Source organism: Aeromonas sp. FDAARGOS 1411 (genome assembly GCF_019047125.1).
Classification (GTDB): Bacteria; Pseudomonadota; Gammaproteobacteria; order Enterobacterales; family Aeromonadaceae; genus Aeromonas; species Aeromonas veronii.
Genome location: NZ_CP077214.1, coordinates 3527501 through 3585171 on the forward strand (window position 1 = coordinate 3527501; position 57671 = coordinate 3585171).

General features: G+C 59.3%; 48 protein-coding genes and 1 riboswitch (2 of these 49 running past the window's edge). Of the genes, 28 read left to right on the forward strand and 20 right to left on the reverse strand.

The window, feature by feature from the left end; translation table 11 throughout:
- On the reverse strand, window positions 1-481 hold the 5' portion of the coding sequence (locus I6L41_RS15950; protein ID WP_216959962.1) for a YigZ family protein. The gene continues 137 nt to the left of window position 1, outside the view; the window shows 481 of its 618 coding nt (coding positions 1-481); its start codon is at window positions 479-481; its stop codon lies off the left edge, out of view.
- Window positions 481-1803 carry a Xaa-Pro dipeptidase gene (gene pepQ / locus I6L41_RS15955; protein ID WP_216959965.1) on the reverse strand — a complete coding sequence of 441 codons (1323 nt, stop codon included), beginning with the start codon at window positions 1801-1803 and terminating at the stop codon, window positions 481-483. Before pepQ ends, I6L41_RS15950 begins: the two co-directional genes overlap by 1 nt.
- 191 nt (window positions 1804-1994) lie before the next feature.
- On the opposite strand from pepQ, the gene I6L41_RS15960 reads away from it, so the two are divergent.
- The 6 genes from I6L41_RS15960 to I6L41_RS15985 all read left to right on the forward strand — a co-directional run bounded on the left by I6L41_RS15960 (window position 1995) and on the right by I6L41_RS15985 (window position 11155).
- The gene (locus I6L41_RS15960; RefSeq protein WP_216959969.1) at window positions 1995-3932 is read left to right on the forward strand and encodes an acetoacetate--CoA ligase; all 1938 of its coding nucleotides are present in this window, start codon (window positions 1995-1997) and stop codon (window positions 3930-3932) included.
- Between the two features lie 204 nt (window positions 3933-4136).
- The gene (gene fadB, locus I6L41_RS15965; RefSeq protein WP_216959973.1) at window positions 4137-6284 is read left to right on the forward strand and encodes a fatty acid oxidation complex subunit alpha FadB; all 2148 of its coding nucleotides are present in this window, start codon (window positions 4137-4139) and stop codon (window positions 6282-6284) included.
- Window positions 6285-7469: an acetyl-CoA C-acyltransferase FadA gene (gene fadA / locus I6L41_RS15970; protein WP_201906638.1), complete on the forward strand. Its 1185-nt coding sequence runs from the start codon at window positions 6285-6287 to the stop codon at window positions 7467-7469.
- Between the two features lie 278 nt (window positions 7470-7747).
- Complete coding sequence (locus I6L41_RS15975) at window positions 7748-8470, forward strand: response regulator (RefSeq protein ID WP_005339475.1); 723 nt, start codon at window positions 7748-7750, stop codon at window positions 8468-8470.
- Entirely contained in the window at window positions 8467-9912 is a 1446-nt protein-coding gene (locus I6L41_RS15980; protein WP_005357365.1) for an ATP-binding protein, read from the forward strand. The genes I6L41_RS15975 and I6L41_RS15980 overlap by 4 nt, the downstream gene beginning before the upstream one ends.
- Window positions 9913-9916: 4 nt before the next feature.
- The gene (locus I6L41_RS15985; RefSeq protein WP_216959976.1) at window positions 9917-11155 is read left to right on the forward strand and encodes an ABC transporter substrate-binding protein; all 1239 of its coding nucleotides are present in this window, start codon (window positions 9917-9919) and stop codon (window positions 11153-11155) included.
- Between the two features lie 75 nt (window positions 11156-11230).
- Here the strand turns inward: I6L41_RS15985 and I6L41_RS15990 are convergent, their stop codons facing one another.
- Window positions 11231-11422: a hypothetical protein gene (locus I6L41_RS15990; RefSeq protein WP_005339471.1), complete on the reverse strand. Its 192-nt coding sequence runs from the start codon at window positions 11420-11422 to the stop codon at window positions 11231-11233.
- 169 nt (window positions 11423-11591) lie between these two features.
- On the opposite strand from I6L41_RS15990, the gene tusA reads away from it, so the two are divergent.
- Window positions 11592-11837, forward strand: coding sequence for a sulfurtransferase TusA (tusA, locus tag I6L41_RS15995; protein WP_005339470.1), 246 nt, complete (start codon window positions 11592-11594; stop codon window positions 11835-11837).
- A gap of 21 nt (window positions 11838-11858) precedes the next feature.
- Window positions 11859-12206, forward strand: coding sequence for a RidA family protein (locus tag I6L41_RS16000; protein ID WP_139405531.1), 348 nt, complete (start codon window positions 11859-11861; stop codon window positions 12204-12206).
- Between the two features lie 75 nt (window positions 12207-12281).
- On the opposite strand, the gene I6L41_RS16005 is transcribed toward I6L41_RS16000, so the two are convergent.
- Window positions 12282-12938: an OmpA family lipoprotein gene (locus I6L41_RS16005; protein WP_005339468.1), complete on the reverse strand. Its 657-nt coding sequence runs from the start codon at window positions 12936-12938 to the stop codon at window positions 12282-12284.
- 129 nt (window positions 12939-13067) lie between these two features.
- Window positions 13068-13640, reverse strand: coding sequence for a DNA-3-methyladenine glycosylase I (locus tag I6L41_RS16010; protein ID WP_216959979.1), 573 nt, complete (start codon window positions 13638-13640; stop codon window positions 13068-13070).
- A gap of 222 nt (window positions 13641-13862) precedes the next feature.
- Here I6L41_RS16010 and glyQ point away from each other — a divergent pair, with 222 nt between their 5' ends.
- Both glyQ and glyS read left to right on the forward strand, forming a co-directional pair.
- Window positions 13863-14786: a glycine--tRNA ligase subunit alpha gene (glyQ, locus tag I6L41_RS16015; RefSeq protein ID WP_005339464.1), complete on the forward strand. Its 924-nt coding sequence runs from the start codon at window positions 13863-13865 to the stop codon at window positions 14784-14786.
- A gap of 9 nt (window positions 14787-14795) precedes the next feature.
- Window positions 14796-16865: a glycine--tRNA ligase subunit beta gene (gene glyS, locus I6L41_RS16020; RefSeq protein WP_216959982.1), complete on the forward strand. Its 2070-nt coding sequence runs from the start codon at window positions 14796-14798 to the stop codon at window positions 16863-16865.
- 75 nt (window positions 16866-16940) lie between these two features.
- Here glyS and I6L41_RS16025 read toward each other — a convergent pair whose 3' ends face one another.
- Both I6L41_RS16025 and I6L41_RS16030 read right to left on the reverse strand, forming a co-directional pair.
- Entirely contained in the window at window positions 16941-17267 is a 327-nt protein-coding gene (locus tag I6L41_RS16025) for a hypothetical protein (RefSeq protein WP_216959985.1), read from the reverse strand.
- 2 nt (window positions 17268-17269) lie between these two features.
- Window positions 17270-17650: a hypothetical protein gene (locus tag I6L41_RS16030; RefSeq protein ID WP_216959988.1), complete on the reverse strand. Its 381-nt coding sequence runs from the start codon at window positions 17648-17650 to the stop codon at window positions 17270-17272.
- A 347-nt stretch (window positions 17651-17997) separates the two neighbouring features.
- On the opposite strand from I6L41_RS16030, the gene I6L41_RS16035 reads away from it, so the two are divergent.
- Entirely contained in the window at window positions 17998-18762 is a 765-nt protein-coding gene (locus I6L41_RS16035; protein WP_216959990.1) for an EAL domain-containing protein, read from the forward strand.
- 113 nt (window positions 18763-18875) lie between these two features.
- Window positions 18876-19370, forward strand: a complete 495-nt coding sequence (locus tag I6L41_RS16040) for a DM13 domain-containing protein (RefSeq protein WP_201948254.1) — start codon at window positions 18876-18878, stop codon at window positions 19368-19370.
- A 73-nt stretch (window positions 19371-19443) separates the two neighbouring features.
- On the opposite strand, the gene I6L41_RS16045 is transcribed toward I6L41_RS16040, so the two are convergent.
- Together I6L41_RS16045 and I6L41_RS16050 are read right to left on the reverse strand one after the other, a co-directional pair.
- Window positions 19444-21708, reverse strand: coding sequence for a methyl-accepting chemotaxis protein (locus tag I6L41_RS16045; RefSeq protein WP_216959993.1), 2265 nt, complete (start codon window positions 21706-21708; stop codon window positions 19444-19446).
- A gap of 219 nt (window positions 21709-21927) precedes the next feature.
- A complete protein-coding gene (locus tag I6L41_RS16050) occupies window positions 21928-22632 on the reverse strand; it encodes a GntR family transcriptional regulator (RefSeq protein WP_005357335.1) in 705 nt (234 codons plus the stop codon).
- A 282-nt stretch (window positions 22633-22914) separates the two neighbouring features.
- Here I6L41_RS16050 and I6L41_RS16055 point away from each other — a divergent pair, with 282 nt between their 5' ends.
- Window positions 22915-24504, forward strand: a complete 1590-nt coding sequence (locus I6L41_RS16055; protein ID WP_216963983.1) for an alpha-glucoside-specific PTS transporter subunit IIBC — start codon at window positions 22915-22917, stop codon at window positions 24502-24504.
- Window positions 24501-25826, forward strand: coding sequence for a 6-phospho-alpha-glucosidase (locus tag I6L41_RS16060; protein ID WP_216959997.1), 1326 nt, complete (start codon window positions 24501-24503; stop codon window positions 25824-25826). The genes I6L41_RS16055 and I6L41_RS16060 overlap by 4 nt, the downstream gene beginning before the upstream one ends.
- A gap of 64 nt (window positions 25827-25890) precedes the next feature.
- Here I6L41_RS16060 and I6L41_RS16065 read toward each other — a convergent pair whose 3' ends face one another.
- Window positions 25891-26895, reverse strand: a complete 1005-nt coding sequence (locus I6L41_RS16065) for a substrate-binding domain-containing protein (protein ID WP_005355925.1) — start codon at window positions 26893-26895, stop codon at window positions 25891-25893.
- 434 nt (window positions 26896-27329) lie between these two features.
- Here I6L41_RS16065 and I6L41_RS16070 point away from each other — a divergent pair, with 434 nt between their 5' ends.
- From I6L41_RS16070 to glpG, 7 genes are all read left to right on the forward strand, one after another.
- The gene (locus I6L41_RS16070; protein ID WP_005339442.1) at window positions 27330-28451 is read left to right on the forward strand and encodes a branched-chain amino acid ABC transporter substrate-binding protein; all 1122 of its coding nucleotides are present in this window, start codon (window positions 27330-27332) and stop codon (window positions 28449-28451) included.
- 66 nt (window positions 28452-28517) lie between these two features.
- Window positions 28518-29444, forward strand: coding sequence for a high-affinity branched-chain amino acid ABC transporter permease LivH (gene livH, locus I6L41_RS16075; RefSeq protein WP_005339439.1), 927 nt, complete (start codon window positions 28518-28520; stop codon window positions 29442-29444).
- The gene (locus I6L41_RS16080) at window positions 29444-30712 is read left to right on the forward strand and encodes a high-affinity branched-chain amino acid ABC transporter permease LivM (RefSeq protein ID WP_005355922.1); all 1269 of its coding nucleotides are present in this window, start codon (window positions 29444-29446) and stop codon (window positions 30710-30712) included. The genes livH and I6L41_RS16080 overlap by 1 nt, the downstream gene beginning before the upstream one ends.
- Entirely contained in the window at window positions 30709-31482 is a 774-nt protein-coding gene (livG, locus tag I6L41_RS16085) for a high-affinity branched-chain amino acid ABC transporter ATP-binding protein LivG (protein ID WP_110304531.1), read from the forward strand. Before I6L41_RS16080 ends, livG begins: the two co-directional genes overlap by 4 nt.
- Before the next feature lie 16 nt (window positions 31483-31498).
- Complete coding sequence (locus I6L41_RS16090; protein WP_005339433.1) at window positions 31499-32200, forward strand: ABC transporter ATP-binding protein; 702 nt, start codon at window positions 31499-31501, stop codon at window positions 32198-32200.
- A gap of 122 nt (window positions 32201-32322) precedes the next feature.
- Entirely contained in the window at window positions 32323-32646 is a 324-nt protein-coding gene (gene glpE, locus I6L41_RS16095) for a thiosulfate sulfurtransferase GlpE (protein ID WP_005355913.1), read from the forward strand.
- The gene (gene glpG, locus I6L41_RS16100; RefSeq protein WP_213388170.1) at window positions 32643-33476 is read left to right on the forward strand and encodes a rhomboid family intramembrane serine protease GlpG; all 834 of its coding nucleotides are present in this window, start codon (window positions 32643-32645) and stop codon (window positions 33474-33476) included. Before glpE ends, glpG begins: the two co-directional genes overlap by 4 nt.
- A gap of 66 nt (window positions 33477-33542) precedes the next feature.
- Here the strand turns inward: glpG and I6L41_RS16105 are convergent, their stop codons facing one another.
- Window positions 33543-35987, reverse strand: a complete 2445-nt coding sequence (locus tag I6L41_RS16105; RefSeq protein WP_216959999.1) for a VolA/Pla-1 family phospholipase — start codon at window positions 35985-35987, stop codon at window positions 33543-33545.
- A 300-nt stretch (window positions 35988-36287) separates the two neighbouring features.
- Between I6L41_RS16105 and I6L41_RS16110 the strand changes: the two genes are divergently transcribed.
- Entirely contained in the window at window positions 36288-36545 is a 258-nt protein-coding gene (locus tag I6L41_RS16110; RefSeq protein WP_159142798.1) for an accessory factor UbiK family protein, read from the forward strand.
- A gap of 54 nt (window positions 36546-36599) precedes the next feature.
- Here the strand turns inward: I6L41_RS16110 and I6L41_RS16115 are convergent, their stop codons facing one another.
- The 6 genes from I6L41_RS16115 to trxA form a co-directional block, all read right to left on the reverse strand.
- Window positions 36600-37613 carry a sensor domain-containing diguanylate cyclase gene (locus I6L41_RS16115; protein WP_216960001.1) on the reverse strand — a complete coding sequence of 338 codons (1014 nt, stop codon included), beginning with the start codon at window positions 37611-37613 and terminating at the stop codon, window positions 36600-36602.
- 220 nt (window positions 37614-37833) lie between these two features.
- Window positions 37834-38532: an NAD(P)H-flavin reductase gene (fre, locus tag I6L41_RS16120; protein ID WP_005339423.1), complete on the reverse strand. Its 699-nt coding sequence runs from the start codon at window positions 38530-38532 to the stop codon at window positions 37834-37836.
- Window positions 38533-38678: 146 nt separating this feature from the next.
- Complete coding sequence (gene ubiD, locus I6L41_RS16125) at window positions 38679-40148, reverse strand: 4-hydroxy-3-polyprenylbenzoate decarboxylase (RefSeq protein ID WP_005339421.1); 1470 nt, start codon at window positions 40146-40148, stop codon at window positions 38679-38681.
- Window positions 40149-40181: 33 nt separating this feature from the next.
- On the reverse strand, window positions 40182-41174 hold the full coding sequence (locus I6L41_RS16130; RefSeq protein WP_216960004.1) for a hypothetical protein: 993 nt from the start codon (window positions 41172-41174) through the stop codon (window positions 40182-40184).
- Window positions 41175-41282: 108 nt separating this feature from the next.
- Entirely contained in the window at window positions 41283-42548 is a 1266-nt protein-coding gene (rho, locus tag I6L41_RS16135; RefSeq protein WP_005339417.1) for a transcription termination factor Rho, read from the reverse strand.
- Window positions 42549-42752: 204 nt separating this feature from the next.
- Window positions 42753-43079 (reverse strand): thioredoxin TrxA, encoded by a 327-nt coding sequence (trxA, locus tag I6L41_RS16140; protein ID WP_005339416.1) that lies wholly within the window; start codon window positions 43077-43079, stop codon window positions 42753-42755.
- A 113-nt stretch (window positions 43080-43192) separates the two neighbouring features.
- On the opposite strand from trxA, the gene rhlB reads away from it, so the two are divergent.
- Genes rhlB through I6L41_RS16155 form a run of 3 tightly spaced genes read left to right on the forward strand, consistent with a single transcriptional unit; the run spans window position 43193 to window position 46268 of the window.
- Window positions 43193-44482: an ATP-dependent RNA helicase RhlB gene (gene rhlB / locus I6L41_RS16145; protein WP_216960006.1), complete on the forward strand. Its 1290-nt coding sequence runs from the start codon at window positions 43193-43195 to the stop codon at window positions 44480-44482.
- An 11-nt stretch (window positions 44483-44493) separates the two neighbouring features.
- The gene (gene gppA, locus I6L41_RS16150) at window positions 44494-45984 is read left to right on the forward strand and encodes a guanosine-5'-triphosphate,3'-diphosphate diphosphatase (RefSeq protein WP_005355894.1); all 1491 of its coding nucleotides are present in this window, start codon (window positions 44494-44496) and stop codon (window positions 45982-45984) included.
- Window positions 45985-46013: 29 nt separating this feature from the next.
- Window positions 46014-46268, forward strand: coding sequence for a Rho-binding antiterminator (locus I6L41_RS16155; protein WP_216960008.1), 255 nt, complete (start codon window positions 46014-46016; stop codon window positions 46266-46268).
- Between the two features lie 71 nt (window positions 46269-46339).
- On the opposite strand, the gene I6L41_RS16160 is transcribed toward I6L41_RS16155, so the two are convergent.
- On the reverse strand, window positions 46340-47089 hold the full coding sequence (locus I6L41_RS16160) for a class I SAM-dependent methyltransferase (RefSeq protein ID WP_216960011.1): 750 nt from the start codon (window positions 47087-47089) through the stop codon (window positions 46340-46342).
- Between the two features lie 76 nt (window positions 47090-47165).
- Here I6L41_RS16160 and I6L41_RS16165 point away from each other — a divergent pair, with 76 nt between their 5' ends.
- The gene (locus tag I6L41_RS16165; protein WP_216960013.1) at window positions 47166-47906 is read left to right on the forward strand and encodes an ABC transporter substrate-binding protein; all 741 of its coding nucleotides are present in this window, start codon (window positions 47166-47168) and stop codon (window positions 47904-47906) included.
- Between the two features lie 6 nt (window positions 47907-47912).
- Here the strand turns inward: I6L41_RS16165 and I6L41_RS16170 are convergent, their stop codons facing one another.
- Together I6L41_RS16170 and prlC are read right to left on the reverse strand one after the other, a co-directional pair.
- Complete coding sequence (locus I6L41_RS16170) at window positions 47913-50459, reverse strand: bifunctional diguanylate cyclase/phosphodiesterase (RefSeq protein ID WP_216960016.1); 2547 nt, start codon at window positions 50457-50459, stop codon at window positions 47913-47915.
- A 207-nt stretch (window positions 50460-50666) separates the two neighbouring features.
- On the reverse strand, window positions 50667-52709 hold the full coding sequence (prlC, locus tag I6L41_RS16175) for an oligopeptidase A (protein ID WP_216960019.1): 2043 nt from the start codon (window positions 52707-52709) through the stop codon (window positions 50667-50669).
- Window positions 52710-53146: 437 nt separating this feature from the next.
- Window positions 53147-53232, forward strand: a riboswitch (cyclic di-GMP riboswitch).
- A gap of 50 nt (window positions 53233-53282) precedes the next feature.
- Between prlC and I6L41_RS16180 the strand changes: the two genes are divergently transcribed.
- Window positions 53283-55472, forward strand: coding sequence for an immunoglobulin-like domain-containing protein (locus I6L41_RS16180; protein ID WP_216960021.1), 2190 nt, complete (start codon window positions 53283-53285; stop codon window positions 55470-55472).
- A gap of 165 nt (window positions 55473-55637) precedes the next feature.
- Window positions 55638-57671, forward strand: the 5' portion of a protein-coding gene (locus I6L41_RS16185; RefSeq protein ID WP_216960024.1) for a hypothetical protein. 1473 nt of this gene lie beyond the right edge of the window; only the first 2034 of its 3507 coding nucleotides appear in the window; the start codon lies at window positions 55638-55640; the stop codon falls past the right edge of the window.

A 57671-nucleotide genomic window follows, 5' to 3' on the forward strand; every position in this document is an offset into this window, starting at 1 on the left:
CATTATGGCTACTGATCAGCGACTCGACCGTCCCCATGTCACCGTAATCGCAGTGAATGAGAGAGGGAGTGCGTGGCACCTTGAGCAGGGTGGGCAGTTGCTTGAGGGCGGCACCGACGCCGCCTCCATAGGCTTTGACCAGCCCACCGGTGCCAAGCTGGATGCCGCCGTAGTAACGCACCACCACGGCACAGATTTCACCGAGCCCCGAGCCCATCAACTGGGCCAGGATCGGCTTGCCCGCAGTACCGGAAGGTTCGCCGTCATCGCTGAAGCCATAAACCTGACTATCTTGCGGCGCACCAGCCACAAAGGCCCAGCAGTGGTGGCGAGCGGCCGGATGTTGGCGCTTGATCTCGTTGACCCACCCCTTGGCCGCCTCGACGGTCGGGGTGTGGGCGATCAGGGTAATGAAGCAGCTCTTCTTTATCTCTTCGGTCAACTCCAGCGGGGCAGCCGGAATGGAGTACGCTGCCGCCATCAGAGTCCTGCTTGTCTGGTCATGTTCTCCACCCCATTGGCGTGCAGCACTATGTTGTCTTCGATGCGGATGCCGCCGAACGGCCGCAGTGCCTCCACCTTGTTCCAGTTGACCCGTTTGCCCTGTTCGCCCTGACGCAGCGGCTCCAGCAAACTGTCGATGAAGTAGAGACCCGGCTCGATGGTGAACACCTGATCAACCTCCATCACCCGGGTGCAGCGCAGATAGGGGAACAGCTCGGGCGCCGCCAGATGGGTGCCGCGCTCATCCTGCATGAAACCACCCGCATCATGCACCTGCAAACCGAGGAAGTGGCCGAGTCCGTGAGGGAAGAACACATTGGTCACCCCGGTGTTGATCATCTCGTCTACCGACATATCCACCAGCTCGGTCGCTTGCAGCAGGCGCGCCAGCTTGTGGTGCATCTGCAGGTGTAGCTCGCTGTAACGACGACCCGGCTTGATCTCCTTGATGATCTCCTGCTGCTGCTCGTCGAGGGCTGCAATCAGATCGGCAAACTCACCGCGCCGCCACGCCCAGGTACGGGTGATGTCGGAGGCATAACCATGAAAATCGACGCCGGCATCGATCAGGAAGGAGTGGCGCTCCGCATCCGGCACCCGCAAGGCAGACAAATGGGTGTAGTGAAGGATGGCCGCGTTGCGGTTGATGGCGACGATATTGCCGTAGGGCGCCTCATTGGCCCCCTGCCCGACCGCCTTCATGTAGGCCAGATTAATCTCGAACTCGCTCGCCCCCGCCATAAAGGAGTCCTTGGCGGCGATATGGCCGCGTACCCCGATCCGGTTCGCCTCGCGCAGACACTCCAGCTCGTAGGGTGTCTTGTAGGCGCGGTGATAGTGCAGGTAGTTGAGCACCGCCTCCGGATTGGGCTGGGTCAGCCCCAGCAGTTCAGCCACTTCCAGATGACCGCCCAAATAGGCCCACTCCTGCTTGTTGGCAGGTAGATGGTCGGCCACCTGTTCCGGCCGGGTCAGGAAACGGATATCGAAGAACTCGACCCAGAAGGCATTGGGCAGATCCGCTACTTTGTGCCAGAAATCCACCGGGCGGTAGAACAGCAGGATTGGTTTGTTCACCCCGTCCACCAGCAGCCAGCAGTGGGGATTGTCCAGCACCGGCAACCAGGCTTTGAAGTGGGGGTTTACCTTGAACGGGTAATCCTGATCATCGAGGAAGATGCGGTGGGTCTGGCCGGAGTGGATGGCCAGTCCGCTGAGCCCCTGTTGTTGCAGAATGTCGCGGGTGCGCTGCTGCAAGGTATCGAGGTGCTGGGCAAAAAGTTGGCTGTAGCTGCTCATGGCGTCCTGCTCCGAGGTGAATGTGATTGCAGCATAACATCAAGCGCTTGGCGACTCGACCCGTCAAGCTGCCGCTTCGTGAGGTAACGCATACGTTACAAACATGTTTGTTATCAACATAAAACCAATCATTAACAAATAAAAAACAATTCAATACACTGCCGGTAGATACATGAAGTCAGGGATTACTCATGGACAACCTCTGCCTGTGGCAACCGGATCCGCTCGGGATGCAGCAATCCAACCTCTACCGTTTTATGGCGGAGGTGAACCGTTTCCACGGCTTGCAGTTGCAGAATTACCCGCAGCTTTATCAATGGTCGGTGGAGAAGACCACCCGTTTCTGGCCGCTGGTGTGGCAGCACTGCGGCGTCAAGGGGGAGCTCGGCAACATAGTGGCGGAGAACCGTCAGGATATGCAGCGCACCCGCTGGTTCCCCGATAGCCGCCTCAACTTCGCCGAAAACCTGCTGCGCCGTCAGGACGAGAGCCCGGCTATCATCTCCCGGATCGAAGGTAGCCCAAGCCGCACCCTGAGCTGGGGTGAACTGAGTGATCAGGTTGCCCGGCTGGCTCAGTGGCTGCGTCATCAGGGGATTGGTCGTGGCGATGTGGTCGCCGCCTACCTGCCCAATATTCCGGAAACCGTGGTTGCCATGCTGGCAACCACCAGCATCGGGGCGATCTGGACCTCCACCAGCCCCGACTTTGGCGAGGCCAGCGTGGTAGAGCGCTTCGGCCAGACCCAACCACGAGTGCTGTTTGCGGTGGATGGCTATCGCTACAACGGCAAAGCTATCGACATTCAACAGAAGGTCGCCAGCGTGGTGAGCCAGATCGGCAGCATAGAGCAGACGGTGATGATCCCCCTGCTCGGCAACCCGCTGCAGCTTGGTCACGACTGGCAGCAAGTGCTGGCAAGCCAACACGATGCCCAGCTCACCTTCGAGTCGATGGCCTTTAATGACCCGCTCTACATCCTCTACTCCTCCGGCACCACCGGCAAACCCAAGTGCATCGTGCACGGCATCGGCGGTACCCTGCTGCAACACCTGAAAGAGCACCAGCTGCACTGCGACATCAAACCGGGGGAGCGAATTTTCTACTTCACCACCTGCGGCTGGATGATGTGGAACTGGCTGGTAAGCGCGCTCGCCTCCGGCGCCACTCTGGTGCTCTATGACGGCTCGCCGTTTTACCCGGATGGCAATGTGCTGTGGGATCTCGCCCGCGACGAGCAGGTCAGCTTGTTCGGCACCTCGGCCAAATACCTGGATGCGCTGCACAAGCAGGGTTATGCCCCGATCAAGACCCACGACTTGCCACACCTGCGGCTGATCTGCAGCACCGGCTCCGTGCTGTCGCCGGAGGGGTTTGACTACGTCTACCAGCAGATAAAGCAGGATGTGCAGCTCAGCTCCATTTCCGGTGGCACCGACATCTGCTCCTGCTTCGTCATCGGCAATCCGCTCAGCCCTGTCTATCGTGGCGAGAGTCAGGGGCGTGGCCTCGGTCTCGCGGTGCAGGTATTCAACGAGGCGGGCCAGCCGGTGCAGGGGGAGAAGGGCGAGCTGGTCTGCACCAAGCCGTTCCCGGCCCAGCCCATCTACTTCTGGGGCGACGAGAATGGCGACAAGTACCACGCAACCTACTTCGAGCGGTTCGACAACATCTGGTGCCACGGCGACTGGATCGAGCTGACCCCGACCGGCGGCATTCTGTTCTACGGCCGCTCCGACGCCACCCTCAACCCGGGCGGCGTGCGCATCGGCACCAGCGAGATCTATCGCTATGTTGAACAACTCGACGAGGTGGAGGAGAGCATCGTCATCGGCCAGCAGTGGCAGCAGGACGAGCGGGTGGTGCTGTTCGTCAAGCTCAAGGCGGGTTGCAAGCTGGATGAGCCGCTGCGCGAGCGGATCCGCCAGCAAATAAAGCAGCACTGCACCGCCCGCCACGTGCCCGCCCGCATCCTGCAGGTGGATGCCATCCCCCGCACCAAGTCCGGCAAGATCGTCGAACTGGCGGTGCGCGAAGTGGTACACAACCGGCCGGTCAACAACACCCATGCCCTCGCCGATCCCGAGGTGCTGGACCAGTATCGCAACCGGCCGGAACTGGCCAGTTGATAACAAACTCACATCCATCGGAGGCGCCGCAAGGCGCCTCTCTTGTACCCGTTCTGTGATGAAGAGCTTTTACTCGAGATCTGTTAAACAAATGTTTTAAATAGGTGTTGAAAATGTCTCCTTTTGGATCAATAGTGAGCCTCGCCCCCTGCTGGGGATTAAGGAGCACCACTCCCCACTGAGTGGGAACAAGGAGACACTCTCATGATCTACCAAGGCGAAACCCTGTCGGTCAGCTACCTCGAAAACGGCATCGCCGAGCTGAGGTTTGATGCCCCGGGTTCAGTCAACAAGCTGGATCGCGCTACCCTGCTCTCCCTGAGCGAAGCGATCGCCGCATTACAACAAGAACGTGAACTAAAAGGTCTGATCCTCACCTCCGGCAAAGACGCCTTTATCGTCGGTGCCGACATTACCGAATTCCTGGAACTGTTCGATCTGCCGCAAGAAGATCTGCTCGGCTGGCTGAAAAAGGCCAACGACATCTTCAATGCCATCGAAGATTTGCCGGTCCCGACCCTTTCCGCCATCAAGGGACACGCTCTGGGCGGCGGCTGCGAGACCATTCTCTCCACCGACTTCCGTCTGGCTGACACCACCGCCAAGATTGGCCTGCCCGAGACCAAACTCGGCATCATGCCGGGCTTTGGCGGCACTGTCCGTCTGCCGCGGGTGATCGGCGCCGACAACGCGCTTGAGTGGATCACCACCGGCAAGGATTACCGTGCCGATGACGCCCTCAAGGTGGGCGCCATCGACGCCGTGGTCGCCCCGGACGCACTGCAGAGCGCTGCGCTGCAGATGATCAAGGACGCCATCGCAGGCAAGCTGGACTGGCAGAGCCGTCGCGCCGCCAAGAAAGCGCCGCTGCGCCTCTCCAAACTGGAAGCCATGATGAGCTTCACCACCGCCGCCGGCATGGTTGCCGCCGTGGCGGGCAAACACTATCCGGCACCGATGACTGCGGTGAAAACCGTCGAGGCCGCCGCAGGTATGGGCCGTGACGAAGCGCTGGTCGTTGAAGCACAGGGCTTTATCAAGCTGGCCAAGACCGATGTCGCCAAGGCACTGGTCGGTATCTTCCTGAATGATCAGCACATCAAGGCGCTGGCCAAGAAGGCGGCCAAGCAGGCAAGCAAGGCCACTGGCCACGCCGCCGTACTGGGTGCCGGCATCATGGGGGGCGGCATTGCCTACCAGTCTGCCAGCAAGGGCATTCCGGCGGTGATGAAGGATATCAACGAGAAGGCGCTGGCACTTGGCATGGGCGAAGCCACCAAGCTGCTCAACGGCCAGCTCGAAAAGGGCCGCATCGATGGCATCAAGATGGGCCAGGTGCTCTCAGCCATCACTCCGACCCTCAGCTATGACAACGTCAAAGGCGTGGACGTGGTAGTCGAAGCCGTGGTCGAGAATCCCAAGGTGAAAGCCGCCGTACTGGGCGAAGTGGAAGGGATCATTGGCGAAGACGCCGTGCTCGCCAGCAACACCTCCACCATCCCCATCTCCCTGCTGGCCAAGGGGCTGAAGCGCCCGCAGAATTTCTGCGGCATGCACTTCTTCAACCCGGTGCACCGCATGCCACTGGTGGAGATCATCCGCGGCGAGCAAACCTCCGATGAAACCATCAACCGCGTGGTGGCCTATGCCGCCGCCATGGGCAAGTCCCCGGTGGTGGTCAACGATTGCCCGGGCTTCTTCGTCAACCGGGTGTTGTTCCCCTACTTCTTCGGCTTCAACAAGCTGGTCGCCGATGGTGCTGACTTCGCGGCCGTCGACAAGGTGATGGAGAAGGAGTTCGGCTGGCCCATGGGCCCCGCCTACCTGCTGGACGTGGTTGGCATCGACACCGGTCACCATGCCGGTGACGTGATGGCGCAGGGCTTCCCGGCACGCATGAGCAAGGAAGGCCGTACCGCCATCGACGTTATGTACGAAGTGAACCGCTTCGGTCAGAAGAACGGCAAGGGCTTCTACGCCTACGAGCAGGACAAGAAGGGCAAGCCGAAGAAGGTGGCCGACGCCGCCAGCTACGAGCTGCTGGCCCCCATTGCCAAGCCGAAACAGGATTTCGACAAGGACGCCATCATCGCTCGCATGATGATCCCGATGATCAACGAGGTGGTGCTCTGTCTGGAAGAGGGCATAGTCGCCACGCCAGCCGAAGCCGACATCGCACTGGTCTACGGTCTGGGCTTCCCTCCCTTCCGCGGCGGCGTGTTCCGCTATCTGGACACTATCGGTCTGGATCGCTACGTGGCCATGGCCGACCAGTATGCCGACTTGGGCCCGCTCTACCGCGTCAGCGACAAGCTGCGCGAGATGGCTGCCCAGGGCAAAACCTTCTACTGATTGCGGAAAGGAGATCCATTCATGAAAGACGTAGTCATTGTCGACTGTATCCGGACCCCGATGGGCCGGTCCAAGGGCGGCGCCTTCCGCAACGTGCGTGCAGAAGATCTGTCCGCGCACCTGATGAAATCCATCCTGCTGCGCAACCCCAACCTCGACCCGAACGAGATCGAGGATATCTACTGGGGCTGCGTGCAGCAGACCCTGGAGCAGGGCTTCAACATCGCCCGCAACGCCGCGCTGCTGGCCGGTATTCCGAAGCAGGTGGGGGCGGTCACCGTCAACCGCCTGTGCGGCTCAAGTATGCAGGCGCTGCACGACGCCTCCCGCGCCATTCAGGTAGGTGATGGGGATATCTTCATCATCGGCGGCGTCGAGCACATGGGTCACGTACCGATGAGCCACGGCGTCGACTTCCACCCCGGCATGGCCAAGTCGGTGGCGAAAGCCTCCGGCATGATGGGGTTGACCGCCGAGATGCTAGGCAAGCTGCACGGCATCAGCCGCCAGCAGCAGGACGAGTTTGCCGCCCGCTCCCATCGCCGCGCTCACGCCGCCACCGTGGAAGGGCGCTTTGCCAAGGAGATCGTCGGGCTGGAAGGCCATGACGCCAGCGGCGCCCGCTTCTTCTACGACTACGACGAGGTGATTCGCCCGGAGACCACGGTCGAAACCCTGAGCCAGCTGCGCCCGGTGTTTGACCCGGTCAACGGCACCGTCACCGCCGGCAGCTCCTCGGCCCTGTCAGATGGCGCCGCCGCCATGCTGGTGATGAGCGCGGATCGCGCCAAGGCCCTCGGCCTCACGCCGCGCGCCAAGGTGCGCGCCATGGCCATCGCCGGCTGTGACGCCGCCATCATGGGTTACGGCCCGGTGCCGGCGACCCAGAAGGCGCTCAAGCGTGCCGGTCTGACTGTCGGTGATATCGACCTGTTCGAGCTGAACGAGGCGTTTGCCGCCCAGTCCCTGCCCTGCGTGAAGGATCTGGGTCTGCAGGATCAGGTGGACGAGAAGGTGAACCTGAACGGCGGCGCCATTGCGCTGGGCCACCCGCTCGGCTGCTCCGGCGCCCGCATCTCCACCACCCTCATCAATCTGATGGAGGAGAAGGATGCCACCCTGGGGGTTGCCACCATGTGTATCGGTCTGGGTCAGGGCATCGCCACCGTGTTTGAACGGGTGTGATAACCAGCCGGATCGACGGGATGCACTACTGAGAGTTGTCCCTTTTCGGGGCCAGTCTGACTGGCCCCTTTTCAAGTCTGTGACGAACGCCACACGGGGTGCTCGTCAGTGGTCAGAAGCTGTCTGTTGGCCGTCCCGTTTGGGTCGGCCTTTTTTCGTTTTAATCTTATCAATAGGCTGTTATTGCCTTAAACCTCACATTAGATAGGGGGCTTGCTTGCTTTTTACTCCCCCGACAGGTTCAATCTGCACAAAAAAATGGGTGGATGCACATACATATGTCAATGAGCAAACAACTGCTGATCGTCGATGACGACCAAGAGATCCGCGAGCTGCTCAATGAGTACCTGACCCGGGCGGGCTTTCAGGTATTGACGGCGGCGGAGGGCAACGAGATGCGCCAGCAACTCGCCCAGCACAGCCCGGACCTGATTATTCTGGACATCATGATGCCCGGCGAGGACGGTTTTACCCTCTGCCAGCAGATCCGTCGTGACTCCCAGGTGCCCATCATCATGCTGACCGCCGCCTCCGACGAAGCGGATCGGGTGATCGGTCTGGAACTCGGTGCCGACGACTATATCGCCAAGCCGTTCAGCCCCCGCGAACTGCAGGCCCGCATCAAGGCGCTGCTGCGCCGCGCCGAATTCCGCCAGCCGGAAAAAGAGAAAGAACCAAGCCGCCGCCTGCGTTTTGCCGAGTGGACCCTCGACACCCTGAGCCACCAGCTGACCCATGATGATGGCAGCCTGCTGGATCTCTCCGGCAGCGATGCCATGCTGCTCGGCATGTTCCTGCAACAGCCCGGCGTGGTGCTGGATCGGGACACCATCTCGGATGCCACCCGCGGCCGCGAAAGCCTGCCGATGGAGCGCGGCATCGACGTACAAATCAGCCGTCTGCGCCAGAAGCTGGGCGACAACGGCAAGAGCCCGCGCATCATCAAGACCATCCGCGGTAGCGGCTACATGCTGATCGCCGAAGTGCACGAGCTGCCATGAGCAACAAGTGGTCCTGGGGGGCGCTGGTGCCCCGCTCCCTGTTGTCACGGATGATCCTGCTGCTGTTGCTGGCCATCCTGCTCTCCCAGACCATTCTGACCGGCATCTGGATGCAGCAGATCCAGAAGCGGGAGCTGGAGGGGATGCTCAGCACCACCCGCAACCTCGCCATGTCTGCCGCTTCCACCGTCAATTTCTTCAAATCCCTGCCGCTGCAGTATCGCCATATCGCGCTGGACCAGCTGCGCAACATGGGGGGCAGCCGCTTCTTCGTCTCGCTCAATGAGGAAGAGATCCACATCAACGCCATCCCCGACAGCGAACGCAAGACGCAGGTGCTGGAGGAGGTGCAGGGAGTGCTGACCCGCAAGCTCTCCGATGCCATGGCGATCAAGGTGGACTTCTCCCGCCCTGATGACCTCCACGTCTTCAACAACGACACCCTGCTGGCGGATCTCCCCTCCTCCTGGGCCCGTTACACCCTGTCGCTGGAGCCGCTCAATCCGCCGGTGCTGGTGACCCAGATCGAGATTGAAAAGGGGGAGTGGCTCTATCTGGCGGCCCTGCTGCCCGCCCCCTACATGACCCTCGACGATACCGTGATGCCGAGCAACCAGGTGCGTTTCATCGCTCTGATGACGGTGTTCCTCTGCTTCTTCACCTTTATGCTGGTGCGCTGGCAGACCCGCCCGCTGCGCCGCCTCGCCAAGGCGGCGGTGAATCTCGGCAAGGATATCGATCAGCCTTCGCTCAAAGAGGAAGGAGCGTCGGAAATCGTGGCGGCGACCCGCGCCTTCAACATCATGCAGCACCGCATTCGTCGCTATATCGACGATAGAGAGCGGCTGTTCAGCTCCATCTCCCACGACCTCAAGACCCCCATCACCCGACTGCGACTACGGGTCGAACTGCTCGATGACGAGGTGCAAATCGCCAAGTTCAACAAGGATCTCGACGAACTGGAGCTGATGGTGAAAGGGGCGCTGCAGACGGTCAAAGAGACCGACATTCACGAGAATATCGAGGAGATCGACATCAATGCCCTGCTGGAGCAGATGGCGGAGTCGATGAACCTGCACGACGAGCGGCTGACCATCGAAGGCCACTGCAAGTGGCCCTATCGCGGCAAGCTGCTGGCGCTCAAGCGCTGCATCGGCAATCTGGTGGACAACGGCATCAAGTACGGCCAGAAGGTGCGCATCATCATCATGGATGACGAGGAGATGCTGATCCTCTTCATCATGGATGAGGGCCCCGGCCTGCCGGACGATCAGTTCGAGCGTATCTTCGAACCCTATTACCGGCTCAGCACCGATCAGGCCGGCACCGGCCTCGGTCTTGGCATCGCCCGCAACATTGCCCACGCCCACGGCGGCGATCTGGTGCTGGAAAACCGTCCGCAAGGTGGCCTGCAGGCCACGCTCTCCCTACCAAGGCAGTAACCTTATGAAGTGGTTGTCTTTTTCTGTCATCGCCCTGCTCTCTGCTCCAGTTGCCGCCTCCCAGGTGGAGGTACTGCACTGGTGGACGTCCGGCGGCGAAGCAAAAGCGGTCGAAGTGCTCAAATCCGAGTGGACCAAACAGGGCAACCAGTGGAACGACTTCGCGGTACAGGGCGGCGGCGGCAAGAGTGCCATGACGGTATTGAAGAGCCGGGCACTGGCGGCCAACCCGCCCGAAGCGGCCCACCTCAAGGGCTATGAACTCAAGGAGTGGGCCGGGCTCGGCTTCCTGCGCGATCTCACCCCCATGGCCGAACACCTCGGCTGGTACAGCCAGATGCCGCCCATGGTACGGGCCACCCTCAGCCAGAATGGCGCCCTGATGGCGGTGCCCACCGGCATCCACCGGGTCAACTGGCTGTGGCTAAACCGCAAGATCTTCGAGCGCAACAAGCTGACTCCACCCACTGACTGGGCCCAGTTTGTCACCGTCGCCGACCAGCTTAAAAAACGGGGCATCACCCCGCTCGCCATCGGCAACGAGCCCTGGCAGCTGGCGGTACTGTTTGAAACGGTGGCGCTCGGTGAGGGGGGTAAAGAATTCTATCGCAAGGCGTTCCTCGAGCAGGACAGCGCCACCCTGACCGGCCCCGACATGGTGCGGGTGTTGACCCGTTTCCAGCAGCTGCGTGCCTATGTGCCGCAAAAATACGCCGGTCTGAAGTGGCATCAGGCCACCAATCTGCTGGAGAGCGGTGGCGCCGCCATGCAGGTGATGGGCGATTGGGTGAAGGGTGAACTGAGCGCCGGTAACTACCGACCGGGTGAGGATATCGCCTGCCTGCCGAGCCCGGGCAGCGCCGGGCTGTTCAGCTACAATCTCGACTCCATCGCCATGTTCAAACAGCGGGATCCGGCCCAGCTGCAGGCGCAGGGGGATCTGGCCCAGCTGCTGATGACGCCGCAATTTCAGGAAGAGTTCAATCGGGTGAAGGGGTCGATCCCGGCACTGACCAATCCCGACATGAGCAAGTTCGACCGCTGCGCTGTCCGCTCCTATCAGGATTTCCTGCTGGCGGAAAAGCAGGACAACCTGCTGCCCAGCATGGCGGAAGGGATGGCGACGCCGACCAATATGCGGCAGGCGATCCTCGATGTGCTGAGCAACTTCTTCAACGATCCCAAGGCCAAGCCGGAGCAGACGGCGCTGCATCTGGAGCGGGCGATGCGCTCGACCCGCTGAGCCGGGTACATTGCCAAACGGCAGAAATGACAAAGGCGGAATTACTCCGCCTTTGTTGTTGAATCGTCATCCGATTCAGGATTGATCGTTCTCGTCCTCATCCTCGTCATAGTAATCGCTGAGCTCGATCCAGAGCCCCAACCCGACCATCACCATGGAGCCGAACCAGGTACCGGTATTCCCGATCGGGCTGCCCATCACTATCATGGCGAAGGACAAGAACCCCATGCCTGCATAGGCTTGTAATCTGCCGTAGGAGACCTGCATATTCACCTCCTTGTTGAATATGGTTCAATTTTTATATTACTCGTCCGGCGCAAGCTGGATAGGGTCGAATAACATTTCGGTTACATATGCTGGTTAATGGGTCGTTTGTTTGATTATTTTTTAGCCCTGAGTATCATTGGCAGCCGAATAGGTTGAAGGTTGATAATAGATGAGTGATTTATTCTGCGGCGCAACTCATGAGTTGGACGCAATCGGGCTTCGTTGCCCGGAACCCGTTATGATGGTTCGCAAGAAAGTGCGGCTGATGGCGGATGGCGAGACCCTGCTGGTCAGCGCCGACGATCCCTCAACCACTCGCGACATCCCCAGTTTCTGCCGCTTTATGGATCACACCCTGGTCGCCAGCGAGACAGAGCAGGCCCCCTACCGCTATCTGATCCGCAAGGGTCAATAAGCCCCCGTACCGGAGCACTCCATGACAACCATTACCCGAATCGGCACCACCCAGCGTTGGTCAGACGTGGTCATCCACAATGGCACCCTCTACGTGGTGGAAGTGCCCGTCAGCGAAGAGGCCGACATCCACCAGCAGACCCGCGAAGTGCTGGCAAGCCTGCAACGCCTGCTGGAAGCCAACGGCTCCGGCGTCGACAAGATCCTGATGGCCAATATCTATCTGAAAGACATTCGGGACATCGCTGCCTTCAACGAGCAGTGGGATGCCTGGATCCCGGCAGGCACCGCGCCGGTTCGCGCCTGCGTACAAGCCCGCCTGGCCCATGAAGGCTACAAGGTCGAAGTACAGCTGACAGCGGCTGTCTAAGACTTTCCCGGCTTGAGCTAGCAAAAGGCCCCGCCATTACTGGCGGGGCCTTTTCGTTACCGAAACCTGAGAGACTTAGGCGGTCGGGGTCAGGGTAATGGTCACGCGACGGTTCTGGGCTTTGCCAGCGGCTGTGCTGTTGGTAGCAACCGGCTGATCCGGGCCCACGCCGGTGGTGGAGATGCGGCTACCTGCTACGCCCTGACCAATCAGCTGGGCGGCAACGGCATCGGCACGATCGCGGGAGAGCTTCATGTTCAGATCGCGGGATCCTGTGCTGTCGGTGTGACCGACCACGTTCAGGCGGGTCTTGTCGAACTCGGCAACCACCATGGCCACGCCGGAGAGGGTGTTGGCACCGGCCGCTTTCAGCTGGGAGCTGGAGCTGTCGAAGGTGACGTTGTTCGGCATGTTGAGGATCAGCTCATTGCCATTGCGGGTCACGCTGACGCCGGTGCCCTGCAGCTTCTCGCGCAGCTTGGCTTCCTGCACGTCCATGTAGTAGCCGATACCGCCACCCAGCGCCGCGCCGGCAGCAACGCCGGTCAGGATGCCCTTCTTGCGGTCACCCTTGCTGGAGGAGAGCGCACCTACGGCCGCACCGGCAGCGGCGCCAGCCAGCGCGCCCCAGGCACCTTTGGAGGTCTGGGATTCACCTGTGTAGGGGTTGGTGGTACAGCCGCTCAGGGCAACGGTCAGTGCCAGAGCAGGCACCAGGATCTTGGCTCGCATGAAAAAACCTCTGTGAAAACAATCCGGCACCATGCCGGGGGCCGGATTGTAACGCGCTGGCACGCCATTGTCTGACGCAAGCCTGAACAGATGGCGAGAGTGGTGTTTTTTTGGGCAATCGGCGGGTTGTCAGCGCGGTAACTGACACTCGGCGTGGCAAGGACAGCTGACCAGATGATCGTTCACCATCCCCACCGCCTGCATAAAGGCGTAACAGATGGTGCTGCCGACGAAGGTAAAGCCGCGTTTCTTGAGCGCTTTCGACATGGCATCCGACTCCGGCGAGGTCGCCGGAATGTCGCCGTTACCCTGCCGCTGGTGGACGATGGGGGCGCCGCCCACGAAGCTCCACAGATAATCGACGACGTCGATGCCTTCAGCCTCCAGCGCCAGCAGGGCGCGGGCGTTTTTGATGATCGACTGCACCTTGAGCCGGTTGCGGATGATGCCGCTGTCCTGCATCAGCCGCTCCACATCCTGCTCGTCGAACTGCACGATGCGCACCGGATCGAAGTCGGCATAGGCGCGGTAATAGCTCTCGGTACGCTTGAGGATGGTGATCCACGACAGCCCCGCCTGCTGACCGTCGAGGCAGAGCTTGGCAAACAGCTCGCGGGCGTCATAGACCGGCCTGCCCCACTGTTTGTCATGGTATTCAATGTATTCCGGGTCTTTGGTCACCCAGGCGCAGCGCAGTTCCATTTCCTCTCCCCTGTTATTTCAGCGGTTTCCCCGTCCCTGCCCACTCAGCAGGCGGCACTGCTCACATCATATACCGGACATCCCGCCCGACCAGCCAGAGCGCAGCACCATCCCGCGAATCCGCTGCAATTTCGCCTATTATCCGACCATGCCAGACGGTATACTCCCTCGGTTCACATTCAGCAAATCTTGCTCTGATTTTCATTTCGCGCGAAAAAAATTATGCAAAAATTCGATGTCAAAACCTTTCAGGGCCTGATCCTGCAGCTGCAGGACTATTGGTCCCGCCAGGGCTGTACCATCATTCAGCCGCTGGATATGGAAGTGGGTGCCGGTACTTCCCACCCCATGACCTGTCTGCGTGCCCTGGGCCCGGAGCCCATCGCCTGCGCTTACGTGCAACCGTCCCGCCGTCCGACTGACGGCCGCTACGGTGAAAACCCGAACCGCCTGCAGCACTACTACCAGTTCCAGGTGATCATCAAGCCTTCCCCCGACAACATTCAGGAACTCTATCTGGGCTCCCTGAAAGAGCTGGGCATGGATCCCGAGATCCACGACATCCGCTTCGTGGAAGACAACTGGGAAAACCCGACTCTGGGTGCCTGGGGTCTGGGTTGGGAAGTGTGGCTGAACGGCATGGAAGTGACCCAGTTCACCTACTTCCAGCAAGTTGGCGGCCTCGAGTGCAAGCCGGTCACCGGCGAGATCACCTACGGTCTCGAGCGTCTGGCCATGTACATTCAGGGCGTGGACAGCGTCTACGATCTGGTCTGGTCTGACGGCCCGCTGGGCAAGACCACCTACGGCGACGTGTTCCACCAGAACGAAGTGGAGCAATCCACCTACAACTTCGAACACGCCGATGTGGAGTTCCTGTTCCACTGCTTCGAGCAGTACGAGAAGGAAGCCCAGAACCTGCTGGCACTGGAAAAACCGCTACCGCTGCCTGCCTACGAGCGCATCCTCAAAGCCGCTCACTCCTTCAACCTGCTGGATGCCCGCAAGGCCATCTCGGTCACCGAGCGTCAGCGCTACATCCTGCGCATTCGCACCCTGACCAAGGCCGTGGCAGAGGCATACTACGCCTCCCGCGAAGCGCTGGGCTTCCCTATGTGTCAGCGCAGTGAGAACAAGCAAGGTTAAGGAACGGACATGGCACAACATACATTTCTGGTAGAGATCGGTACTGCTGAGCTGCCGCCCAAAGCCCTGCGCTCCCTGGCCGAAGCCTTTGCCGACAACCTCAAAAGCGAACTGACCAAGGCCGATCTGGCCTTTGGCGACGTCGAGTGGTTTGCCTCACCGCGCCGTCTGGCGCTGAAGGTAAGCGAGCTGGCTGGCGAACAGCCGAGCAAGAGCGTCGAGAAGCGCGGCCCGGCCGTAGCGCAGGCGTTCGATGCCGAAGGCAAGCCGACCAAGGCTGCCGAAGGCTGGGCTCGTGGCAACGGCATCACCGTTGAGCAGGCCGAGCGTCTGGTCACCGACAAGGGCGAGTGGCTGGTTCACACCGCCAAGGTTGAAGGCCGTCCGGCCGTCGATCTGCTGGGCGAGCTGGTTGCCTCCGCACTGGCCAAACTGCCGATCCCGAAGATGATGCGCTGGGGCGACAAGACCATCCAGTTCGTACGTCCGGTCTTCACCGTGACCCTGCTGCTGGATGGCGAGCTGGTTCCCGCCCACATTCTGGGTATCGACTCAGCCCGCACCCTTCGCGGCCACCGCTTTATGGGCGAGAGCGAGTTCACCATCGACAACGCCAGCCAGTACCCGCAGATCCTGCAGGAGCGCGGCATGGTGATTGCCGACTTTATGGCGCGCAAGGCCAAGATCAAGGCTGACGTCGAAGCGGCCGCTGCCGCCTTCGGTGGCGTAGCCGATCTGGACGACGCCCTGCTGGAAGAAGTGACCGCACTGGTCGAGTGGCCTGTGGTGCTGACCGCCAACTTCGAAGAGAAGTTCCTGGCCGTTCCGGCTGAAGCGCTGGTTCACACCATGAAGGGTGACCAGAAGTACTTCCCGGTTTACGACAAGAATGGCAAGCTGCTGCCGAAGTTCATCTTCGTCACCAACATCGAGTCCAAAGACCCGAGCCAGATCATCAGCGGCAACGAGAAGGTGGTTCGCCCCCGTCTCTCTGACGCCGAGTTCTTCTTCAAGACCGACCTCAAGCAAACTCTGGCCTCTCGCCTGCCGCGCCTTGAAACCGTGCTGTTCCAGCAACAGCTCGGCACCGTCAAGGCCAAGGTCGAGCGCATCGAGACCGTCGCCGGCTTTATCGCCGAGCGCATCGGTGCTGACGTAGCTCAGGCCAAGCGTGCCGGTCTGCTCTCCAAGTGTGACCTGATGACCAACATGGTTGGCGAGTTCACCGACACCCAGGGTGTCATGGGGATGCACTACGCCCGTCACGATGGCGAAGACGAAGCGGTGGCCGTGGCCCTCAACGAGCAGTACATGCCGCGCTTTGCCGGTGATGCCCTGCCGTCCGGTCTGGTTGCCTGCGCCGTCGCGCTGGCCGACAAGTTCGACACTCTGGCCGGTATCTTCGGCATCGGCATGCTGCCGAAGGGTGACAAGGATCCGTTCGCCCTGCGTCGCGCCGCCATCGGTGCCCTGCGCATCATGACCGAGAAGCAGCTGGACTTGGATCTGGTTGAACTGGTTGAAGAAGCGGTACGCGTCTACGGCGACAAGCTGACCAACAAAACCGTCGTTACCGACGTGGTCGACTTTATGCTGGGGCGCTTTCGCGCCGCCTATCAGGACGAAGGCATCGGTGCCGACGTGGTGCTGGCCGTACTGGCCCGCCGCCCGACCCGTCCGCTCGACTTCGATCGTCGCGTCAAGGCCGTCAGCCACTTCCGCACCCTGGATGCCGCACTGGCACTGGCTGCCGCCAACAAGCGCGTGAGCAACATTCTGGCCAAGGTCGAAGGCGAACTGCCGACTGCCGTCAAACCGGAACTGCTGGTCGATGCCGCCGAGAAGGCGCTGGCCACCCAGGTTGCCGAACTGCAAGCCGAACTGGCCCCGCTGTTCGCTGCCGGTGACTATCAGGCTGCCCTCACCCGTCTGGCCGCCCTGCGCGAGCCGGTCGACACCTTCTTCAACGAAGTCATGGTGATGGCCGACGACGAAGCCCTCAAGGCCAACCGTCTGGCACTGCTGAACAACCTGCGCAACCTGTTCCTGCAAGTCGCGGATATCTCCCTGCTGCAGTGATCTAGGTTGGGTTGAGTGATAGTAAAAACGGCGCCGTTAAGGCGCCGTTTTAATAAAAATAATTTCTTCAAAAAACTATTTATATGGATTATATCCAACAACATTGATGAGATATGATAATGCATAATGTATTGCATAGTCGTACACATCATGAGAATAACCGTATGAATTTAAAACCAATCTATTATGCCATAATTTAATATCATAACCATTATGAATATCAATTCCTACACCATCATTTTTTGATTTGGAATATGACATATCTATGTTGGCATTTTTATGAAATGAATATCCAACGCCACAATGGTTTGTTTCACACCCTGATATTCTTGCATTTACGCCATTTCCTATGACAAATCCAGTGCCACAATTAATTGCGCTACAATTAGTGATTGTAATCATGTTTACCCAACCATTGAGTGCAATTGAGAAAGTACATCTCCTATTGTTCCTGATGTGTACCATTCATATATTTTTTCTGCAATCGTTATAATATTTGATGCATCAGAAAGATAAGATGAAATACCGTTATCAGAAACCATTTCATTTATGGACTCCACTGATACAGAGCCTTTCCCTAGTTGTTGTAAAACATCAATTAGCTGCATTGCCGGTATTTCTGAACCAATAAACAATTCAGATAACGAGGAGACATCACTTCTAATTAATATCCCCTGTCCACAGTTAACTATTTTGTTCCCCTCAATGTCCAAATCGGCATCGCTTACTGTATTTATAGCTACTGAACAAAAAGATATGTCATTGTTACGGATTTTTATCGCCATCTCTCACCCCATATATTATATCATCGACAACTAAAGCACAGTTGTTAAACTGATTCAATAATAAATCCGCCCAATCCATTTCATACACTTTCCATATATGTATCATCACAGCCTGTAGGTTCGATTAGCCGTCAGGCGTAATCGGACGTTCGCGTAAATCGATTCTCCCGCTATCACGGCCAGCCGATTTCCCCCTACGGCTGGCCGCCCCTGAATAACGGCAACAACTGTAATCAAAACCTCTCGTTCGTCCGATTACGCCTACCGGCTAATCGAACCTACAGGGGGGTGATCAGCTGTTATCATTTGAGGCAGTGCCCAGCGCCGCCACGCCCAAGAGGAAAGTCATGGATATACCTGCCGCCCCGTCCCCCGCCATCTGCCAGCTGTGTCAGGAGAAAGCAGATCTCGACTTCGACTTCACCATGGCCTTTCAGCCCATCGTCGATTGCAGCCAGCGCACCATCTTCGGCTACGAGGCGCTGGTGCGGGGGATCAACAACGAACCGGCGCAGAGCGTGATTGCCCGGGTCAACGACGACAACCGCTACCGCTTCGATCAGCTGTGCCGCATCAAGGCCATCGCGCTGGCGGCACGGCTCGGGATGAAGGGGATGCTGAGCATCAATTTTCTGCCAAACGCGGTCTACCGTCCGGAGCGCTGCATCCGCACCACCCTGCAGGCGGCCCGCGAGCACCACTTCCCCATCGAGCAGATTATGTTCGAGCTGACCGAGGTGGAGCAGGTGCAGGATAGCCAGCATCTTCGCGGTATCGTCGATCACTATCAGGCCCTCGGCTTCAAAACGGCGATCGATGACTTTGGCGCCGGTTACTCGGGCCTCAACCTGCTGGCCGATTTTCACCCCAATATCGTCAAGCTCGATATGCACCTGCTGCGTGGCATCGACCATGACCCGACCCGGCAAGCCATAGTGCGCCACTGTCTGGCGCTGTTTGCCGAGTTGCAGATCACCCCGCTGGCGGAGGGGGTCGAGACCCGCGAAGAGATGGCCTGCCTGCGGGAGATGGGCGTCAGCCTGATGCAGGGCTATCTGTTTGCCCGCCCCGGCTTCGAAACCCTGCCGGAAGTGGATTTCGCCAGCCTGTAAGCCATATCAACCGCGGCTGCGCAAACATCCGGCTCCATAGCGCGGGATGACAAGCGGTTTAGCCAGCACCACTGCTATGATGCTGGCACCTGTTCATCAACGACCGAGATATCATGAAACGCAAAACCATGGCCCTGCTGCTGGGCACCCATCTGCTGGTCGCGGCGGCAGGGTTTGCCGCCGGTGTCTACACCCTACCAATCCTGATCGCGCCACCCGCCCCTGATACCGAGCTGGTAGCGGCCAGCCAGCAGCAAGCGAGATTCCACGGCACCTTTCGCCGGGATCTGAAAGACAGCGATCGGCTGCACTGGGGGGAAGGCAAGGTGAGCATAGGGCCGGATGCCGTCAGCCTGATGGGCAAGCTGGCCCCCGGGCCGGACTACCAGCTCTACCTCTCCCCCGAGTTTGTCGAGACCGAAGCCGATTTTGCCCGCCTCAAGGATCAGATGGTGCGAGTCGGGCCGGTGAAGACCTTCGACAACTTTATCGTGCCGCTGCCCGCCACCATCGATCCGGCCCGCTACAGCAGCGTGATCGTCTGGTGTGAAACCTTCGGCCAGTTCATCACCGCCGCCCGTTATCAGGATCTGCGCCCGGAGCAGTAACCTCGCCCCAGACCCGCACCATGAAAAAGGGCTGACATCGCTGTCAGCCCTTTGGCTATCCGCCCCTTCGTCATTAACGCTCCAGTTTGGTCATCTCCCGCAGCAGCTGATCGATGCAGCCCACTACCTGCTCTGAGTTCTGCTCGATCTCGCGGTAGAGCGCCTCAGCCTCTTCATGCTTGTGCTGATTTTTCAACGCGATAATCTGCTGAATCACCTGATGCAGTCTGGCGTGGGGGGCGGCCATCGCCCTGAAGGCGGGTTGATCGCCGCAGCATGCCTGCCCTTCGCTGAAGTACCAGTGGCCAAGGCGGCACTCCTTGTCACTGACCGCCTCGCTGCGCGACAACCCCTCCTGCCCATCCAGATAGGCGCGCACCCGGGTCTTCCAGCCCATATGAGCGGCACGGGCGCGACTCAGCACCATCCGCACGTTGGAACCATCCTGGAACTGCCCGGCCAGATCCCCCAGCTTGTCCACCAGGGTCGCCACATGGCTGGCGATATGAGCGGTATCCCGCGCCACCAGCGTGGTGGCCTGGGAGATCTCGTGGACGCTGACGATATTGCGGGTGATCTCGTCGCTCACCGAGGATTGCTCCTCCGAAGCGGCGGCGATCTGGGTGTTCATGTCGCGAATGCTGTTGACCGCCCCCTTGATCCGGCCGAGGGCTTCTCCCGCCTGATTGGCCCGCTCCACCGACTCCCCCGCCCGCGAGACGCTGTGTTCGATCATGGTCACCGTGGTGCCCACCGCCCGTTGCAACTGCTCGATGGTGCCGCGGATCTCGGCGGTGGAGTGCTGGGTGCGCCCGGCCAGCGAGCGCACCTCGTCGGCCACCACCGCAAAACCGCGCCCTTGTTCACCGGCCCGGGCCGCCTCGATGGCGGCGTTGAGGGCCAGCAGGTTGGTCTGCTCGGCGATGGACTGGATCACTGCCAGCACCGAGCCAATCTGCTCGCTGGCCTTGGCGACCTCTTTCACCGTGTTGCCCGCGCTGGCGATCTCCTCCGCCAGCTGTTCGATCATGTTGACGCTCTGCTGCACCACCTCATCGCCGGTGACCGCCTGATTGTCCGCTTCGTTGGCCGCTTCGGCCGCCTGCGCCGTGTTATTGGCCACCTCGTGTACCGTGCTGGTCATCTCGGTCATGGCGGTGGCGAGCTGGGTGGTCTGCTCCTGCTGGCGCGTCATGCTGCCAAGGTTGCCCGCCGCACTGCGCGACAGCCGCTCGCTCTCACCAGCCAGTTCGCCCAGTGTCGCGGTGAGCTGGCTGATGGTGTCGCGGATCTTGGCAACAAAGCCATTGAACGCCGACCCGAGGCGGCGGATCTCCTCCGGCCCCGCCACCGGCAGCTTGCTGCCGAGATCGCCGGAGCCATTGGCCAGCGCCTCCAGCGCCTTGACGCTGTCGAGCAGCGGACGACTAAGACGCGCCAGCAGCAGCACCAGCGCCACCGCAATCAGAGCGGTGCCAAGTAGCGCGATCATTACCATCTGCCAGCTCTGGCGTACCAGCGCGGCTGCAACCTCACTGTGATCACGCGCCAACTCGATCACCCCGACCGCCTTGCCGGAGAAGTCGCGCAACGGTGCCGCCATCACCAGAAAATCGCTCCCCTGCTGCTTGATGGTGGTGAAGCGGCTCTCTCCCGCCAATACCTCCTGATACCAGTCCACCGACTCACCAAGCATGGAGGTACCAGTCAGCATAACGGGTTTACCCTGTTCAAACAGATAGATGGCAAGGCGACTGTCCTTGCCCAGCAGATCGGCAAACAGCGAGGTGTCGAGGGCGCGGCCAAACTCCACCGAGCCGACCGGCTGACCATTGAAAGTGACCGGTACTACGCCGCGGATCCCGGTGCCGCCCTGACCGGTCTCCAACCCGCCGACCGGTTGATGATTGCGGTTCACCTCGACCACTGCCAACCGTGTAGTAGAGAGGTCGTCGCCATGATTTGCGGGCTTGTGTACCCGATAAAGGGAAGTAGCCGGGGGAGTGTGAAAGTGAAACTGCTGGATCCCCTGCGCCTTGAGGGCGGGCCAGAGCGGATCAAACAGATTGGCGAGGGTCTGCCAATCCTTGTCGGCCACAGCTCTGGCAGCATCCGGCCGCTGGGCGATCAGGGTCGCCGCCAGCACGGTTTCATGGCTGGTGTTTTTGATCACCGCTTCCACGTTCTGGAGCTGGCTACGCAGTGCAGCCTGCTCGGCCGCGAGCGCCCGCTGGCGATTTTCAAACAGATTAAAGGTAAGCAGCACCACGGCGAGCAATACGATGCCGCCGATTGCCAGCAGCGTGATCTGGTGACCCAGTTTGCGAGGGGGGAACATAAGACACCATCCTTGACAGTCATACCCAACCTACAGGATGGAACGGTTAAGTCGGGAGTCCATCAGAACTTAACCCTTTGTTGATATTGATCAAACGATTAACAGGCAAAATGCGAGGCAGCTCAAACGGGGGGAATATCCACCAGATAGAGGGCCATTCCCTGCTTCGTGAGAGGCCCTGCATCCAGCCAATAACCAACCCGCAGGCTGGCGAGCGGATTAACGAAAACGGTGCAGGTGGTAGTCGACATGGTAGTCGTTACCATTGCGGAACATGATGGAGTAGTTGAGGAACTCTCCGCTCTCGCTGTATGAGAGCGAGGTGAGCCGCAGGATAGGGGCCCCCTGCTCGATATGGAGCAGCTCGGCAGTAACCCGATCCGCCAGCACGGCACTGAAGCACTCATAGTTACCCGCAATCGCGATGCCGCACTCCCGTTCGATGTAGTCGAATTTGGACCCTTCCAGATGGGCGACCGACAGATTGCGAAACAGTCTGACCGGCATATAGCTCTCTTCCAGCAGCAGAGCCCGACCATCCACCGAGCGGATCCGGCTGGAGTAATAGACGGGTTCATTCACCTTCACCCTCAGCTGACTGGCGATGGCCGGTGGCGCAGGCATGGTGCGAAATTCCAACACCTGGCTGGTCAACGTGCGCCCCTGCTCGCGCATCAGTTCGGTAAACCCGCTCAGCCCTTTGGTCTCATGCTGGACATCCTTTTTCGTCACATAGGTGCCGCTGCCGTGGCGCCGCTCGACCAATCCCCACTCGATCAACATGTCTACCGCTTTGCGAATGGTCATGCGGGAGACACCATACTGTTCTGCCAGCGCTTTTTCGCCCGGCAACACATCTCCCACCCGGCACTCGGCACCGTTTACCCTGATCCTGAGTCGATCAGCCACCGATTTATAGATCACTGCTAGACATCTCCTGTGGTCACAACGCCAACCATCTTATTCTTAATCAAGCGGCTAAATTGCTTAAAAACAATAACTTAACTTTCAATTAAAGCTGCAAGAACATCACAAAACCAAGAGGTACAACAATATCGCAAAAGTTAGACATCTTTGTCTAAATAACTGCATGCGTCAGATCACATTATTCCAAGATATTTCATGAGGTCTCTTTTTATCGTTGCTAATTTGCATCTGGCAACACCGGCAAGGATTCGATTAGCTATTTCAACCAAGGGACAATATATGCTCAGTCAAATTCAACGTTTTGGCGGAGCAATGTTCACTCCTGTACTGCTTTTTCCTTTTGCAGGTATGGTAGTAGGCATTGCAATTATGCTGAAAAACCCGATGTTTGTCGGTGAATCACTGGCAAACCCACAAGGATTATTCTTCCAGATCATCCATATTATTGAAGAGGGTGGCTGGACAGTATTCAGAAATATGCCGCTCATATTTGCGATTGGCCTGCCAATCGGTCTGGCAAATAAGGCTCAAGCCAGAGCCTGTCTGGCTGTATTGGTCAGTTTCATGACCTGGAACTATTTTATCAACGCCATGGGAATGACCTGGGGCAGTTATTTCGGGGTCGACTTCAGTCAGGATGTGGGGGGTGAAAGTGGCCTCGCCATGGTGGCGGGGATCAAGACCCTGGATACCAGCATCATAGGGGCCATCGTCATCTCCGGTATCGTGACGGCACTGCACAACCGTCTGTTTGATCGCCAACTGCCGGTCTTTCTCGGCATCTTTCAGGGCAGCTCTTTTGTCACCATTGTCGCCTTCTTCGTGATGATCCCCTGCGCCTGGCTGACCCTGATCGGCTGGCCAAAAGTCCAGATGGGCATCGCCTCCCTGCAGAATTTCATGCTGGTCTCGGGTCCGGTCGGGGTGTGGGTATACACCTTCCTCGAGCGGATTTTGATCCCGACCGGCCTGCATCACTTTATCTACGGCCCCTTCATCTTCGGCCCTGCGGCAGTAGAGGGAGGCATTCAGCTCTATTGGGCGCAGCACATGCTGGAGTTCAGCCAGAGCACTCGCCCGCTGATTGAGCTGTTCCCTCAGGGTGGTTTTGCCCTGCATGGCAACTCGAAGATTTTCGGTGCCATGGGGATTGCCCTGGCCATCTATGCCACGGCAGCCAAAGAGAACAAGGCCAAGGTTGCAGGCCTGCTGATCCCAGCCACCCTGACCGCCATTCTGGTCGGTATCACCGAGCCGCTTGAGTTCACCTTCCTCTTCATCTCGCCGCTGCTGTTTGCCATCCACGCCCTGCTGGCAGCCACCATGTCGACTGTGATGTACCTGTTTGGTGTGGTCGGCAACATGGGTGGAGGTCTGCTCGACCAGTTCCTGCCGCAGAACTGGATACCCATGTTCCACAACCATGCGGGAATGATGTTCACCCAAATCGCTATCGGGTTGGTCTTTACCGGAATCTGGTTCCTGATATTCCGCGCGCTGATTATCAGACTCAATCTTAAAACACCGGGCCGGGAAGACAGTGAAATAAAGCTTTATTCCAAGTCAGATTATCAGGCAGCCAAAAACCAGCGGGGTAGTGATAGTGCAACACAAATTATCGAAGCGCTTGGTGGAGTCAAAAATATACGCAGTCTAAATAATTGTGCCACCCGCTTAAGAATATCGCTGGTTAACAGCAAGCTAGCCGCTGCAGATGAGGAGTTTATTAAATTAGGGGCCCATGGTGTCGTCCGCCATGGCGATAGTATCCAGGTAATTATCGGTCTGCATGTACCTCAGGTACGTGAAAATATGGAATCGATTATGAACAACAGTCATCAACAATCGTCTTTAGTAATGGAGTCATGATCATGAAAAAATTCTCTGTAGTCATTGCCGGTGGTGGCAGCACTTTTACTCCTGGTATCGTTCTGATGTTGCTGGAAAATCAACATCGCTTCCCGCTCAAGGAGATCAAATTCTACGACAACGATAGTGCCCGTCAGGAGATCATCGCCGAAGCCTGCAAAATCTTGCTGAAAGAGAAGGCTCCCGAGATCGCCTTCAGCTATGGCACCGACCCCAAAGCAGCGTTTAGCGATGTAGATTTCGTCATGGCCCATATCCGGGTTGGCAAATATCCGATGCGCGAGCTGGACGAGAAGATCCCGCTGCGTCATGGCGTGGTCGGTCAGGAGACCTGCGGCCCGGGCGGTATCGCCTACGGTATGCGCTCCATCGGCGGAGTGCTGGAGCTGGTCGACTATATGGAGCAGTACTCACCCAATGCCTGGATGCTCAACTACTCCAACCCGGCCGCCATTGTGGCCGAAGCGACCCGTCGCCTGCGTCCCAACGCCAAAATCCTCAACATCTGCGACATGCCGATCGGGATCGAGGGGCGCATGGCCCAGATTGCCGGTCTCAAATCCCGCAAAGAGATGCGGGTACGCTACTACGGCCTCAACCACTTTGGCTGGTGGACCCGCATCGAGGATCTGGAAGGTAACGACCTGATGCCGAAGATCAAGGAGCACGTCGCCCGCCACGGCTATGTGCCCAATAGCGCCAGCCATGCCGAAGCAAGCTGGAACGATACCTTCGCCAAGGCAAAGGATGTGTGGGCGCTCGACCCGGATACCCTGCCCAACACCTATCTGAAGTACTACCTCTACCCGGACTATGTGGTGGCCCACTCCAACCCGGAACACACCCGCGCCAACGAGGTGATGGAGCACCGCGAGAAGCAGGTCTTCACCGCCTGTACCGACATCGTCAAGGCAGGCAATTCAGCAGCGGGCGAGCTGGAGATCGATGAACACGCCTCCTATATCGTTGACCTGGCAACCGCCATTGCCTTCAACACCCAGGAGCGGATGTTGCTGATCGTTCCCAATCGCGGCGCCATCCCCAACTTTGACCCGGAAGCCATGGTCGAGATCCCCTGCCTGGTCGGCAGCAGCGGACCTGAGCCGCTGCAGGTGGGCAGCATCCCGCTGTTCCAGCAGGGCATGATGGGCCAGCAGGTCGCGGTCGAGAAACTGGTGGTCGAAGCCTGGGTTGAGCACTCTTACCAGAAACTGTGGCAAGCCATCACCCTCTCCAAGACAGTGCCCAGTGCATCGGTGGCCAAGTCCATTCTCGATGACTTGATAGAGGCCAACAAAGCCTACTGGCCGGAACTGAAATAAACCGCCCATAAACAAAAACCCCCTCGTGACAGAGGGGGTTTTTCGTTTTGGCAACGGGTGCGGATTAACGCAGCGGTTTGACCGAGCGACGGACAATCAGCTCGGGCTGTACCGTCATCGACTCCACTTCCAGCTCCTTGTTGCGGATCCGGCTGACCAGATGCTTCACCGCCAGCTGGCCCAGTTCGGCCTTCGGGTGACGGATGGTGGTCAGCGGCGGGCTGGAGAAGCGCGCCATCTCCACATCGTCGTAGCCGATGATGGAGATATCGTCCGGCACCTTGACTCCCGCTTCCCAGGCAGCGCAAATCGCGCCGATCGCCATGGGATCGTCAAAGGCAAAGACCGCGGTCGGACGAGGCTGCAGGGCCAGGATGCGCTGCATGGCATCGAAGCCGCTCTGGCTCTCGTAATCCCCTTCGAAGACCTGTTCATCTTTGAGGGTCAGACCATGCTCGCCCAGCGCATCACGTACCCCGTCCAGTCGCTGCTGGGTGGTAGGCTTGGAGAGCTGGCCAGTGATGCAGACGATGTCGCGGTGCCCCAGCTCCAGCAGATGGCGTACGGCCATGCGGGCGCCGATGCGGGCGTTGTCGTTGATGACGTTGGCGAAATCGCACTCCGTTCCCCAATCCAGTACCACCTGCGGCACATTCTTGTGGATGCGCAGCATGTCACGCAACGGGGTGTCGATATCGGTACCCAATACCAGCAGGCCATCCACCCGTTTTTCCATCAGCATTCTCAGGTAATGCTGTTGGCGAGGCGGCTGGTTTTCGGTGTTGCAGAGGATCAGGCTGTAGCCCTGTTCGAAGCAGTACGCTTCAACCCCTTGCACCACTTCTGCGAAGAAGGGGTTTACGCTGGTGGTCACCAGCATACCAATGGTCTTGGTCGAATTTATTTTAAGACTGCGCGCTACCGAGTTGGGCGCGTAGTTGAGTTCTGCCACCGCCTCAATCACTTTCTGGGTCGCGTCTTCGCTGACCCGCCGAGTGTGGTTGAGCACATGTGAGACGGTGGAGATGGATACGCCTGCGCGCGAGGCGACATCCTTGATAGTGGCCATCTCTGTCTCCTGACTGTCAAAGGCGGAACATTAGCAGATTTCCCGAATAAAGGCTTGGTTTTAACGAGCTCTGCCACGGAATTGTCAATGCCGGCTAATTTAGGCGCTCATTTCTGTTTGCGCAAATGGATTGTGGTCAAAATGGGAGCGCTGTCAGAGTAAAATATCGCCAGATTAATCCTCTGGCGTTTGTCAGAATCGCCTCTCGTTACCAAGATGTTAAGTCAACAAATCAAAATTAAGCTCTGATTAACGGAAAATAACAGGTCATTTATTTCAAAATCCGCCCATCCAACCCCCTCTGGTTAGTATCTTTAACAGCTTGTTATTGCCCCGTGAGGAATGATAGAACCATATCTATAGCCGGATGCACGGGATGTAGATCCGGAATGGCACACGGAAATGAAACAATCCACTGATTAAGGGACGAATCAATGCATAAGTTGAGCAAAATCACAGTTGGCGCAGCGGTTTCTTTGGCTCTGTTTGGATCGATCTCCATCGCCCACGCGGCAGACACCATCAAGATAGGTATCGCAGGCCCGGTCACCGGTCCGGTAGCCCAGTACGGGGACATGCAGTTCACCGGCGGCAAGATGGCGGTCGAGCAGATCAACAAAGCTGGCGGCATCAATGGCAAGCAGATCGAAGCGGTCGTCTATGACGATGCCTGCGATCCCAAACAGGCGGTGGCCGTTGCCAACAAGGTGGTGAACGACGGCGTCAAGTTCGTGGTCGGCCACCTCTGCTCCGACAACACTCTGCCCGCCTCCGACATCTATGAAGACGAGGGGATCCTGATGGTCACCCCCGCCTCCACCAACCCCAAGATCACCGAGCGCGGTTACCAGCTGACCTTGCGCACCATCGGCCTGGATAGCGATCAGGGCCCGACTGCCGCCAAGTACATCATCGAGCAGGTCAAACCCCAGCGCGTCGCCGTTATCCACGACAAGAAGCAGTACGGCGAAGGGATCGCCTCCAGCGTCAAAGCGGCGCTCGACAAGGCTGGCGTGAAAGTGGTGGCCTTTGAAGGGATCACCGCCGGTGACAAGGACTTCTCCGCCCTGATCGCCAAACTGCAGAAAGAGAACGTCGATTTCGTCTACTACGGCGGCTATCACCCGGAGCTGGGACTGATCCTGCGTCAGGCTGGCGAGAAGGGGCTGAAAGCCAAGTTCATGGGCCCGGAAGGGGTGGGTAACAAGGATATCTCCGCCATCGGTGGCCCGGCTTCCGAAGGCCTGCTGGTGACCCTGCCGAACAAATACGATCTGGTGCCTGCCAACGCCCCGCTGGTAGCGGCGTTCAAGGCCAAGGGTCAGGACTCCTCCGGCCCGTTCGTCTGGACCACCTATGCCGCGGTGCAAACCCTGGCAGCCGGTATCGCCAAGGCGGGTGAAGATGACCCGGCTGCCGTTGCCGCCGCCATCAAGGCCGCACCTATTGATACCGTGATGGGCCCCCTGACCTGGGCACCGAATGGTGACCTGAAAGGCTTCGAATTCGGTGTGTTCCAGTGGCACGCTGACGGTACTTCCAGCCAAGTCAAATAATCTGCCGATCGGGGGTGAGTACGCTCACCCCCTCCTCTCTTTGCGGGCAAGTACAGGGAACGCAGTATGTCCGAACACCTCCTTTATCTCGTTCAGCAACTGCTGAACGGATTAACCATAGGCAGCACCTATGCGTTGATCGCCATCGGCTACACCATGGTCTATGGCATCATCGGCATGATCAACTTCGCCCACGGCGAGGTGTACATGATCGGCTCCTATGTCGCTTTTATGGTGATGGCGGGGCTCATGATGATGGGCATCGACAGCACCTTTCTACTGCTGGGGGGCGCCTTCCTGGTCAGTATCATCATCACCGGCACCTATGGCTGGAGCATCGAGCGGGTCGCCTACCGGCCACTGCGCGGTGGCAACCGGCTGATCCCCCTTATCTCCGCCATCGGCATGTCGATCTTCCTTCAGAACATGATGCGGATGGCACAGGGCTCGCGGGATATCGCCATGCCCAGCCTGATCTCAGGTGGCTGGACCCTGGGGGGTGAGGATGGTTTTCAGGCCAGCCTCTCCTATATGCAGCTGATCATCTTCGTGGTGACTTTCATCACCATGCTGGCGCTGACCCAGTTCATCGGCCGCTCCCGCATGGGGCGCGCCTGCCGCGCCTGCTCGGAAGATATCAAGATGGCCAACCTGCTGGGCATCGACACCCACGTAGTCATCTCCATCACCTTCGTGCTGGGGGCCGCGCTGGCCGCCGTCGCCGGGGTGCTGCTCGGCATGTATTACGGCGTCATCAACCCCTACCTCGGCTTTATGGCCGGTCTGAAGGCCTTCACTGCCGCTGTATTGGGCGGTATCGGCAGCATTCCGGGCGCCGTACTGGGCGGCCTGCTGCTCGGCGTGGTTGAAGCGCTCACCGCCGGTTATCTCAGCACCGAGTACAAGGATGTGATGGCGTTTGCCCTGCTCATTTTTGTGCTGCTCTTTATGCCTACTGGCATCCTGGGTCGTCCGGAAGTGGAGAAAGTGTGATGAAACATCAATTTATCCACGCCTGTATCGCCAGCCTGGTGCTGCTGGTGCTCTCCTTCTGGCTGCTCGGCTTCAAGCTGGAGACCGATGGCTCCAGCCTGCAGGTAGTGAGCCGCCTCGATGTGTCGCTGGCCTGGCTACTGGGGGGCGCCACCCTCGTTTTCTGGTTCCAGATGCTGCGCGGCCAGATCGCCAAGCTGTTTCAGGCCTCCATCAGCGGCTTCTCGGTCGGCTTCACCAAGCTGGTGCTACCGAGCCCGGAAGAGGCGCCCAAGCTCTATAACCTCACCGCCGTGCTGGTGCTGCTGTTTGCGGTGAGCTGGCCCTTTATGGCCTCTCGCGGTGCCATCGATCTCGCCACCCTCACCCTGATTTACATCATGCTGGGGCTGGGGCTGAACGTGGTGGTCGGCCTCGCCGGTCTGCTCGATCTCGGCTATGTCGGCTTCTACGCGGTCGGTGCCTACAGCTATGCCCTGCTCAACACCTACTTCGGGCTGAGCTTCTGGGAGTGCCTGCCCATCGCCGGGCTGATGGCCGCGACCTTCGGCTTCCTGCTCGGTTTCCCGGTGCTGCGGCTGCGGGGGGACTATCTGGCCATCGTCACCCTGGGTTTTGGCGAGATCATCCGCATCCTGCTCAACAACATGACCACCCTGACCGGCGGCCCGAACGGTATATCCGGCATTCCCAAACCGACGCTGGGGGGTCTGGAGTTTAACCGCACCGTCAAGGATGGGGGCTTTGATACCTTCCACAACTTCTTCGGCATTACCTACAACGCCAACCACAAGGTGATCTTCCTCTACCTGATGGCGCTGGTGCTGGTGGTGGTGACTCTGTTCGTCATCAACCGCCTGCTGCGCATGCCCCTTGGCCGCGCCTGGGAAGCGCTGCGGGAAGACGAGATCGCCTGCAAATCGCTGGGGCTCAACCCCACCATCATCAAGCTGACCGCCTTCACCATAGGCGCTACCTTTGCCGGTTTCGCAGGCAGCTTCTTTGCCTCGCGGCAGGGCTTTATCAGCCCGGAATCCTTCGTCTTTATCGAATCGGCCATTGTGCTGGCGATTGTGGTGCTGGGTGGCATGGGTTCCCAGATCGGGGTGGTGCTGGCTGCCATCGTGATGACGGTGCTGCCGGAGCTGGCCCGCGAATTCAACGAGTACCGCATGCTAATGTTCGGCCTCTTGATGGTGTTCATGATGATCTGGCGGCCACAAGGATTGCTGCCGATGACCCGTCCGCATCTGGAGTTGAAGAAATGAGCACTCATCAGAAGTTATTGGAAGTCTCTGATTTGTCGATGCGCTTTGGCGGCCTGCTGGCCGTCAACGGGGTAAAACTGGATATCGACAAGGGCGAGGTGATCTCCATCATCGGCCCCAACGGTGCGGGCAAGACCACCATCTTCAACTGCCTGACCGGTTTCTACTGTCCGAGCGGCGGCACCATCCGTTACAAGGGTGAAGAGATCCAGGGGCTGCCCGGCCACCTCATCGCCCGCAAGGGGATTGTGCGTACCTTCCAGCACGTGCGGCTGTTCAAGGAGATGACAGCGGTGGAGAACCTGCTGGTTGCCCAGCACCAGCACCTCAACACCAGCTTTATCGCCGGTCTGTTCAAGACCCCGGCCTTCCGCCGTGCCGAGCAGGAGGGGCTGGAGCGGGCCGCCTTCTGGCTGGATAAAGTGGGGCTCAAGGATCTCGCCAACCGCGCCGCCGGCAACCTGGCCTACGGTCAGCAGCGCCGCCTCGAGATCGCCCGCTGCATGGCGACCCGTCCCGAGCTGCTGATGCTGGATGAACCGGCCGCCGGCCTCAACCCGAAGGAGACCGACGAGCTGGACGAGCTCATCATGAGCCTGCGGGACGAATTCGGGGTCTCGGTGCTGCTGATCGAACACGATATGAAGCTGGTGATGGGCATCTCCAACCGCATCTTCGTGGTCAGCCAGGGCACCCCGCTGGCCCACGGCAAGCCGGATGAGATCCGTAACAACCCGGCAGTGATCAAGGCCTATCTGGGCGAATCGTAGGACCCAAGGAGTCACGATGTTAGAACTTCGCAACGTATCGACCCACTACGGCAAAATTCAGGCGCTGCACGATGTCAGCGTCGAGGTGAAAGAGGGTGAAATCGTCACCCTGATCGGTGCCAACGGCGCTGGCAAGACCACCCTGCTGATGACCCTCTGCGGCGAACCCAAGCCCAGCAGCGGCTCCATCTGGTTTGAGGGGGAACAGATCAGCTCCCTCACCACCGCCCGCATCATGCGCAAAGATATCGCCGTAGTGCCGGAGGGGCGTCGCATCTTCGCCCGCCTGACGGTGGAGGAGAACCTGCTGATGGGCGCCTTTTTCGTCGACAAGGCAGAGCAGCATGGCCTGCTGGATCAGGTGTTTACCCTGTTCCCACGCCTGCACGAGCGGCTGGAACAGCGCGCGGGCACCATGTCCGGCGGCGAGCAGCAGATGCTGGCCATCGGCCGTGCCCTGATGAGCAAACCGCGCCTGCTGCTGCTGGATGAACCCTCGCTGGGGCTGGCCCCCATCGTCATCCAGCAGATCTTCGACACCATCGAACAGTTGCGCCAGAAGGGGATGACCATCTTTCTGGTGGAGCAGAACGCCAACCAGGCGCTCAAGCTGGCCGACCGCGGTTATGTGCTGGAGAACGGCCACGTGGTGCTGCAAGACACGGGCGCCGCCCTGCTGGCCAACCCGGCAGTGCGGCAGGCCTATCTGGGCGGTTAACCCACTGCCCCGCATGCCATATCAACAAGGGAGCCGCTGGCTCCCTTATCTTTTGTGGGGTTAGTTTGCGCCCAAGCTTGCGGTACACTGGCCCGTAATCAACCTATTCGCAGGACATCCCGATGGACCAGTTTGCCCATATCAATGCCCATGATGCCCACCAGAAACTGAGCGCGGGTGAAGCCCGTCTGGTGGATATTCGCGACCCGCAATCCTTTGAAGCGGCCCACGCGGTCGGCGCCTTCCACCTCACCAATGGCACGCTGGTGCGCTTTATGAATGAAGTGGATTTCGATACCCCGGTCATCGTGATGTGCTATCACGGCAACAGCAGTCAGGGGGCGGCCCAATACCTGCTGCAACAGGGTTATGACGAGGTCTACAGTCTGGATGGCGGTTTCGAGGCGTGGCGCCGGGAGTTTCCCATCGAGGCAGGCGAGGCATGATCCAGCTGCTGGTGCTCGACAACGCCCGCATGGCGCAGGCGCTGGTGGACTATCTGGCGACCCTAGGGATCTCCTGCGAGCTGACCCAGTCCGAGCTAGGGGTCACCATCTGGCTGGCGGACGAGCAACGCCTCGCTCAGGCCCAGCTGGAGGTGAAGCGCTTTCTGACCGAGCCGGGCCACCCGCGCTACATGGAGGCCTCCTGGCAATCTGGTAGCGCAGATGCCCGCATCGACTACAGCAAGGGGATGACGGATCCCATCACCGACTTCCTCCATCAGGCAGGGCCACTGACGCTGGTGGTCATCATCGCCTGTCTCGCCATCTACGGGATCGAGGCCATCGGCCTGCCCATCTACGACGTACTGGCATTCCACCCGACACTGGCCCAGTTCACCGACTGGCAGGCGTGGCGCTATTTCACCCCCGCCCTGATCCACTTCTCGGTGCTCCATCTGGTGTTCAACTTGCTCTGGTGGTGGTATCTGGGAGGCCAGGTCGAGCAGCGCCTTGGCAGCGGCAAGCTGCTGATCCTGCTGCTGGTGGGCGCCGCCCTGCCCAATATCGCCGAGTTCTTTGCCAGCGGCCCGCTGTTTGGCGGCCTCTCCGGCGTGGTCTATGCCCTGCTCGGCTACTGCTGGCTGCGCAGCAAGCTGCAACCGGCCTGCGGCCTCACTCTGCCACCGGCACTGATGGGCTTTATGCTGTTCTGGATGGTGCTCGGCTTCTTCGACATGCTCGGCACCAGCACCGCCAACATCGCCCACCTGACCGGTCTGCTGGTCGGCCTGCTGCAAGGCTGGCTGGATCGCAACCACCAGCCGACCTGATTTTTCAGCAGTTGCAGAAACGAGAACGCCGCCCCGAAGGGCGGCGTTTTTTTACGCGATAGGCAGTTACTGCTTGATCAGGGTGTCATCGGTTACCTTGACCGCCGCACCGCCACTCATAAAGAAGCTGGCGAACTGGGTCTGGATCTCGGTGGTGACCGCGCCAGCCTGATCGAAGTTCTCGTCAGGAGCCAGCAGCGAGCTATGGCCACCTTTCAGGAAGCGCACAGCATGGTGACCCGCCGGGAGCACGCCGGAACCCTTCAGCTCTTGCAAACCCAGCACCCGGAACAGCGGCTCGGTGCCACTCAGCGGCGCAGAGGCGATGCTGTTGGGGATCACCTGATCCGGCAGATTGAGCGCACCATCGCCAACAATTTCGGTGGCGAACAGCGGGAAGCTCTTGGCGACGCCACTGCCCAGATTGATCGGGTCAGCAGAGTCCAGCACTGACTGGGCGGCAAAGGTATAGCTCTGCAAGGTGCTAGCCGCACCCGCCTGCGTGGCCGCATCCAGACTGGGCAGGAACTCGTTGACGAAGCAAGTGGCGGCAGCCGTTTTGCAATTCGGTGCATAGGCGGTAAAGCCCGCTTTCAGCGCCGGACTGCCCGAGGTAAGCACGCTCATCTTGATGGTCGGCCCGAAGCTCGGCGAGTTGAGCAACAACGGCGCGATGCCGCCACCCGGCATAGCCAGACCACCGGTATCGAACTTGAACAGGGCATCAGCCTGAGCACTGCCGGTGGTCTGGTTGGCGACAGCCAGCAGATTGGCCCCGGTAATGGCACCGAGAGAGTGACCGAGGAAATGCACCTTCAGACCGGCACCACCCAATTGGCCACCCAACCCCTTGGCATTGGCCAGACCGACAGCCAATCGCAGCCCCAGCAGATCGGCAACACTCTGTTTCAGGTTGTCCCGCGCCACCGTCAGATAGTTGAGGTTCAGATAGGGGAGCGGGTTCTCCGATGTGGTCACCGTCGCCATGCTGTTGCTCAGGGCATAACCACGCTCGCCGTGCAGCGGATGATCGATCACTACCACAGCGACATTTTTGGCTGTTGGCGTCACTTGCAGACCAGCACCGATCTGGCCCAGCGCCAGCGCATAGGCGTTCTCCTTGATGGAGGTAACCCCGTGCTGATAGATGATCACATCGGTAATGGTATTGAGCGGTGCAGCGGCGAAGATCCGCAGCGGTACCGATTGTACTTCGCTCAGGGTCGGCAACGGGTTGAAACGGCCGATATTGCGCTCGGCATCCAGCGGCTTGCCACCAGAGGTGAGGGTCACCCCGATCAGCTTGCTTGCCTCGGTCAGCAGTTCACTCTGACGGCTCGGGTCGGCGATCAGCTCACCCAGCAATGCCGGGTCCACGCCCGCTCCGACCAGTCCACCGATCACCTCGGTATCGCCCGCTTTCAGCGCGTTGGCGATGGCATAGAGGCTGGGAATGGCGCCGTGCCAGGATTGGGTCTTGGCCTTGTCCCAGGAGCCGGCTATCGCTGGAGTAGAGAGGAAGTAAGGGAGCTTGACGGTACCGGTATACACCTTGGTTAGCTGGGCAACCCCGTTAAGCGGCGTACCAACACCAAAGGCGGCTGTCAGTGCATCTTTCTGATCCTGCGGCAAGAATGGCTCATTCGCCAGCTGGGTCAGAAAATCCACCCCGCTATTAAGACCGCTGATGGTATAGGTTGCTGGCAGGCTGGTGTTGCCTCTGGCATCCTGTTTCCACAGCGCCGCGGCGTCCAGGCTCGGGCTCTTCAGCACGGAAGCGGCGGCACTTTTCACCGCCAGCAGCACATCGGCACCAGATTGGGTGGCAAACCAGTCGGAGAAGATCACCCGATCGCTGGTGATCCCGGTGGCCGCTTTGAACAGACCTTCTTGCAGCGAGATCAGGCCATTGATGGTCTGCTCCTGAGTGGTTGCGCCAGCTGTCGATTTGAAGCTGCTGTAATCGCCGCCCGCCTTGAGCGGTGTGCCACGACTGTCCTTGAGGGCATCAGTCGCCACGATCATGTAGTAAGAAGAGGGATTGAGCGGCTTGAGCGGAACCAGATTGAGCTTGCCGTCTCCGCCAGTGACCACAAAGTCGGTCCCATAAACCAGTGGCTTGCCGCCCTTGACTCCGTTGGGTTGCAGAGTGACCGGATCCAGCGTGAGCTCGAGCAGGTAGAGGGGCGCAACGGCAGAGGCATACTCGCTGGCCGCCGGTGCCGGCACAGAGACACCGGTCACGGTCGCCGGTACCAGCTGGACGGGTTGGGTGGTTGACCAACCATCCAGAGTGGAGAGGGCAGATACCGGGTTCGACAGATCAGCAGTTTCTGTCGAAAACTTCAGGGTACCGTCGCTGGCACGGGGAGCCAGCACGCTCGGTCGAATACCACTGGCGCCACTCAAGGCATAATCGAGGGAGCTGGTGTTGTCTCCCTTGTTGTCATCTCCACCACATCCGGCCAGCAGGGCGCTGACAACAGCTGCATAAATTAGCTTCTTCTTCATTTTTTATTCTCTTTTTATAAGGTTGTTATCCATCACAAGCCAACGGGGTCATCACGACCTCGACTGCAAAACGTTAACATAAAACCAACACCAAATAAGACTCATGCCGGACAGTTCTGGCTCAGCTTTGTGGTGCATGTCATGGTTTCAGGTTAACAAAGGGGCGCAAGGGTAGCAGTTGTAGCCCCATCACCAGACCCGACCAGCCAACGGGCACCATCACGACTAAAAAGCCGCCGCGATCTCGGCAAAGTGAGGGAATTGTCGGTAGAATGTCCGCCAACGCTTAAGGAGGACATCATGATCGACCCGAAGAAACTGGAAGAGATCGCCAAGCAGGTGCACAACTCCCTGCCGCCCGGCATTCGCAGCATGGGTGAAGAGGCCGAGAAGAAGATGCGTCAGGTACTGCAAGCCCAGTTGGGCAAGCTGGATCTGGTCAGCCGCGAAGAGTTCGACGTGCAGACCAAGGTGCTGCTACGTACCCGTGAAAAACTGGCCGCCCTCGAAAGCAAGCTGGCTCAGCTCGAGCAGCAGCTCAGCGCCAAAGGCGAATAACAAAGACCCCAGCTCGGCTGGGGTTTTTGCTTTGTATTGAACCTGTAAAAAACATCACACCTGAAGCAGATACCAGGCCCGCTTGCCACGTGCCTTGGCCTCATACATGGCACGGTCGGCCACCTCCAATGCCTGTCGGAAGCTCAATGGCTCCTCCTCCCACAGGGCGATACCGATACTCAGCCCCACCCGTTGCGGGCAACCGGGTTTGGGCACATAGCCGTGCATCCGGCTGATCAGGGCGTCAGCCAGTTGCGCCAGGCCATGGCTCGACACATCCCGGTGCAGATGCACCACAAACTCGTCGCCGCCGTAACGGCCACATAGCGCCGAGCCAGGCATGATGAGGCGCAACCAGTCCGCCATCTGCTGCAACACCAGATCGCCGCAGGCATGGCCCAGCTGGTCGTTGATCCCCTTGAAATCATCCAGATCGATAAAGAGCAGCGCCCCCGCTCCTTGCGGCTGCAGCTGGGCGAACGCCTTGCCAAACCCCTGCCGGTTGAGCAAACCGGTCAGCGCGTCGCTGTTGGCACGTTCCGCCAGTCGCTGCTCATAAGCCTTGCGCTGGGTGATATCGATATGGGAGCCCATGATCCGCAGCGGCTTGCCATCGCCATCCCGATCGACGACCCGTCCCCTATCCCACAGCCAGGTGACCTCGCCTTGCGGGTTGATGGTGCGGTATTCGGCTTCATAGAAGGGGGTTTTCCCCTCAAGATGGGCAAAGTAGCTGCCCATGGCATGGGCGCGATCGTCGGGATGGAGCTTGGCGCTCCACTGATCGAAATGAGGGGCCATGTCACCGGCCTGAAAGTTCTGCAGATTGAAGACCCGCAGCTCGCCGGTGGGAATGGAGCCCTGCCAGAGACAGATGCCGGTGCCATCGAGGGCGGCATTGAGCTTCTCCTGCAACAGGCCGTTTTCATGCTGCAAAGCGGCGATCTCTGCCTGCAAACGGGCCATTTCACCGCCATGAGGGGACGGGATCAGCGTTGCGACCCGCTCGACAGAGCCGGTCTCTCCCCTGTCATCCTCCGCAGATGCCCTGCCCTCTTCACTCAACACTGCGCCTCCTTGTGCTTGCTCTATGGATGCTCTTGTCAATCCCCCACAAAGATGCCATCAGCTACGTTCGATTAGTAGCCATTCATAGCCAAAATATTGAAAAATAATGGGATAACGCCGCGATAATCCAACCATTCGGTACGATCAGGTACTGCGGCAGCCAAAAAAAACAAAAGCCCCCGGCAAAACCGGGGGCTGCGTCATCCAGACGGGGATCCCGTCAGATAAATTCGTAGGCATCACCAAAGATGCGCTCCGGCTCGGCGCCAAGGATCTTGAACTCCTCACGCGCGGCACCCGCCATCTCGAAACGGCCGGCGACATAGATGTCGTAGTCGTGGAGACTGACGAAGTCATCCATGATCGCCTTGTGCACCAGCCCGCTCTTGCCAGTCCAGTCAGCCTCCGGCTCCTGCACCACCGGAATAAAGGTGAGCGGCGCATAGTCACGCTCCCACTGCTGCATCTGCTCCAGTTCGTACAGCCAGTGAGCCTGACGCACACCCCAGTAGAAGAACACCGGACGCTTGCTGCCCGTGTCGATCAGGTACTCCAGAATGGAGCGGGCGTAAGAGAAACCGGTGCCGCCCGCCATCAGGATCAGCGGACGGGGGGATTCATCGCGCAGGAACGCCTTGCCAGCCGGCAATTCGACCTCGATCTCCCCCTGCTCGCGCATGCGGGCCAGCACCTGACCGGCGTAGGCGTTCTCGGGAGTAGCACCGATTTGCAGCTCCAGCACGCCCGGGCGGGTCGGCGAGTTGGCGATGGAGAAGGGGCGCTTGTCCGAATCGCTCATCACCACCAGCAGATACTGGCCCGGCTTGAAGCTGATCGCTTGCTGCGGCGTCAGGGCCACATGCCAGATGGTGTCGACATATTCGCGCAGTTCCTCTACGCGGCATTTGATACGTTGCATTCTTGTCCTTGTGGCGGGCTCGCTCGGCCCGCTTCGCTCATTGTTTCACTATGGAGTGACGACCAGCAGCCCTGGCCCCGTCAGTCGAGAATACTCAAATCAGTGCGGATCGCATCACTTTTTGCAGCAAAGCTGTCATGTTTGCCTCATCCGAGGATATTGAGCTCATCCCAGATGGCATCGACCTTCTGCTTTACCGCCTCATCCTGCACTATGGGCTGACCCCACTCCCGATTGGTCTCGCCCGGCCACTTGTTGGTAGCATCCAGCCCCATCTTGGAGCCGAGTCCGGAGACCGGCGAGGCGAAGTCCAGATAGTCGATCGGGGTGTGCTCGATCAAGGTGGTGTCCCGTGCCGGATCCATCCGGGTGGTGATGGCCCAGATCACATCCTTCCAGTCGCGGGCGTTGACGTCGTCGTCACACACCACCACGAACTTGGTGTACATGAACTGGCGCAGGAAGGACCAGACCCCCAGCATCACCCGCTTGGCGTGGCCCGGGTAGCGTTTCTTGATGGTCACCACCGCCATCCGGTAGGAGCACCCCTCCGGCGGCAGATAGAAGTCCACAATCTCGGGGAACTGCTTCTGCAGCAGCGGCACGAACACCTCGTTCAGTGCCAGACCCAGCACCGCCGGTTCATCGGGCGGACGGCCGGTGTAGGTACTGTGATAGATGGCATCGCGCCGCTTGGTGATGTGGGTGATGGTGAAGACCGGGAACTCGTCCACCTCGTTGTAGTAACCGGTATGGTCGCCATAGGGCCCTTCCGGCGCCATCTCACCCGGCTCCAGATAGCCTTCCAGCACGATCTCGGCGCTGGCGGGCACCTCCAGATCGCAGCTGATGGCCTTGATCACTTCGGTGCGGCTGCCGCGCAGCAGACCGGCAAAGGCATATTCGGAGAGAGTATCCGGCACCGGCGTCACCGCGCCGAGAATGGTCGCGGGATCGGCACCGAGTGCCACCACCACCGGGAATCGCTCACCGGGATGGGCCTCCTGCCACTCGCGAAAATCGATGGCACCGCCACGATGATCCAGCCAGCGCATGATCAGCTTGTTTTTGGCGATCTTCTGCTGGCGATAGATACCGAGGTTCTGGCGCTTCTTGTAGGGGCCACGGGTGATGGTGAGGCCCCAGGTAACCAGCGGTGCCACATCGCCGGGCCAGCAGTGCTGGATCGGGATCTGGTCGAGATCGACCGCATCGCCCTCCTGCACCACCTGTTGGCAGGGGGCGGAAGAGAGGCGCTTGGTCGGCATGTTGAGCACCTGCTTGAAGATCGGCAGCTTCTCCATCAGCTCCTTGAATCCCTTGGGCGGCTCGGGCTCCTTGAGATAGGAGAGCCAGACCCCGACCTGACGCAGGGCGCCCACATCGGGCTGGCCCATGCCCATGGCAACCCGATCAGGGGTACCGAACAGGTTGGTCAGCACCGGCATGGTGTAGCCTTTGGGATTTTCGAACAGCAGAGCCGGGCCACCCGCACGCAGGGTGCGGTCGCTGATCTCGGTCATCTCCAGATAGGGATCTATCTCGCGGGTAATGCGCTTGAGTTGTCCGTTTTGTTCCAGCTGCGCGATGAAATCACGCAAATCCTTGTATTTCATGCAAGTTCCCAACCGGGTTCAGGAGGTCACGCATTATAACCCTGGCTGCCCATCGGGTGTACCCGAATCGGGTAGCAGACTCGGTGCAATGGGTGGCATGTCACGCTGGCCGAGGCGTCTGGCCAGCGCAGAGAGCAGTTGGGGCTCATCCACCTCCATCAACAGACCGGCCACCAGCGCCCCGTATTGACGGTTGGAAAGTTCCGCCAGCAGGTATTTCTGGGCTTGCGGTGGCAAGGGCGAGAGCGCGCTCAGCTGACGCAGTGCGGCCCCCTTCAATCCCTCATTGCCACTGGCGGCAATCAGCAGATCGCTGGCAGCACTGCCGTGATGAAAGCGGCTGATGGTGGAGAGTGCGCGCAGCGCATCCTGATCTGCCGGCCGCCGCCACAGCATGCCATAGAGCGCCGGTTCGCCGGTACGCTGCAACAGATGGAACAACAGATGATTGTCGGGCAGATAGATATTCTGGCTGGCCAGCGCTTGCGCCTCCCGCATCCAGATCGGTTGCGGCAAGGTATCGAGGGCCAGCAACAGGGCTTGCTGCTGCATGGCGAGATCGGGGTTACTGCTGTAGTAGATGGACTTTAGCTGGAAGCTGCCCTGGACAAGCTGCTGTCGATAGCGGTGCATCAGTGATTGCAGCTGCCACGCCCCCAGCAACTGACGGGCCTGCGCGGCAAAATCATAGACAGGTTGCTGCACCAGAAAACCGTCGACCTGCTGCTCCATGAGCCACTCGGGGGCCTTGTCGGCCTGAGCCTCGACCCACTGTTGCAATGCAGGAGATGCAGGGGTGGTCGCGGGAATATCCCGCAGCAGTTGCAACAGCAGGAACTCCCGCCGCTCGCGACTCAGGGTCGCCAGCAGAGAGTCGATGGCTGCAAATTGCCCCTCCTGCAGACGGCCCGCAAGATAGCGTTGGTGCGTCTGCAACGTCTCGGCTGTCACCGCGACCGGAGCACTCTGCGCGCAGGCTGGCATTGCACTCAGCAACCCCAGCAATAACCAGAAAACAGGCTTCATGACGTCTCCATCCATGTGACATCGGGATCTCATACTACTAGGGCGACCGGAAAACAGATAAACAAAAACCGCGACCAGGGCCGCGGTTTCGTCATTTTCTGACCGGACTTACTTCTGCTGGCGCCGCATGGCGTCGAAGAACTCGTCGTTGGTCTTGGTCATCGCCAGCTTGTCGATGAGGAATTCGATACCGTCGATCTCGCCCATCGGGTGGACAATCTTGCGCAGGATCCACATCTTCTGCAGCTCGTCACCTGAGGTGAGCAGCTCTTCCTTACGGGTGCCTGAGCGAGTGATGTCGATGGCCGGGTAGACGCGCTTCTCGGCAATCTTGCGCGAGAGGTGCAGTTCCATGTTGCCGGTACCCTTGAACTCTTCGTAGATAACCTCGTCCATTTTGGAACCGGTATCGATCAGCGCGGTGGCGATGATGGTCAGGCTGCCGCCCTCCTCAACATTACGCGCGGCGCCGAAGAAGCGCTTGGGACGGTGCAGAGCGTTGGCGTCCACACCACCGGTCAGTACCTTGCCGGATGACGGGATAACAGTGTTGTAGGCACGGGCCAGACGAGTGATGGAGTCCAGCAGGATCACTACGTCTTTCTTGTGCTCGACCAGACGCTTGGCCTTCTCGATCACCATCTCGGCAACCTGAACGTGACGGGAAGCAGGTTCGTCAAAGGTGGAAGCGATCACTTCACCTTTCACCATCCGCTGCATCTCGGTCACTTCTTCCGGACGCTCGTCGATCAGCAGAACGATCAGTTCACAGTCCGGGTGGTTGTAGGCGATGCTCTGGGCGATGTTCTGCAGCAGCATGGTCTTACCGGCCTTGGGCGGCGCCACGATCAGGCCGCGCTGGCCTTTACCGATGGGGGATGCCAGGTCCAGTACACGGGCGGTGATATCTTCGGTAGAGCCATTACCCCGTTCCATACGCAGACGTTCGTTGGCATGCAGGGGGGTAAGGTTTTCAAACAGGATCTTGTTGCGGGAGTTTTCCGGACGGTCGTAGTTGACCTCATTGACCTTGAGCAGTGCGAAGTAGCGTTCGCCCTCTTTCGGTGGCCGGATCTTGCCGGAGATGGTATCGCCGGTACGCAGGTTGAAGCGGCGGATCTGGCTCGGGGAGACGTAGATATCGTCAGGGCCTGCCAGATAGGAGCCGTCTGCACTGCGCAGGAAGCCGAAACCATCGGTCAGGATTTCCAGCACACCGTCGCCAAAGATATCTTCACCACCCTTGGCGTGCGCCTTGAGGATTGCAAAAATAATATCTTTCTTGTGCGCCCGAGCCAGATTTTCCAACCCCATGGATTCGCCAAGCTTGACCAGCTCGGACACAGGAGTGTTCTTTAATTCAGTCAGATTCATAGTGGTGAAAGTCTGTAAGCAAGGATTGAAATGAGGAGACAGTCTGCTGGATTGATGCTGATCGGATTTGATTGCCAGGCTGTGGTTAGCAAAGAGTCAGGCAAAAAGGTTAGCAAACGAGCGATAAACTAGCACCAATCGGGATGAGCGTCTAGGTGATAAAACACAAGGAGCGCATTATTGCAATGCGCTCCTCTTTAATTATTACAGGTTGCCGTCCAGGAACTCTTTCAGCTGAGTCTTGGACAGTGCACCGACCTTGGTCGCTGCCACTTCGCCATTCTTGAACAGCAAGAGGGTCGGGATACCACGAATGCCGTACTTGGGCGGAGTATCAGAGTTATGGTCGATGTTCAGTTTGGCTACGGTCACGCGACCTTCGTACTCTTGGGCAACTTCTTCCAGGATCGGGGCAATCATCTTGCACGGACCACACCACTCGGCCCAGAAGTCGACCAGAACGGCGCCATCGGCTTTGATTACATCTGCCTCGAAGCTGGCATCGCTCAGCTGAACAATCTTGTCACTCATCTCCAACTCCAGTCAGTAATTAAGGCTTTATTGACATATCAACAAAGGCAATAGTTGCCCTATTTGAAATGATCCTGTTTATTATTGCAAGCCTAACCTGATAACCTACCGCCATGAGCAAAACACACTTAACGACCGACAAATTCGCCCAAATGGGCCTCGAACCCGAAGTTCTGGCTGGTCTGGAATCAAAGGGATTTCACTATTGCACGCCCATCCAGGCACTGTCTCTGCCACTGCTGGTAGAAGGTCATGACCTCGCCGGTCAGGCCCAGACAGGCACCGGCAAGACCATTGCCTTCCTGGCCGCGACATTCAACTATTTGCTGACTCACCCGCTGACCAAGCCCCGTCTGGTTAACCAACCCAGAGCCATCATCATGGCACCCACCCGGGAGCTGGCAGTACAGATCTATAACGATGCCGACAGCATCGCCGCCTCTACCGGCCTGAAACTCGGCCTCGCCTACGGCGGCGAAGGTTACGACAAGCAGCTGGCTGTGCTGGAGCAAGGTGTCGACATCCTGATCGGCACCACTGGCCGCATCATCGACTACTTCAAGTCCAAGGTGATCGATCTGAGCAACATTCAGGTCGTGGTACTGGACGAAGCAGATCGCATGTTCGATCTGGGCTTCATCAAGGACATCCGCTTCCTGTTCCGCCGCATGCCGCCCGCGACCGAGCGTCTGAGCATGCTGTTCTCAGCCACCCTCTCCCTGCGCGTGCAGGAGCTGGCCTACGAACACATGAACCACCCGGAACATGTGCAGGTAGAACCGGAGCAGATGACCGGCGTGCGGATCAAGGAGGAGCTGTTCTACCCCTCCAATGAAGACAAGATGTTGCTGCTGCTCTCCCTGATGGAAGAGGAGTGGCCGGAAAAAGCCATCGTCTTCGCCAACACCAAGCATGTCTGTGAAGACGTCCATGCCTGGCTGGAGAATGACGGCCACCGCGTCGGTCTGCTGACCGGTGACGTGCCGCAGAAGAAACGGATGAAGATCCTTGAGGATTTCACCAAGGGTGCGCTCGATATTCTGGTCGCCACCGACGTGGCCGCCCGTGGTCTGCACATCCCTGACGTGACCCACGTCTTCAACTATGACCTGCCCGACGACGCAGAAGACTATGTACACCGCATCGGTCGTACCGGTCGTGCTGGCAAGAGCGGTCACTCCATCAGCCTGGCCTGTGAAGACTATGCCTTCAACCTGCCGGCCATCGAGGAGTACATCCACCACACCATTCCGGTCAGCAAATATGATCGCGAAGCGCTGCTGGATGACGTCACCCCGCCGAAACGGGTGTTCCGCAACCGTCAGCCAGTGAACCGCAACATGCGGGATCGTCAAGGCGGTGGCAACAGCAACAACCGTCGTCGTCCGCCGCGCAAGAGCTAAGGACAGGCCCGTTGCACAACTCGCCTCTCTATGCCGCTATCGACCTCGGCTCCAACAGCTTTCATATGCTGGTGGTGCGCGAGGTCGCCGGAGCCCTGCGCACCGTCGCCAAGGTCAAGCGCAAGGTTCGCCTCGCAGCCGGGCTCGATCCGGAATTTCGTCTCAGCCGTGCCGCCATGGAGCGGGGCTGGGACTGTTTACGTCTCTTCTCCGAACAGTTGCAGGACATTCCGGCCGACAATATCCGGGTGGTGGGCACCGCAACCTTGCGGCTTGCCACCAACGTCGACGAGTTCCTCAGCGAAGCTGAACGGGTACTCAACCACAGCATCGAGATCATCTCGGGCGAGGAAGAGGCCAAGACCATCTATGAAGGGGTATCCTGGACCTCTGCCGGGGAAGGCAACCGGCTGGTGATCGACATCGGCGGTGCCAGTACCGAACTGGTGATCGGCGAACATAGCGAAGCAAAACTGCTCAACAGCCTGCACATGGGCTGCGTCACCTGGCTCAACAATCACTTCGGTGATGGCGAGCTCTCCGAAGCCCGTTTCGAACAGGCGATTGCTGCCGCCAAGGCGGTGCTGGAGAAGGTGGCGGAAGATTACCGCGCCCTCGGCTGGCGTACCTGCGTTGGCGCCTCCGGCACGGTGCAGGCGCTGCAAGAGATCATGCTGGCGCAAGGAAAGAGCGAACGGGTCACCCTGCCGAAACTGCAGGAGCTGATGGGTCAGGCCATCGCCTGCGGCAAGCTCGACCGGCTGCAACTGGAAGGGCTGGCGGCCGAGCGGCTGACCGTGTTCCCCTCCGGCCTCGCCATCCTGATCGCCATCTTCGAAACCCTCGATATCGAGAGCATGACCCTCGCGGGTGGCGCCCTGCGTGAAGGACTGATCTACGGTCTGCTTGGCAACAATCACGACTGTGATGCCCGGGATCGCACCGCCGACAGCCTGATCAGCCGCTATCAGCTGGATAAAGAGCACGCCGAACGGGTGCGCGATACCGCCGTCGAGGCGTTCAACCAGCTGCAACCGGCCTGGCGACTCTCCAAACGCTACGGTCGTCCGATCTTGCGTTATGCCGCCCTGCTGCACGAGATCGGCCTCTGTATCGAATACAAGAAGGCGCCGCAACACGCCGCCTACATCATCGACAACATCGACATGCCGGGCTTTACCCCTGCGCAAAAGAAGCTGTTGTCGGCCCTGCTGTTCAACCAGCGGGACGAATTCAAGCTGGAACCACTGGAGAAACAGGGTGCAGTCACCGGTCGTCAGGCGATCCGGCTGGCCCGTATCCTGCGCATCGCGCTGATCCTCTGCATGCGCCGTACCCAGGGCACAGTGCCCAGCTTCACCCTGCAGGCAGAAGAGGAGTCACTGACACTGACCCTGCCCAAGGGCTGGATGGATGAACACTACCTGCGCGCCAGCGAGCTGCGCTTTGAAGTGGAACGCCAGCAGAAGATGGGCTGGCCGACCCGCGTACAGGAAGCCTGACTCAGCAACCTGCCTGTTTTGGAGCGATCATGCCGGATTATCAACCCATCAGCTGCGATCTCTACGACTGGCTCGAAATTGCTGCCAGCTGGCAGCTGCCGGTGACCCTCACCAGCCGCGATGGTCACCAGCGGGATGACAAGATCCGCACTATCGAAGCCAGCGAAGGGGTCGAGTATCTGTTGCTGCACAGTGGCGAGCGGCTCAGTCTGGCAGAACTGGCGACCCTTCGCCTGAACTGGCAAGGGGAAGAAAAGCTGATCCGCTTCTCGCCAACCAACTGAATCCAATACGAAAAAGGAGGGCCAACATGACGTTGGCCCTCCTTTTTTGCATCTGCGACTCGCTCCGACCGTTAACTCGCCGCCAGCGCCGCCATCACATAGACATCGAAGCGGTTGCTCTTGGTTTCGATGGCCATGCTGGGCTTCTGTTCATTGAGCCAGCCGGCGTAGTCGGGGCGTTTCACCACCACCCGCTTGTTCGCCATCTTGAGGGCAGCCGGCAACAAGGCATCCGCATCGAGATCCGCCCCCACCAGCGACTGGAACACCCGCATCTCCTTTTTCACCAGCGCCGACTTCTGCTTGTGGGGGAACATGGGGTCGAGGTAGATCACCTCGGGCCGCTCCGGCAGCGCCAGCAAGTTGTCCACCGCCGGGCCTTGCAGCAGGTGCATCCGCTCGCTGACCCAGGGGCCAATCTCGGGATCCTGTGCCGCCCGCGCCAGCCCGTCCTGCAACAGAGCAGCCACCACAGGGCTGCGTTCGATCAGAGTCACCTTGCAACCGAGGGAGGCGAGCACGAAGGCGTCGCGCCCCAGACCGGCAGTGGCATCCACCACGGTCGGTGTGGCACCGGCCTTGAGCCCCACTGCCTTGGCGATGGACTGGCCGCGACCACCACCAAACTTGCGACGATGTGCCACCGCCCCTTCCACGAAGTCCACATAGACAGCACCCAGCTTGGGCTCATCCAGCTTGCGCAGTTCCAACCTTTCCGGGGTAAACACCAGGGCAAACTGGGGAAGGTCGAGCTGGGCAAGCTGGCTGGCCAGCGCGTCTGCCTGCGCGGCCATGGCGGGGTCTTCGAGGAGGATTTGCATGGTCTTTGGATGCGTTCTAAGTTCAGTGAACCGAGTGTACCACAGCCCCTTCAAGTCGCTGTAGGGAGGAAATCCCATGAACCTGTTCATTGCCCTGCTCCTCGCCGCCCAGAGCGGCACAAACCTGAAGGTCTGCGGCGTAGACTGGCCTCCCTTTTCCTATGCCGAACAGGGCAACCTGAAAGAGGGCATTTCGGTGGAGATCCATCAAGAGGTGGCGCGCCGCCTTGGCATGAACCTCACCCTGCTTGAACTGCCTTGGGGACGCTGCGAGCAGTATGTCAGCACCCAGCTGGCGGATGGCATTCTCGACAACGCCCCTCTCCCCGGTTGCTATCACTCTGACCTTGCCACCGCCTTCTATCCTCTGGCCGCCTATGTGCGTACCGACAGTCCGTTACAGAACTTCTCGTGGGAGATGGCCAAGGGGCTGAAAGTAGGAATGGTCAGAGGGTATGACTACACGGCCAAGATCAGGAACTTCACTGGCTGGGAGCCCATCAAGGTTCACTCCGACAAACAGCTGCTACTGATGCTGGAAAAGAGCCGGGTCGATATGATCATCCTGGACTACTTCTCTGCCCCCATTCTGTCGAGGGAGCAGGACGTCAGGATCCGCGCCCTCACCCCCTTTATCGATTCGACGCCGCTCTACCTCTGTTTTGGCAAAAAGAAGGCTGACCTGCTGCCTGCCTACAACAAGGCGCTGCAACAGTTGCAGGATGAGGGAGTACTGGATCGCATCTATTTGCGCTATCTCGGCGAGGATTACCGGACATTGAAAACCAAACAGGAACAGATGACATCGAAGGAGTAAGCGCCACTAGCTGATCTGCAGAAACATTCCTTTGTCATTGAGCTGCAGATATTCGGTGAGATCGTCATAGGCCAGCGGGCGGCTGAGCAGATAACCCTGGGTGAAGGCGCACCCCTTCTGGCAGAGGAAGTTGAGCTGCTCGCGGGTCTCTACCCCCTCGATCACCACCTGCATGCCGAGGTTGTGCACTATGTTGATGATGCCGTCGAGCAGCATCCTATCCTGCTCGTTGAAGGGGATATGGCGCACGAAGGAGCGGTCGATCTTGACCAGGTCTACCGGGAAGGTGCGCAGATAGTTGAGGGCCGAGTAGCCGGTACCGAAATCGTCGATGGCCAGCTTGCAGCCCGCCTCGCGCAGGGCATCGATCCGCACCCTGTGCTGATCACTGCTCTCCATCAGCAGAGATTCGGTGATTTCGATGACGATGTCGGCAGGATCGAGCCCGAAATGCTGGATCACCTTGAGCCACTCGCTCGCCTCGGGGTCAATGGTCTGGAACTCCATGGTGGAACGGTTGATCGACATCTGCAGATCCGGGAAGCCGGACTGCTGCAATCGCGCCAGATCCCGGCACGATTGCCACAATACCAGCGCACCCAACCCCTGAATCAGACCTGCCTCTTCCGCCAGCGGAATAAACTCGGCAGGGGAGACCTGCCCCCAGTGGGGGTGATACCAGCGCACCAGCGCCTCCAGCTTGGCGACCCGTCCGCTGCGATTGTCCCAGATGGGCTGATAGGCCATGGTCAGCTGCTCCAGCTTGATCGCTTCGGCCAAATCCTGCTGCATCTGGTGGCGCTGGCGCACCTCTTCCCGCATGGATGAGCAGTAGGCACCGAGCAACCGTCCCTGCCGCTTGGCCGCAAACAGCGCCTGTTCGGCGTTGCGCAGCAGCTCGTCGCTCTCGCTGCCGTCGACCGGACAGAGAGTCATGCCGATGGTCGCGGTCACATAGAGGTGCTGGTTAGCCAGCATAAAGGGGCGGGCGAAACTGCCGATCACCTGCTTGGCAAACACCTCGGCCTGACGGCGGGTGACGATGCCGGGCACCAGAAACGCGAACTCATCGCCACCGATGCGGGCCACCAGATCTTCGGTGCGCACCCGGCTCACCAGTCGATCCGACACCTCTCGCAGCAGGGCATCGCCAGCATGGTGATCCATGCTGTTATTTACCGCCTTGAAGTTGTTGAGGTCGAGCACCATGAGCGCGAAGCGCTCGCCCCGCTCGCAGAAGCGGCTGAGACAGCGACTGAACAGCCAGCGGTTGGGCAGGCTGGTGAGGTTGTCATAGTTGGCCTGGGCTGCGATCTTCTGCTCGGCCAGCTTGGTTTGAGAAAGATCGCTGAAAATGGCGATGTACTGGCTGATCCTGCCTCCTTCACGCAGGGTGCTAATCATCAGCTGCTGTGGATAGAGCTTGCCATTCTTGCGCTTGTTCCACACCTCACCACGCCATACCCCCACCCGCTCCAGCGCGTGGTACATATCGGCATAGAAGGTCTGATCGTGCAGCCCCGACTTGAGCAGGCTGGGGCGCTGGCCCCGCACCTCGTCGCTGCTATAACCGGTGATCTGCTCGAAGGCCGGGTTGACCGAGATGATGCGGCTATCGGCATCGCATACCAGAATCGCCTCGGAGAGATTGTCATAGACACGGTGAGAGAGTTTGAGCTGCTCCGCATGGCGCTTGAGAGGATCGATATTCTCCAGCAAAACCATCAGGTAGTCAGGTTGCTGCTGCTCGTCACGGATCAGGGTGACGGTTACCCGGCCCCACAGGATCTGACCCCCCTTGCAGAAGTAGCGCTTCTCCCGGGTAAAACTGCTGCGCTCACCACGGCGGATCTCTTCGTAGCAGACGAGGCTGCCCTGCCAATCCTCAGGATGGTTGATGTCGGAGATGGATCGCTGTAGCAACTCGTCGAGGGGATAGCCCAGCATCTGCTCGATGGCCGGGTTGGCCCAGAGGATACGGCCAGCCAGATCCAGTTTGCCGATCCCCACCGGAGCCTGGAACAGCATGCTCTGCAATGCATGGGACGGTTCAGGCATAGGGGGGGGCAGCTGTCGTTGCAACATCAGCGCCAGCTCACGACCCGCCAACGGAGCCAGCAACCGAAGCAGCCCCATCACCTTGGTCATATTGGCCTGCGGCTGACGATAGAGCAGGCAGCAGATACCTATGGTCTCGCCATCCGCATCCTTGAGGGCGATCCCGGCGTAGGCCTGGGCTTGCCACGCATCGGCAAGCGGCATCGCGGGGAACAGCTGCAACAGACGATCGCTGAACCATGCTTCCCCCTCCTGCCAGGTAATGGCATCGGGAGAGTCAGTGATTGGCAGTGTCAGGGTATCGGGGTCAAGAGAGGAGGGGTAGGCAGCCTGAACCGTCAGGTGGGTAGCATTTGATTCCCTGCTGGCGATCAGGACGACATCAGCCATCACAGCAGCGGCGATTTCACTCACAAAGGTATCGAAATATCCCTGGCCGCTCGAATGAGCCAGACTTGAGATGATTTGATAGACGGAATCGAGTGCTCGCCTCATGGCAAGTGGCTTTCTCTCCTTGAAGGTTAGAACACGACTCTACTGAAGAGCCGTGGGCAGTGCAAATATGCAATCAGCAAGATATTAAAAAGCCTTGAAAAAAGGGACCAAAAGGTCCCTTTTTGTCGCAGAAATCACGACTCGATCCCACTATGCCGCAAAACAGTGTACCTGCTTGAAACTCACACAGACGGCGGGTCAGGAATCTCAGGCGGCGATCCCGCTATGTCGCAGCAGTGCATCCACCTTGGGCTCACGACCACGGAAGGCTCGGAACAGCTCCATCGGCTCCTTCGAGCCCCCCTTCTCCAGAATATTCTTCAGGAAGGATTGGCCGGTCGCCGGGTTGAAGATCCCCTCCTCCTCGAAGCGGGAGAAGGCATCGGCAGAGAGCACCTCGGCCCACTTGTAGCTGTAGTAGCCCGCCGCATAGCCGCCGGCGAAGATGTGGGAGAAGCTGTGCTGGAAGCGGTTGAACGCTGGCGGCGTCATCACTGCTACCTGACTGCGCACCTCATCCAGCAGCGCCGGGAGCTGTGCCGGATTGGCCGGATCAAACTCCTGATGGAGACGGAAGTCGAACAGGGCGAACTCCAGCTGGCGCAGCATCTGCATCGCAGCCTGGAAGTTGCGGGCGGTCAGCATCTTCTCCAGCAGATCGGCAGGCAGCGGCTCGCCGGTCTCGTAGTGGCCGGAGATAAAGGCCAGCGCCTCGGACTCCCAGCACCAGTTCTCGAGGAACTGGCTCGGCAGCTCCACCGCATCCCAAGCCACGCCGTTGATACCGGCCACGCCGGCCACATCGATGCGGGTCAGCATGTGGTGGATGCCGTGGCCAAACTCATGGAACAGGGTGACCACTTCGTTGTGGGTGAACAGCGCTGGCTTGCCATCCACCGGGCCGTTGAAGTTGCAGGTCAGGTAGGCCACCGGCTTTTGCAGCGAGCCATCCTGACGGTAGCGACGACCCAGACAGACATCCATCCAGGCCCCGCCCTGCTTGTGCTCACGGGCGTAGAGGTCGAGGTAGAAGCTGCCGCGCAGCTCGTCGTCGGCATTGAAGATATCGTAGAAGCGCACGTCCGGGTGCCAGGTGTCGATGCCGAGACGCTCGCGCACCTTCATGCCGAACACCCGCTTCACCACCTCGAACAGCCCCTTCACCACCTTGCTGGCGGGGAAGTAGGGGCGCAGCTGCTCATCGGAGATGGAGAACTTGTGCTGCTTGAGCTTCTCGGCGTAGTAGGCGAGATCCCAGGCTGCCAGCTCGCTCTGACCATGCTGCTCGGCGGCGAAGGCGCGGATCTCCTCCAGCTCGGCCTTGCCTTGTGGCAGGGATTTGGCCGCCAGATCGGTGAGGAAGCTCACCACCTGTTCGGTCTTGTCCGCCATCTTGGTGGCCAGGGAGAGCTCGGCATAGTTGGCGAACCCCAGCAACTGAGCCAGTTCGCGGCGCAGGGTGAGCAGCTCGCTCATGATGGCGGAGTTGTCCCACTTGCCCGCATTGGGGCCCTGATCGGAGGCGCGAGTGGTGAAGGCTTCGTACATCTCTGCCCGCAGCTCGCGGTTGTCGGCATACATCATCACCGGCAGATAAGAGGGGATATCCAGCGTGAACAGCCACCCCTCTTTGCCTTTAAGTTCAGCCATCTGACGGGCAGCGGCACGCACGCTGTCGGGCAGACCGGCCAGTTCAGCTTCATCGGCCACCAGCTTGTGCCAGCCCTGGGTTGCGTCCAGCACGTTGTTGCTGAAACGGGAGGCCAGCTCGGAGAGGCGGGCCTGAATCTCGCCGTAACGCTGCTGCGCCTCGGCAGGCAGACCGATACCGGAGAGGCGGAAGTCACGCAGGGTATTCTGGATCTCCTTGCGCTGGGCGCCGCTCAGCAGCGGGAAATCATCGCTCTGGGAGAGGGCCAGATAGGCCTGATAGAGCCCTTCATGCTGACCGACATAAGTCTGGAATTCGGAGAGCAGCGGCAGGCAGGCATCATGGGCCTCGCGCAGCGCTTCGCTGTTGAGTACGGAGTTGAGGTGGCTGACCGGTGACCAGATCCGTGACAGACGGTCATTTACCTCTTCCAGCGGGGCAATCAGGCTATCCCAGGTATGGGGATCACGCTGGGCCAGCACATCGCTGATCTTCTGCTTGCAGTCAGCAATCGCCTGAATCACGGCAGGCTGAACCTGCTCCGGCTTGATCTGGCTGAAAGGGGGCAGCGAATCCATTGTCAGCAAAGGGTTATTCATCCCGGTTACCTCTTGTTTGGTCTTGAACAGACCGCTTTAGCAGCTCTGTATGGCTTTCTAACATGTGGCCAAGCCACGCAATAATCAAGCGGGAATCCGCCGCAACCCTGTACTTTTCCAGCCATTGCGACCCGGATCTCTGCCGTTGCTGCAGTTTTGCTATCAACAGCCAGTAACAGAATGAATCTGTGGGCCTTTTTTGGCTCTTACCGCTACTTTCAAGGGGCAAAAAGTCGCCATTTACCGGCGCCACAGCTGCCAGCCAAGTACCGTCATGCTCAATCATGGAAACGGATAAAATGTGGTAGCTGTAACAAATTATCAATATTTTTCAGTCAATTAGAATCAAAACCAGCTATTGATTAATTTATTTTCAAGCATCTATCATAGGCCACCTGCCATGCAGGTCACTTGATTCTCTGTGCTGCACAGAAATCGGGTGAAAAAGGCAAAGTGACCCGAAAGGGCGCGACGCAAAGCCACCGGTCTAAGGGAAAACACCTATGACAGCGGGGCTGCCCCCGGGGACGTCCGGTCACAACCGACGCCCCATTTGCACCGTACGGAGAGACGATGAACAAACTCAAATTATCCCTGCTTGGCTGCCTGCTCGGCATGGGCGCCCCCATGGCATATGCCGCCAGTGCCGGTCAGGCGATGGTCAACCCCCAGTCCGGCGTAGTGGTCGGCTACTGGCACAACTGGTGTGACGGCTCGGGCTACAAGGGCGGTATCGCCCCCTGCGTCAAGCTCGATCAGGTCAACCCGCAATACAACGTGGTCGATGTCTCCTTCATGAAGGTCTATGGCAGCGATCCCATCCCCACTTTCAAACTCGACCCGGCCATCGGCATGAGCGAAAGCCAGTTTATCGAGCAGATCGCCGAGCTGAACCGTCAGGGCCGTGCCGTGCTGCTGGCGCTGGGCGGAGCCGATGCACACATCGAGCTGCGCAAGGGTCAGGAGCAGGCCTTTGCCGACGAGATCATCCGTCTGGTGGAGACCTATGGCTTCGACGGGCTGGATATCGATCTGGAACAGGCCGCCATCACCGCCGCTGACAACCAGACCGTGATCCCGGCGGCTCTGCGTCTGGTCAAGGATCACTACCGCGCCCAGGGGAAAAACTTCCTCATCACCATGGCGCCAGAGTTCCCCTATCTGACCCAGACTGGCGCCTACATCCCCTATATCCGCAATCTGGAAGGGTACTACGACTGGATCAACCCCCAGTTCTACAACCAGGGTGGCGACGGTATCTACATCGATGGCATCGGCTGGATTGCCCAGAACAACGATGCCCTGAAAGAAGAGTTCATCTACTACATGGCGGATTCGCTGAGCAACGGTACCCGCGGCTTCTACAAGATCCCCCATGACAAGCTGGTGTTCGGCATTCCGACCAACATCGACGCCGCCGCCACCGGCTATGTGCAGGATCCGCAGAAGCTCTACAACGCCTTCAACCGCCTGAAGAGCGAGGGACAACCGCTGCGTGGCGTGATGACCTGGTCCATCAACTGGGACATGGGCCGCAACGCCGCCGGTCAGTCCTACAACGAATCCTTCATAAAGAGCTACGGCCCCTTCATCCACGATCAGGAGATCACGCCGCCGGTCGACAACGGCAAGCCGGTGTTTAGCGGCCTGAGCGATACCCGCATCAAGCAGGGTACCGCCTTTGATCCGCTGGCAGGTGTCAGCGCCAACGACAAGGAAGATGGCGACCTGACTGGCCAGATCCAGGTGGAAGGCTCGGTAGACAGCCAGCGCATCGGCCTCTACCCCCTCACCTACAAGGTGAGCGATCGCGACAACAACGTCACCGAGCAGGTACGTACCATCGAGGTCTACAGCATGAAGCCGGTGTTCAGCGGTGTCACCGACACCACGCTGGAACTGGGTACCGCTTTCGATCCGATGACCGGCGTCAGCGCCCATGATGAAGAAGATGGCGACCTGACTGCCCAAATCAAGGTCAGCGGCAACGTCGACAGCAGCAAGGTCGGCCGCTACACCCTCACCTATCAGGTGAGCGACAGCGCCGGTCAGCAGGTAACCCAGCAGCGCAACGTGACCGTCAGGGAGCAAGGCGCCGTCTGTGAAAACAGCTGGGATGCCAAGAAGGTCTACGTGGGCGGCGACATCGTCAGCCACAACGGCAAGAACTGGCTGGCAGGCTGGTGGACCCAGAACGAAGAGCCGGGCACCACGGGTGACTGGGGCGTCTGGCGCGTACAGGGCGACAGCGACTGCGGCGGCACAACGCCACCCGCAGAAGGCAGCAGCGACTTCACCGTCAGCACCATGGCGAGCGAGTACACCATAGTCAACGGTCAGGTCAGCATCCGTTTCAACGTGACCACCGCCAACCCGGTGCAGATCTCTGCCACGCTGGAGCAGAACGGCCGCAGCCACGGTACCACCAGCAGCCAGGTGAACGGCACCAGCCCCCTGATACTGCAAGGCAGCAACGTCACCGATGGCAGCTACGACGTGGTGATTACCGGTCTGGCTGACGGCCAGAAGCCGGTGGTACAGCGCTTCCCGGTTGCACTGACCGAAGAGAGCAGCGGCGGTGGCGATGGCGACTACCCGGCCTATGCCCCCAACACCGGCTATCAGGCCGGTGATCGGGTCAGCAATGCCGGTGGCAACTACGAGTGCAAACCCTGGCCCTACAGCGGCTGGTGTGGCGGCTCGACCAGCCACTATGCGCCGGGTACCGGCTCTGCCTGGAGCGACGCCTGGATCAAGCTCTGACCTTGCCCCAACCACTAACGGGGGCCGACAGGCCCCCGCCCATATCCTGCCCATCGGCCACGCTGCCGATAGGCAGGATGCACTGACCCGGACGGGTTAGCCCCTCTCTTTTACATGCTTGCCAACCACCAAAAAACGTCCAACAACCAAGATAAGGAAATCACCATGCCAAGAACCACCAAGCTTGCCACCCTGCTCGGTCTGCTGCTGTCGGCCCATATTGTGGCCGATGAGCGCGAACAAGCCTATCTCAAACAAACCTATCAGGAGCACTACGAACAGATGACGGCGCGCCTCGCCGCGCTGCATCAGAGTGCGGCTGACGAGCAGAACGTGATCATCAAGGATGGCAAGCGCCACCTTGCCATCAACGGCCTGCTCTACCCGCTGACGGCGGATAACCACATCCTGTTCGATCTGCCCAAACCCCACTTTTTCGACGAAACAGCCATTCGTAACGTCTTTGATTTCTTCGATGAGGAGTGGGAGCTGACCTGGTACGACGGTGGGGTCGTAGCGGTCAACAAACGCTTTGGCAACTATGACTACGGCAACGGCTGTCTGCTGGAGTACTTCCCCCACGGCCAGATCCAGAATGGCGAACGCACCCGGGTGGTGATGGAGACCAGCTCCTGCAGCGTCAACTCGTTTGCCACCTCGCTGCAATATCTGGACAAAGGCGAGGAGCTGGCGGCCGACCAGCTGGGGCTGGACGCCAGCCTGATCACGGCGGTCGAGCGCTATCAGGATCGGCTCTATGTCAGCCAGAACGGCAATCCGGGCCATGTGGCCATTATCGATATCCCGAGCCGCCAGCAGATTGGCGAGATCCGCGGCACCGAAACCGGCAGTGCCACGGCCTACAACCAGGTCAGTGAATTGTTTGTCCGCAACAACCTGCTCTACGTGGTCTCGCGCTACTCGCACCGGGTCGATATCTTCGATCTGGCCGACGAGCATCGCTATGTCACCACCCTGGGAACCGGTCGGGATTCCGGCAGCAACAGCCTGCACCGCACCCAGGCCGTCTTTGCCAATCAGGATTACGTGCTGGTGGCCGATGCGCTGAGCGAGATCAAGGTCTACCGCCAGCAGGATGTGACGCCGGAGAACAGCCTCAAAACCCCCATCGCCGGTCGGCTCGCCTTTGAAGGAAAATACAGCCACCGTCTGGTGCAACTCCATCAGGTGGGTGACTATCTCCTGGCCCACACCGCCGGCAAAAACTACTACATCTATGACCTGCGTAAACTGGCTGATGCTATCGCCAGCAACACACCGCTGGCGCCTGAGCAGGTGATCGCCGACAGCAATCTGCAAAAAATCGACATGGATGGCGATCGGCTGGTGGTGAACTTCAAGGACCGCATCGAGTGGCATGATGCCGATACCCTGATCGCCAACGACTTTCAGTTCAAGAACCCGACCTTTACTGTTCGGGAGATCAACCAGCAGCCCGTGGCGGCGCTGAAAGATCTCCAGCTGGCGGGCTCGGCGCTTGTCACCGCCAACGAGCGTGGCCTGGGTTTCAACCAGCTGCTGAGCAAGGAGATCAGCTTCACGGCCGACGAGCAGTTGCCGGCTCGCCCGCTGATCTTCGATCAGCTGATGCCGGCCGCAGTCAGCTACATACTGCGCAATGACGAACCCTACGAGGTGCTGATCGATCGCGCCCAGCGTTCGGTCAACATCAATTCGCTGGTCAAGACCGAGCTGCTTGATAACGACACGGTGCGCATCACCAACTATGCCGCCAGAGAGCTGCATGACATCAATATCGAGTCACGCCTGAACGGTATCAACAAGTGGCTGATCCTGGGCCAGCTCGATCGCCTGCCCGCCTATGCCCAAATCACCCTGCCACTGAGCGCCTTTGGCGAGCAGGGACGCTTCAACAGCGCCAGCCGCGATGGCGTGTTTGATCTCAACAACCTGCTCGACAACAGCATCAATCTGCCTGCCCAGTTCGAGCACAGGTTCAGCTCCAACTCGGATCCGTTTACCCAGAAGCTGGCACGCCTCAAGCCAAGCTGGAACGTGCGCTTCGCCACCAACACCAGCGGCTCCTGGCGCCCCATCAATGCCCTCTACGCCCGCGAGTGGCTGATCATCGCCACCAACCTGGCCTACATGGTCTCGACCGAGGAGTTCAAACACGTCTGGTACAACTTCAAGGCGGTGAATGGCTACGAGATGTTC

Bases quoted from the DNA above. Each gene is read 5' to 3' on its own strand.
- I6L41_RS16060 (WP_216959997.1), top strand. From the start codon at position 24,501: ATGATCATGAAAAAATTCTCTGTAGTCATTGCCGGTGGTGGCAGCACT.
- I6L41_RS16110 (WP_159142798.1), top strand. From the start codon at position 36,288: ATGATCGACCCGAAGAAACTGGAAGAGATCGCCAAGCAGGTGCACAAC.
- I6L41_RS16005 (WP_005339468.1), bottom strand. From the start codon at position 12,938: ATGCGAGCCAAGATCCTGGTGCCTGCTCTGGCACTGACCGTTGCCCTG.
- I6L41_RS16055 (WP_216963983.1), top strand. From the start codon at position 22,915: ATGCTCAGTCAAATTCAACGTTTTGGCGGAGCAATGTTCACTCCTGTA.
- I6L41_RS15975 (WP_005339475.1), top strand. From the start codon at position 7,748: ATGTCAATGAGCAAACAACTGCTGATCGTCGATGACGACCAAGAGATC.
- glpE (WP_005355913.1), top strand. From the start codon at position 32,323: ATGGACCAGTTTGCCCATATCAATGCCCATGATGCCCACCAGAAACTG.
- I6L41_RS16070 (WP_005339442.1), top strand. From the start codon at position 27,330: ATGCATAAGTTGAGCAAAATCACAGTTGGCGCAGCGGTTTCTTTGGCT.
- rho (WP_005339417.1), bottom strand. From the start codon at position 42,548: ATGAATCTGACTGAATTAAAGAACACTCCTGTGTCCGAGCTGGTCAAG.
- I6L41_RS16090 (WP_005339433.1), top strand. From the start codon at position 31,499: ATGTTAGAACTTCGCAACGTATCGACCCACTACGGCAAAATTCAGGCG.
- glyQ (WP_005339464.1), top strand. From the start codon at position 13,863: ATGCAAAAATTCGATGTCAAAACCTTTCAGGGCCTGATCCTGCAGCTG.
- fadB (WP_216959973.1), top strand. From the start codon at position 4,137: ATGATCTACCAAGGCGAAACCCTGTCGGTCAGCTACCTCGAAAACGGC.
- I6L41_RS15960 (WP_216959969.1), top strand. From the start codon at position 1,995: ATGGACAACCTCTGCCTGTGGCAACCGGATCCGCTCGGGATGCAGCAA.
- I6L41_RS16035 (WP_216959990.1), top strand. From the start codon at position 17,998: ATGGATATACCTGCCGCCCCGTCCCCCGCCATCTGCCAGCTGTGTCAG.
- I6L41_RS16130 (WP_216960004.1), bottom strand. From the start codon at position 41,174: ATGAAGCCTGTTTTCTGGTTATTGCTGGGGTTGCTGAGTGCAATGCCA.
- I6L41_RS15985 (WP_216959976.1), top strand. From the start codon at position 9,917: ATGAAGTGGTTGTCTTTTTCTGTCATCGCCCTGCTCTCTGCTCCAGTT.
- I6L41_RS16030 (WP_216959988.1), bottom strand. From the start codon at position 17,650: ATGGCGATAAAAATCCGTAACAATGACATATCTTTTTGTTCAGTAGCT.
- I6L41_RS15980 (WP_005357365.1), top strand. From the start codon at position 8,467: ATGAGCAACAAGTGGTCCTGGGGGGCGCTGGTGCCCCGCTCCCTGTTG.
- I6L41_RS16065 (WP_005355925.1), bottom strand. From the start codon at position 26,895: ATGGCCACTATCAAGGATGTCGCCTCGCGCGCAGGCGTATCCATCTCC.
- rhlB (WP_216960006.1), top strand. From the start codon at position 43,193: ATGAGCAAAACACACTTAACGACCGACAAATTCGCCCAAATGGGCCTC.
- I6L41_RS16155 (WP_216960008.1), top strand. From the start codon at position 46,014: ATGCCGGATTATCAACCCATCAGCTGCGATCTCTACGACTGGCTCGAA.
- fre (WP_005339423.1), bottom strand. From the start codon at position 38,532: ATGCAACGTATCAAATGCCGCGTAGAGGAACTGCGCGAATATGTCGAC.
- glyS (WP_216959982.1), top strand. From the start codon at position 14,796: ATGGCACAACATACATTTCTGGTAGAGATCGGTACTGCTGAGCTGCCG.
- livH (WP_005339439.1), top strand. From the start codon at position 28,518: ATGTCCGAACACCTCCTTTATCTCGTTCAGCAACTGCTGAACGGATTA.
- I6L41_RS16170 (WP_216960016.1), bottom strand. From the start codon at position 50,459: ATGAGGCGAGCACTCGATTCCGTCTATCAAATCATCTCAAGTCTGGCT.
- I6L41_RS16160 (WP_216960011.1), bottom strand. From the start codon at position 47,089: ATGCAAATCCTCCTCGAAGACCCCGCCATGGCCGCGCAGGCAGACGCG.
- I6L41_RS16025 (WP_216959985.1), bottom strand. From the start codon at position 17,267: ATGATTACAATCACTAATTGTAGCGCAATTAATTGTGGCACTGGATTT.
- I6L41_RS16000 (WP_139405531.1), top strand. From the start codon at position 11,859: ATGACAACCATTACCCGAATCGGCACCACCCAGCGTTGGTCAGACGTG.
- I6L41_RS15990 (WP_005339471.1), bottom strand. From the start codon at position 11,422: ATGCAGGTCTCCTACGGCAGATTACAAGCCTATGCAGGCATGGGGTTC.
- ubiD (WP_005339421.1), bottom strand. From the start codon at position 40,148: ATGAAATACAAGGATTTGCGTGATTTCATCGCGCAGCTGGAACAAAAC.
- I6L41_RS16045 (WP_216959993.1), bottom strand. From the start codon at position 21,708: ATGTTCCCCCCTCGCAAACTGGGTCACCAGATCACGCTGCTGGCAATC.
- I6L41_RS16010 (WP_216959979.1), bottom strand. From the start codon at position 13,640: ATGGAACTGCGCTGCGCCTGGGTGACCAAAGACCCGGAATACATTGAA.
- prlC (WP_216960019.1), bottom strand. From the start codon at position 52,709: ATGAATAACCCTTTGCTGACAATGGATTCGCTGCCCCCTTTCAGCCAG.
- trxA (WP_005339416.1), bottom strand. From the start codon at position 43,079: ATGAGTGACAAGATTGTTCAGCTGAGCGATGCCAGCTTCGAGGCAGAT.
- I6L41_RS16040 (WP_201948254.1), top strand. From the start codon at position 18,876: ATGAAACGCAAAACCATGGCCCTGCTGCTGGGCACCCATCTGCTGGTC.
- I6L41_RS16165 (WP_216960013.1), top strand. From the start codon at position 47,166: ATGAACCTGTTCATTGCCCTGCTCCTCGCCGCCCAGAGCGGCACAAAC.
- I6L41_RS16105 (WP_216959999.1), bottom strand. From the start codon at position 35,987: ATGAAGAAGAAGCTAATTTATGCAGCTGTTGTCAGCGCCCTGCTGGCC.
- livG (WP_110304531.1), top strand. From the start codon at position 30,709: ATGAGCACTCATCAGAAGTTATTGGAAGTCTCTGATTTGTCGATGCGC.
- tusA (WP_005339470.1), top strand. From the start codon at position 11,592: ATGAGTGATTTATTCTGCGGCGCAACTCATGAGTTGGACGCAATCGGG.
- I6L41_RS16180 (WP_216960021.1), top strand. From the start codon at position 53,283: ATGAACAAACTCAAATTATCCCTGCTTGGCTGCCTGCTCGGCATGGGC.
- glpG (WP_213388170.1), top strand. From the start codon at position 32,643: ATGATCCAGCTGCTGGTGCTCGACAACGCCCGCATGGCGCAGGCGCTG.
- pepQ (WP_216959965.1), bottom strand. From the start codon at position 1,803: ATGAGCAGCTACAGCCAACTTTTTGCCCAGCACCTCGATACCTTGCAG.
- I6L41_RS16080 (WP_005355922.1), top strand. From the start codon at position 29,444: ATGAAACATCAATTTATCCACGCCTGTATCGCCAGCCTGGTGCTGCTG.